At 40.9% G+C, this 49444-nt stretch carries 47 protein-coding genes (1 of these 47 only partly in view); 45 read left to right on the plus strand and 2 right to left on the minus strand.

Annotation, left to right across the window (positions count from 1 at the left end):
- The 26 genes from AC2HW8_RS06035 to AC2HW8_RS06160 form a co-directional block, all read left to right on the plus strand.
- Positions 1 to 153 carry the final stretch of a ParA family protein gene (locus tag AC2HW8_RS06035; protein WP_002587791.1) on the plus strand. 672 nt of this gene lie to the left of the window's left edge, so only the last 153 of its 825 coding nucleotides appear in the window; its start codon lies beyond the left edge, outside the window; its stop codon occupies positions 151 to 153.
- Positions 110 to 1045, plus strand: coding sequence for a ParB/RepB/Spo0J family partition protein (locus AC2HW8_RS06040; RefSeq protein ID WP_418540827.1), 936 nt, complete (start codon positions 110 to 112; stop codon positions 1043 to 1045). Before AC2HW8_RS06035 ends, AC2HW8_RS06040 begins: the two co-directional genes overlap by 44 nt.
- Positions 1046 to 1286: 241 nt before the next feature.
- Entirely contained in the window at positions 1287 to 1967 is a 681-nt protein-coding gene (locus AC2HW8_RS06045) for a hypothetical protein (protein WP_484327286.1), read from the plus strand.
- A 74-nt stretch (positions 1968 to 2041) separates the two neighbouring features.
- Positions 2042 to 6292, plus strand: coding sequence for a SpaA isopeptide-forming pilin-related protein (locus AC2HW8_RS06050; RefSeq protein ID WP_484327287.1), 4251 nt, complete (start codon positions 2042 to 2044; stop codon positions 6290 to 6292).
- A 149-nt stretch (positions 6293 to 6441) separates the two neighbouring features.
- On the plus strand, positions 6442 to 6732 hold the full coding sequence (locus AC2HW8_RS06055) for a hypothetical protein (protein ID WP_484308109.1): 291 nt from the start codon (positions 6442 to 6444) through the stop codon (positions 6730 to 6732).
- A 13-nt stretch (positions 6733 to 6745) separates the two neighbouring features.
- Positions 6746 to 6973 (plus strand): hypothetical protein, encoded by a 228-nt coding sequence (locus AC2HW8_RS06060; RefSeq protein ID WP_484308111.1) that lies wholly within the window; start codon positions 6746 to 6748, stop codon positions 6971 to 6973.
- Positions 6954 to 7235, plus strand: a complete 282-nt coding sequence (locus AC2HW8_RS06065; protein WP_484308112.1) for a hypothetical protein — start codon at positions 6954 to 6956, stop codon at positions 7233 to 7235. Before AC2HW8_RS06060 ends, AC2HW8_RS06065 begins: the two co-directional genes overlap by 20 nt.
- 15 nt (positions 7236 to 7250) lie before the next feature.
- Positions 7251 to 15092, plus strand: a complete 7842-nt coding sequence (locus tag AC2HW8_RS06070; RefSeq protein ID WP_484327288.1) for a DEAD/DEAH box helicase family protein — start codon at positions 7251 to 7253, stop codon at positions 15090 to 15092.
- A 23-nt stretch (positions 15093 to 15115) separates the two neighbouring features.
- Positions 15116 to 16072, plus strand: a complete 957-nt coding sequence (locus AC2HW8_RS06075) for a DUF3991 domain-containing protein (RefSeq protein ID WP_484308116.1) — start codon at positions 15116 to 15118, stop codon at positions 16070 to 16072.
- Positions 16069 to 16473 (plus strand): DUF3846 domain-containing protein, encoded by a 405-nt coding sequence (locus tag AC2HW8_RS06080; RefSeq protein WP_002587800.1) that lies wholly within the window; start codon positions 16069 to 16071, stop codon positions 16471 to 16473. The genes AC2HW8_RS06075 and AC2HW8_RS06080 overlap by 4 nt, the downstream gene beginning before the upstream one ends.
- A gap of 124 nt (positions 16474 to 16597) precedes the next feature.
- Positions 16598 to 16756, plus strand: a complete 159-nt coding sequence (locus AC2HW8_RS06085; RefSeq protein WP_002587801.1) for a DUF3789 domain-containing protein — start codon at positions 16598 to 16600, stop codon at positions 16754 to 16756.
- On the plus strand, positions 16725 to 17066 hold the full coding sequence (locus AC2HW8_RS06090) for a plasmid mobilization protein (RefSeq protein ID WP_484308118.1): 342 nt from the start codon (positions 16725 to 16727) through the stop codon (positions 17064 to 17066). The genes AC2HW8_RS06085 and AC2HW8_RS06090 overlap by 32 nt, the downstream gene beginning before the upstream one ends.
- Positions 17057 to 18421, plus strand: a complete 1365-nt coding sequence (locus tag AC2HW8_RS06095) for a relaxase/mobilization nuclease domain-containing protein (protein WP_484327289.1) — start codon at positions 17057 to 17059, stop codon at positions 18419 to 18421. Before AC2HW8_RS06090 ends, AC2HW8_RS06095 begins: the two co-directional genes overlap by 10 nt.
- Positions 18405 to 19211, plus strand: a complete 807-nt coding sequence (locus AC2HW8_RS06100; protein ID WP_484308122.1) for a PcfB family protein — start codon at positions 18405 to 18407, stop codon at positions 19209 to 19211. The genes AC2HW8_RS06095 and AC2HW8_RS06100 overlap by 17 nt, the downstream gene beginning before the upstream one ends.
- Before the next feature lie 5 nt (positions 19212 to 19216).
- Entirely contained in the window at positions 19217 to 20101 is an 885-nt protein-coding gene (locus tag AC2HW8_RS06105) for an LtrC-like protein (RefSeq protein WP_484308124.1), read from the plus strand.
- 11 nt (positions 20102 to 20112) lie between these two features.
- Complete coding sequence (locus tag AC2HW8_RS06110; RefSeq protein ID WP_002587806.1) at positions 20113 to 20316, plus strand: hypothetical protein; 204 nt, start codon at positions 20113 to 20115, stop codon at positions 20314 to 20316.
- A complete protein-coding gene (locus AC2HW8_RS06115) occupies positions 20306 to 22096 on the plus strand; it encodes a VirD4-like conjugal transfer protein, CD1115 family (protein WP_484308126.1) in 1791 nt (596 codons plus the stop codon). Before AC2HW8_RS06110 ends, AC2HW8_RS06115 begins: the two co-directional genes overlap by 11 nt.
- Positions 22097 to 22114: 18 nt before the next feature.
- A complete protein-coding gene (locus AC2HW8_RS06120) occupies positions 22115 to 22474 on the plus strand; it encodes a hypothetical protein (protein ID WP_002587808.1) in 360 nt (119 codons plus the stop codon).
- 71 nt (positions 22475 to 22545) lie between these two features.
- On the plus strand, positions 22546 to 23382 hold the full coding sequence (locus AC2HW8_RS06125; RefSeq protein ID WP_186935757.1) for a VirB6/TrbL-like conjugal transfer protein, CD1112 family: 837 nt from the start codon (positions 22546 to 22548) through the stop codon (positions 23380 to 23382).
- A 238-nt stretch (positions 23383 to 23620) separates the two neighbouring features.
- Positions 23621 to 24241: a hypothetical protein gene (locus AC2HW8_RS06130; protein WP_484308129.1), complete on the plus strand. Its 621-nt coding sequence runs from the start codon at positions 23621 to 23623 to the stop codon at positions 24239 to 24241.
- Between the two features lie 68 nt (positions 24242 to 24309).
- Positions 24310 to 24675 carry a PrgI family protein gene (locus AC2HW8_RS06135; RefSeq protein WP_484308130.1) on the plus strand — a complete coding sequence of 122 codons (366 nt, stop codon included), beginning with the start codon at positions 24310 to 24312 and terminating at the stop codon, positions 24673 to 24675.
- Positions 24668 to 27001, plus strand: coding sequence for a VirB4-like conjugal transfer ATPase, CD1110 family (locus tag AC2HW8_RS06140; protein WP_484308132.1), 2334 nt, complete (start codon positions 24668 to 24670; stop codon positions 26999 to 27001). The genes AC2HW8_RS06135 and AC2HW8_RS06140 overlap by 8 nt, the downstream gene beginning before the upstream one ends.
- A gap of 13 nt (positions 27002 to 27014) precedes the next feature.
- The gene (locus tag AC2HW8_RS06145; RefSeq protein ID WP_484327290.1) at positions 27015 to 27416 is read left to right on the plus strand and encodes a DUF6075 family protein; all 402 of its coding nucleotides are present in this window, start codon (positions 27015 to 27017) and stop codon (positions 27414 to 27416) included.
- 12 nt (positions 27417 to 27428) lie between these two features.
- Positions 27429 to 28196: a class B sortase gene (gene srtB, locus AC2HW8_RS06150; protein WP_484327291.1), complete on the plus strand. Its 768-nt coding sequence runs from the start codon at positions 27429 to 27431 to the stop codon at positions 28194 to 28196.
- 17 nt (positions 28197 to 28213) lie between these two features.
- Complete coding sequence (locus AC2HW8_RS06155; protein WP_484327292.1) at positions 28214 to 28708, plus strand: hypothetical protein; 495 nt, start codon at positions 28214 to 28216, stop codon at positions 28706 to 28708.
- Between the two features lie 14 nt (positions 28709 to 28722).
- Positions 28723 to 30462, plus strand: coding sequence for a lysozyme family protein (locus tag AC2HW8_RS06160; protein WP_484327293.1), 1740 nt, complete (start codon positions 28723 to 28725; stop codon positions 30460 to 30462).
- A gap of 64 nt (positions 30463 to 30526) precedes the next feature.
- Here the strand turns inward: AC2HW8_RS06160 and AC2HW8_RS06165 are convergent, their stop codons facing one another.
- Positions 30527 to 30979 carry a hypothetical protein gene (locus tag AC2HW8_RS06165; RefSeq protein WP_484327294.1) on the minus strand — a complete coding sequence of 151 codons (453 nt, stop codon included), beginning with the start codon at positions 30977 to 30979 and terminating at the stop codon, positions 30527 to 30529.
- 225 nt (positions 30980 to 31204) lie between these two features.
- On the opposite strand from AC2HW8_RS06165, the gene AC2HW8_RS06170 reads away from it, so the two are divergent.
- The 6 genes from AC2HW8_RS06170 (at position 31205) to AC2HW8_RS06195 (ending at position 37700) form a co-directional block, all read left to right on the plus strand.
- Positions 31205 to 31540, plus strand: coding sequence for a helix-turn-helix domain-containing protein (locus AC2HW8_RS06170; protein ID WP_178309776.1), 336 nt, complete (start codon positions 31205 to 31207; stop codon positions 31538 to 31540).
- Positions 31541 to 31695: 155 nt separating this feature from the next.
- Positions 31696 to 31911 (plus strand): hypothetical protein, encoded by a 216-nt coding sequence (locus tag AC2HW8_RS06175; protein WP_484327295.1) that lies wholly within the window; start codon positions 31696 to 31698, stop codon positions 31909 to 31911.
- Between the two features lie 186 nt (positions 31912 to 32097).
- Positions 32098 to 32304 carry a helix-turn-helix domain-containing protein gene (locus tag AC2HW8_RS06180; protein ID WP_101069754.1) on the plus strand — a complete coding sequence of 69 codons (207 nt, stop codon included), beginning with the start codon at positions 32098 to 32100 and terminating at the stop codon, positions 32302 to 32304.
- Positions 32305 to 32321: 17 nt separating this feature from the next.
- Positions 32322 to 35507 carry a type I restriction endonuclease subunit R gene (locus AC2HW8_RS06185; protein ID WP_484327296.1) on the plus strand — a complete coding sequence of 1062 codons (3186 nt, stop codon included), beginning with the start codon at positions 32322 to 32324 and terminating at the stop codon, positions 35505 to 35507.
- Positions 35508 to 35518: 11 nt separating this feature from the next.
- Positions 35519 to 37153: an HsdM family class I SAM-dependent methyltransferase gene (locus AC2HW8_RS06190; protein WP_484327297.1), complete on the plus strand. Its 1635-nt coding sequence runs from the start codon at positions 35519 to 35521 to the stop codon at positions 37151 to 37153.
- On the plus strand, positions 37146 to 37700 hold the full coding sequence (locus AC2HW8_RS06195; RefSeq protein WP_484327298.1) for a restriction endonuclease subunit S: 555 nt from the start codon (positions 37146 to 37148) through the stop codon (positions 37698 to 37700). Before AC2HW8_RS06190 ends, AC2HW8_RS06195 begins: the two co-directional genes overlap by 8 nt.
- On the opposite strand, the gene AC2HW8_RS06200 is transcribed toward AC2HW8_RS06195, so the two are convergent.
- On the minus strand, positions 37697 to 38413 hold the full coding sequence (locus AC2HW8_RS06200) for a restriction endonuclease subunit S (protein WP_484327299.1): 717 nt from the start codon (positions 38411 to 38413) through the stop codon (positions 37697 to 37699). The genes AC2HW8_RS06195 and AC2HW8_RS06200 overlap by 4 nt on opposite strands.
- A gap of 93 nt (positions 38414 to 38506) precedes the next feature.
- Between AC2HW8_RS06200 and xerA the strand changes: the two genes are divergently transcribed.
- The 13 genes from xerA to AC2HW8_RS06265 form a co-directional block, all read left to right on the plus strand.
- A complete protein-coding gene (gene xerA / locus AC2HW8_RS06205; RefSeq protein ID WP_484308933.1) occupies positions 38507 to 39490 on the plus strand; it encodes a site-specific tyrosine recombinase/integron integrase in 984 nt (327 codons plus the stop codon).
- Positions 39491 to 39500: 10 nt separating this feature from the next.
- A complete protein-coding gene (locus AC2HW8_RS06210) occupies positions 39501 to 40628 on the plus strand; it encodes a restriction endonuclease subunit S (protein WP_484327300.1) in 1128 nt (375 codons plus the stop codon).
- A 50-nt stretch (positions 40629 to 40678) separates the two neighbouring features.
- Entirely contained in the window at positions 40679 to 42205 is a 1527-nt protein-coding gene (locus tag AC2HW8_RS06215) for a Y-family DNA polymerase (RefSeq protein WP_484327309.1), read from the plus strand.
- A 31-nt stretch (positions 42206 to 42236) separates the two neighbouring features.
- Positions 42237 to 42848 (plus strand): class I SAM-dependent methyltransferase, encoded by a 612-nt coding sequence (locus AC2HW8_RS06220; RefSeq protein WP_117706294.1) that lies wholly within the window; start codon positions 42237 to 42239, stop codon positions 42846 to 42848.
- A gap of 64 nt (positions 42849 to 42912) precedes the next feature.
- Positions 42913 to 43617: a transglutaminase-like domain-containing protein gene (locus AC2HW8_RS06225; protein ID WP_186935773.1), complete on the plus strand. Its 705-nt coding sequence runs from the start codon at positions 42913 to 42915 to the stop codon at positions 43615 to 43617.
- A 55-nt stretch (positions 43618 to 43672) separates the two neighbouring features.
- Positions 43673 to 44104: a hypothetical protein gene (locus AC2HW8_RS06230; RefSeq protein WP_484327301.1), complete on the plus strand. Its 432-nt coding sequence runs from the start codon at positions 43673 to 43675 to the stop codon at positions 44102 to 44104.
- Positions 44105 to 44292: 188 nt separating this feature from the next.
- The gene (locus tag AC2HW8_RS06235) at positions 44293 to 45108 is read left to right on the plus strand and encodes a helix-turn-helix transcriptional regulator (RefSeq protein WP_484327302.1); all 816 of its coding nucleotides are present in this window, start codon (positions 44293 to 44295) and stop codon (positions 45106 to 45108) included.
- A 109-nt stretch (positions 45109 to 45217) separates the two neighbouring features.
- On the plus strand, positions 45218 to 45844 hold the full coding sequence (locus tag AC2HW8_RS06240; RefSeq protein ID WP_484327303.1) for a class I SAM-dependent methyltransferase: 627 nt from the start codon (positions 45218 to 45220) through the stop codon (positions 45842 to 45844).
- Between the two features lie 4 nt (positions 45845 to 45848).
- The gene (locus tag AC2HW8_RS06245) at positions 45849 to 46763 is read left to right on the plus strand and encodes a ketopantoate reductase family protein (protein ID WP_484327304.1); all 915 of its coding nucleotides are present in this window, start codon (positions 45849 to 45851) and stop codon (positions 46761 to 46763) included.
- A 12-nt stretch (positions 46764 to 46775) separates the two neighbouring features.
- The gene (locus AC2HW8_RS06250; RefSeq protein WP_484327305.1) at positions 46776 to 47609 is read left to right on the plus strand and encodes a class I SAM-dependent methyltransferase; all 834 of its coding nucleotides are present in this window, start codon (positions 46776 to 46778) and stop codon (positions 47607 to 47609) included.
- A gap of 57 nt (positions 47610 to 47666) precedes the next feature.
- Positions 47667 to 47975, plus strand: a complete 309-nt coding sequence (gene yaaA / locus AC2HW8_RS06255; protein WP_484327306.1) for a peroxide stress protein YaaA — start codon at positions 47667 to 47669, stop codon at positions 47973 to 47975.
- Between the two features lie 126 nt (positions 47976 to 48101).
- Positions 48102 to 48509 (plus strand): Fur family transcriptional regulator, encoded by a 408-nt coding sequence (locus AC2HW8_RS06260; RefSeq protein WP_101069740.1) that lies wholly within the window; start codon positions 48102 to 48104, stop codon positions 48507 to 48509.
- On the plus strand, positions 48502 to 49444 hold a 943-nt coding region (locus AC2HW8_RS06265), incomplete at its 3' end, for a flavin reductase (protein WP_484327307.1). The genes AC2HW8_RS06260 and AC2HW8_RS06265, both read left to right, overlap by 8 nt.

Raw genomic sequence — 49444 nt, forward strand, 5'->3', positions numbered from 1 at the left:
GCTGTAAAAGCCGCAGAAACTTCTTCCAAAGGAAAGAGCATTTTTGCTTATGAGCCAAACAGTACGGTGTCAAAGGCATACACCGAATTTACGAAGGAGGTGTTAGCCGATGGCAGGAAGAAAGAGCGACTTCACTCTCACGAGGCTCGATGACTTGTTTTCAACACAGGAGCAGAGAGATGAGGAAAAACTTTCAAAAATCCGAGATATTCCGTTAGAGCTGATTGACGATTTCCCAGACCATCCATTCAAGGTCAGGGACGATGAAGATATGCAGCAGCTTGTAGAGAGTATCAAGGAGCGTGGAGTTATTACTCCGGCAACAGTAAGGCAGAAAGAGGACGGCAGATACGAACTCATTTCGGGACACAGACGAAAGCGAGCCTGTGAGCTTGCTGGGTTTGATACGCTCCGTTGTGAGGTTGTTGACCTTAATCGAGATGAAGCCACAATTCTAATGGTGGAAAGTAATTTCCAAAGGTCGCAGATACTTCCCTCTGAAAAAGCCTATGCCTACAAAATGCGTTTGGACGCAATGAACAGACAAGGACAAAGAACAGATTTGACTTCGACACCACTGGTGTCAAAGTCAAGAACCAATGAAGAATTAGGAAATCAGGTTGGCGAAAGTCGAGAACAGATACGCCGATATGTCCGCCTGACAAATCTTGTTCCCGAACTTCTTGAATTTGTTGATGAGGGGCGAATTAAAATGCGACCGGCGGTTGAATTGTCGTATCTTGACGAAGATTGTCAGCGTGATGTTGTTGATGAGATTGATATGAACGACGCAACTCCCTCTCACGACCAGACTATCCGTATGCGTAAGTTTTTCGATGAGGGCAAACTCACAACTGAAGCTATCCAAGCCATCATGTCGGAGGAAAAGCCAAACCAGAAAGAGAAGATTGTGTTAAGGGGAGACAGAGTGCGACAACTCATCCCGAAGAATATCCCAATCAGCCAAACGGAGGACTTCGTGTGCAAGGCATTGGAGCATTACAACAAGTATCTCAGGCAACGGGCAGACCGTGACAGCAGATAGCCGATTTTGTTACTCCCCCTTCTCACACTCTACCCCCCTAATACCTACTGTTTACCTGCTGAAAATATATATTCTATCTCACTTGAATATAACTATCTCTCATAACTTATAGCTGTCTAATAAAGGGTTCGCACATTTGAAGTGCAAATAAAATGTCTGATACGATAAAAAGTTTGGATATTCGCACCTTTGCTGTTTTTCGCCCGATTGATTACGATTAAGGCGAAAGGAGCGATAGCTTATGAAAAAGAAATGGATGGTTTGTATGATTGCCTGCTTGATGATTTTGATTGCCGGATGTAACGGTAACACAGCCAAAGAAACCGCACGAAATGACACGGATAAAAGTATTTCTTCTACGGCTGGTAATACCAAAACAACGACCGGAACAGAAAAAGCAGATGATACAAGTGATGTTCCCGAGACGGAGCAACCGGTATCAAGTGAAGCAGCAACAGAGCCGAATCAGCAGGAAAAGTCGTATGTTTCTTCTACGGCAGATAGTAGGGCGGAAACTGCAAAAAGCTATGAATCTGTTCAGGTAACGAAAAAGCCTGACAGTATTCAAGAACAGGAACAGCCACAGCAACAACCGCAGTCAAAGCCGGAAACACCGACGGTTAAGGAAGAAGTGAAAACCACAAAGCCAAAACCGACAGAAGAAGTAAAGCCGAGTTTTGATGTTAATTCCTATGTCAATTACGCCAAGAATTATGCTCAAAGTATCGGTTTGGAGTTGGACAGTACCGCTACGGATTGTTGGGATAATCCTATCACTGCCAATGCCAAACGCACAGGCATTAAGGATGACATTCAAAGCAGGCTGAACAGATACAAAAATGTAGAAGGATTTACCGCAGTATGGGTATGGACAGAAAAGGTATCCGATACGGAATATGAAATCTATATCGGCTACTGCTAAAAAACAAAATAAAATACAGTATCGGACGCACTGAGATAATCGGTGCGTTCTTTCATTTTAAGGAGGAAACTTAGATGGTAAAGACGAAAATCAAGAGAGCCGTATCGTTTGTTATGGCGACGGTTCTCAGTCTCAGTGCATTTATGAGTATTGGGACAAGCACAGCGTTTGCTGCAAGCGGAGAGAAAACCAAAGTGTATATGGTTGATTTCCCTCGTGACGGCGACGCAAATTATGACGGTGTGTGGGGACACAGTAACCTTACTTTGAAGAACGGTTGGCATACCGGCAGTTCCACCCACACCAACTTAAAGGCAATTGGTTCATATTCCGGTAATATTGCCTATTGTATCGAGCCGGGTGTTTCACTCAGCTCCGGTCAGAGTATGAACAAATATGCTGAAAATTATTTCAACAATATCACAGCAAACGGTGTTATCTCCGGCGATGAAATCAGACTTTTTATCGGTCGTATCTTGCAGTACGGTTATCGAGGTACGATTTCAACAAGTTGGAGGTCGCAGAACGAAAGTGCTGCAAACAGTATTGCTCACGCTTATGCAACGCAGCTTCTTATTTGGGAAACAGTCGTAGGCGAGCGTGACGCAAACTTTAATCACAAAGCATCCAGTGGTTGCAGTAATGTGAAAGATGTTATCAGTGCCAAACATCCGCTTCGCAGTAAGATTATGAGTTACTATAACAGTATGGTCAGCAGTGTGCAGAAACATACGGTTGTGCCGAGCTTCTGCACTAAATCAAGCGGCTCAGCGAAAGTAAATGAGCTTGAATGGAACGGAAGTAAATATGTTGCAACCCTTACGGACTCCAACGGTGTACTCTCTAATTACGATTTCAAGGCGAGTATCAGTGGTGTAACATTCTCCACAAGTGGAAATAAACTTACGGTGTCAATGGATAAAGCACCGAGTAAGGAATTTACCATTACCGCAAGTAAGAAAAACGGTGTCCGCAGAGGTGTTGTCGTATGGTCTGAGGGTAAGCACAGTCAAAATTCAAGCGTGCAGGATGTTGTTACTTACGCACAGGAAGTCAGCGACCCTGTAAGCGGATATGTGAAGATGAAAGTCAGCTATGGTTCTTGTCAGATTGTGAAAACATCAGAGGACGGAAAGGTTGATGGTATCAATTTCACTATTTCAGGCAACGGAGTAAATCAGACAGTTACCACAGCAAACGGCGGTAAGTTCCAGATTGATAACCTTATGCCGGGTGTATATACCGTTACGGAGCAGTCCATTGACAAATATGTTCCGCAGGAGGTTCTCAGAGTGACCGTTGTTGCCGGTCAGGTGGCAACCGTAAACTTTAACAATGTTCTCAAAAGAGGTAATCTTCAGGTCATTAAATCCTCAGAAGATAATCTTGTAGAGGGTGTGAAATTCCACCTTTACGGTACTTCCCTTGCAGGTATTGCCGTTGATGAATATGCAGTTACCGATAAAAACGGTGTTGCAACATTCAAAGATGTTCTTATCAGTGGAAGTACACCATATACGCTCGAAGAAGTGGACACAGCAATCCGCTATGTCGTTCCCGAAAAACAGACTGCACCGATTCAGTGGAAAGAGGTTACAAACCGTGATTTCACAAATATCTTGAAGAAGTTCAGCGTAACCGTAACAAAGAGCGACCGAGAAGAAGGCACTGCTCAGGGCGACGCTAAACTTTCCGGTGCTGTTTACGGAATTTATAAAGGCGACACACTTGTGGATAAGTATGTAACCGACAGCGACGGACAGTTCACAACTAAGGAATATGTCTGCGACAGCGACTGGACAATCAGAGAAATCACACCGAGCGAGGGTTACCTCCTTGATAAGACAATCCACAAGGTAGGTGCAGAGCCAAAACTCTTTACGATTGAACACAATCTTGTGGCAAACGACGTGACAGAGCAGGTTATGAAAGGCAATATCGCTATCATCAAACATACCGATGATGGGGAAACAAAGATAGAGACACCGGAAAACGGTGCTGAATTTGAAGTGTATCTGAAATCTTCCGGCTCATTTGAAAAAGCTGACAAAGATGAAAGAGATACCATTGTTTGCGATGAAAACGGATTTGCTCAGACAAAGAATATGCCATACGGCGTATATACCGTTCATCAGACGAAAGGCTGGGAAGGTCGTGAGCTTATGAAAGACTTTGATGTTTTCATTTCTCAGGACGGACAGACCTACCGTTATCTCATCAACAACGCAAACTTTGAGTCATATATCAAGGTCGTAAAGAAAGATGCTGAAACAGGCAAAACAATCCCGTATGCAGGTGCAGGTTTCCAGATTTATGACCCTGACGGTAACAAGGTAAGTATGACATTTACTTATCCGACACCGACAACCATTGACACATTCTATACTGATGCAGACGGTCAGCTTGTTACACCTGAAAAATTGGACTATGGCAAGGGATATTCACTTGTGGAGGTTCAGGCTCCGTATGGATATGTACTCGACAGCACACCTGTTTCCTTTGATGTAACAGAAGAAAATTCCACACAGGAAGGCGGTATCACATTGATTAAGGTGGATAAGCCGAATATGGCACAGAAAGGTACGATTTCCGTTGAGAAAACCGGCGAAGTATTCTTTGGTGTAAATGTATCCGGCGAGGAAGATGAAGATGTGATTTATCAGCCGGTATATAAGGTCAAAGGACTTGCAGGGGCGGTTTATGAAATCACAGCCGATGAAGATGTTATCACACCGGACGGTACACTTCGTTATCACAAGGGCGATGTAGTAGATACCGTAACGACCGATGAGGACGGAACAGCCAAGAGCAAGGAACTCTATCTCGGTAAATATACAGTAGTTGAAACCAAAGCACCGACAGGTATGGTCATCAACAAAGAAAAGCATTCGGTAGAACTCACTTATGCAGGTCAGGATGTAGCGGTAACAGAAACCGCAACCAGCTTCGTAAACGAGCGACAGAAAGTGAAAATTTCTCTTGAAAAAATCTTAGAGCAGGACGAAACCTTTGGTATCGGCAAGAATGATGAAATCAAAAACATCAGTTTCGGACTCTATGCAAAAGAAGATGTTGTATCTTCAAGCGGCACAGTTATTCCGGCTGACGGATTGATTGAGATTATCACGCTTGATGAAAACGGAGCAGCGACTGCAAATACAGACCTTCCATTTGGCAGCTACTATGTCAAGGAAATTGCCACAGATGAGCATTATATCCTCTCTGATACACAGTATCCGTTCACATTCGAGTATGCCGGTCAGAATACCGAAACGGTTGAAATCAAAGTAAATGATGGTAAGCCGATTGAGAATAAACTCATCTACGGTTCTGTATCTGGTAAGAAGATTGACGAGAACGGAGAAGCACTGGGCGGTGCTTTAATCGGTATCTTCAAAGCAGATGAAACCGAATTTACAAAAGAACACGCTATTATGACTGCCACATCTGAAAAGGACGGCAGTTTTTCTTTTGCAAAAGTTCCTTATGGACAGTGGATTATAAGAGAAATCGAAGCTCCAGAAGGATTTGTGCTTGATGATACTTCTTACAAAGTAAACATCGGGGAGAATGAGCAGGTCATCGAAGTGGAAATTACCGACGAGTATATTCACGGTAATATTGAACTTACCAAAGTGGACGCTGATTATCTGGATAACAAACTGACAGGTGCAACTTTTGAAGTATATAAGGATGTTAATGGCGACGGTAAACTGGACGATGGCGATGAACTTATCGGAAATCTTGAAGAAACCGCAACCGGTATCTATGAGATGAAAGAACTTCTCTACGGTAAATATCTTGTACGAGAAACCAAAGCACCGGAGGGCTTTGTGCTTGATAAGGGCGTTTACTCCGTATTCATTGAAAAAGATGAAACTACCTACAAGGTAGAAAACAAATCAGGAGTCGGCTTTATCAACGAAGCAATGAAAGGAAACCTGAAAATTAAAAAGACATCTTCCGACGGTAAGGTGGAAGGCTTCACTTTCAGAGTAACAGGTGTCAACGGTTATGATAGCACCTTTACAACCGATAAGAATGGCGAAATCTCCGTAGATGGACTTCGTATCGGCGAATACACAGTGTCTGAGGTCAACGACAATGTATCTGCCGGATATGTTTTACCTGCCGATAAGAAAGTGACCGTAAAGGTTGGCGAAACGGTAGAAATCGAGATGCATAACGAACTTCGTGATACACCGAAAACCGGCGATGACAGAAAGACCAGTCTTTGGGTAGCACTTGCAGGTGCTTCTGCACTCGGTATCGTTGCAACGGTTGTTGCTTCCAAGAGAAAGAAGAAAAAGGAGGGCAATGAATAATGGACGCAAAGACAATCGTAGCAGTTGTTTTGGTCGCCTTTATTATCGGCGGCTTTATCTTCTTGCAGATTAAAAACAGAAAGAAATAAGAAGCAAAATGGTGGGCGGAGCGTGAAAAACTCCGTCCATTTACTTTATGGAGGTGCTTTATGAATAAGCAGAGAACGGTTGACAGCAAGGTGCTTGCAATCCTCAGAGAATTCCCTGAAACAAGGTATGATGATATGCAGCTTATCCTCTGCTATTACAACCGATACAGTTATTTGAAAGTCGGCGACTTATCTCTTGAGGATATAGTCAACAACTACAAGGGCTACGGTTTACCGTGCTTTGAAACTATCCGCAGGTCAAGACAGAGGGTGCAGTCTTTGTTCCCGGAACTTTCCAGACAGTGCAACGGCTGCGATGGCAGTATTCGTGTAGTCATAGAAATCGAATAAGGAGGACGGCAAGATGAGCAAATCGACATTTCAACAGAAAACAAAGTTAATGGCGAAGCTGTTTGATTCCGGCTGTAATACGGAGAAAAAATTACAGCAGCTTGATATGGAGAACATTTTGAAGATTCCGGGTATCACGATACCGGATATGGCACTCATCATCGAACTTCAGAAAGAAACCAAAGCCAACAAGCTGTTCTCATATTTGGGAGGTGGAACGGATGAACAGTCAGGAACATAAGGGAAACAGTATCCGTTTTATTGACAGTGGATACAACGAGAAATTTCGTGTAAATGACGGAGATAAAATCCTGATTCACACAAGAAACGGAACAACGCTGGAGCGTGAGTGTAAGTATATCGACGATTATCACACACAAATCGGTTCGGATGTTTTTCATATCTGTGAATTTGCAGAGCTGTGTGAAAGAAACGGTCATACCGTTGAGCCAGCCGGAAAGGAAAAGGCGAAACTGGCAAAGAGCAAAGAAAAAGAACGATAAGGAGGTGCAAAAGCAGTGTCAAGAAAATATGAACTCATATCCGAACTCTATGACAGAACCTGCAAGACGGTTGTTTCCAATCCGCAGAACTGGCAGAATTTCTTGCAGTCTGCGTGCAGGAACTACAAGCTGCGATATGATGAGCAGTTGCTTATCTATGCACAGCGACCGGACGCAACAGCAGTTCTTGAGATTGAGCGTTGGAACAGGAGTTTTGGACGATGGGTAAATAAAGGAGCAAGAGGTATTGCGGTTTTTGCCGATGAAAACAGACCAAGGCAGAGACTTACCCATTACTTCGATATTTCCGATACCCACGAGAGCAGATATTCCCGTCCTGTTCCACTTTGGAATATGAGGGACGAATACACAGACGATGTTATTGAAACGCTTGAAAGCACATTCGGAGAACTGGATAACAAAGTCACTTTGGGCGATGCAGTTATGAGTGCCGCACAAAATGCCGCCGAAGATAATTTGCCGGATTATCTTAATGACCTCATCTATGCTTTTGAGGACAGCTTCCTTGAAGGGCTTGACGAAACGATGATAGCAAGTTTGTATAAAAAAGTTGTCACAAACAGCGTGGCATATATGATTATGACAAGACTTGGAATTGATACCGGCGAATATTTTGAAGCCGATGATTTTCGAGATGTTACCAATTTCAATACACAGGATACGATGAACGCTTTAGGCTTTGCCACAAGCGATATTGCAGAAATGGGACTTTCGGAAATCTCCAAAACAGTGATGGCATTGAACCGTCAAAATCGCATAATTGAAGCAAACAGGCAACCGGAATACAATAAAGACATCAAAGACGAAAGGAGCAGCGATTATGAACGAGATAACATACACGATGATCGGGGATTACAATCTTCCGAACCTGACTCTGCCCGAACAGCCGGAGGTCATTCGGGGCAAATGGTCGCAGATGAGGAGAACTTATCTGAAGGAACACCACAAGGTTCAGTATTACAATCTCCTGACGAAAGGGATACTGAGCAGTCATCTGTCAGAAGTACAGCAGAGGGCGACCGAGTTGGAGGAAACGCTTATCAAACAGATGGCGGAGAAAGAGGGACTGACGGAACAGATGAAAGCGGACGATATGATGAATTGGGTTCGCTTGATGAACAACATCAGGAACTCGGCACAGGAAATCGTGAAAGCACAGGTAATATTCGTTTAGAGTATTACGATAGAAGCAACGAGGACAAGAGCCTGCCGTTTTTTGGTAAGGATGATACTATCCGAGAGATACTCTGTACTACACCGCATTTATCGGCTTCTCTTGAAGATATTAAGGACTTCTATGAGAGAAATAGCGATAGCGATGCCAGAACCGAATATATCAAGAGTATATTCAATAATGATTATACCGAACTCACATTAGATGATGGAAGAACCGTAGGTTACAAGACATTTCAAAATGTTCTGCACCTTTGGGAAGGTCATTATGACAGCAGAACTGCACAGAGTTTTTATAACTGGAGCGTGATTGCACAGCACTTTGAAGCAATGCGCCTTTTGGGAGAATTAAATGACAGAATGAAACCGCTACCGTCGGCAGACGGACAGATGAGCTTCATATTAGATGGTCGGGCAGAGGAAAACAAAACCTCTGCCTTTACTTTTTCTCAGGAGATTATCGACGCAGTTCTGACTCGTGGAAGCGGTATTTACGAAGGTAAAATGCGTATCTATGAGCAGTTTCAAAAGAGTTTATCTTCAAAAGAAAATGCAGACTTTCTCAAAAACGAATACGGTTGGGGAGGTTCATACCCTGTCATTATCGGTGCAGGTATTGATGAAAACCACGATGGGAAAGGCATAACTCTTGCAAGAGGATTTGGAAACGACGTACCCAAGCTCACTCTTAAGTGGACACAGGTTGAAAAGCGTATTGGGGAACTTATCCGTGCAGACAGATACTTAAATCCAAAGGAAAAGGAGCAGTATCCGCAGTGGCTTGAGAAGCAGGAAGTAAGACGAGCAGAAATCGAGGAGCAGAAAAGAAATCGGGAAATTCTTTCTACTGCACCACCGGAAGAAGCAGAGCAGACAAATGATGATGACATTATCGGTAAGGAAGTTGTGATTGACGATCGCCGATTTGTTATTGAAAGCGTCGGTAAAATAAGCGGCGATGTTTCTATGCGTGATGTTACTTTCGAGGACAGCGTAGGCTTCCCGATTAACCGTGTAGAGAAGATTGATTATGTCCGCAGTCTGCTTGACGAGCAAACACAGGAACAGCAATTACCTGATACTCGATATGAATATCATCTTGGAGACACCGTATATATCGGTGCTTCGGAGTATGAAATCTTATCTTTTGATGATGAGAAAGTAATGCTTTACGATACAGAAATGCCACTGTTTAACAAGGAGTTTGAGCGTGCTGAATTTGACCGCAAAGTGCAGGAAAACCCGCTTAATGACCACTTGAGGGTAAAGGTATTACCTGTCGCAGAAAAAGCTGATACAGGCGAAAATATCACACAGAGTGATACCGAAATTGAACAGAAAACAGGATATGAAGATGCGTTTTTCATTAACAGAGAACAGGAAACTGTAACTTGGATGTACTTTAATTCCGACAGTAGTGCCGGCGGTCAGTATGTCACAAATACGCTTTCTTTTGATGAAATCAGAAATGCTGCACAGAACTATAAATCGGCAGATGAGTTCTTTGATTACCTCGGCAGTGTCGCAAATCAAACCCTTGCCGATGTAGGTACGGAATGGTTTGAAGAAGCAGAGAATGTTTTCAGGCAGACACCGGATTTTACAGAATGTACGACTGAAACAATGGAAGCACTCATTGAAAATACCGAAAGAAGCGATATGGTAGCAACCAATATCGGCAATGTTCCGATTGAGGATTACAGAGAAATTGTTGCAAATCAGAATGGCTTTGACAGCTACGATGAGATGTATAGCGAGGGTATCCGTATCGGTAACGGGTATGACAAAGAGCCTGAACCGATGAAACCGCAGTGGAAAAATAAAAAGAGTAAGGTTAGGAGTTTCGACCTGCACCCGGATATTTCGATGGCAGAGAGAAATACTTTTGATTTGCGTTCCAATCCCGTTGAACAAGTCGGCAAGAAAGAACGCTTTCACAGAAATATGGAAGCCATAAAAGTTCTGAAAGAGTGTGAGTTTGAAAACAGATTTGCTACACCCGAAGAACAGCTTATTTTGTCAAAATATGTCGGCTGGGGAGGTTTATCAGAAGCCTTTGATGAAAATAATTCGGCGTGGGCAGATGAGTTTGTTGAGTTATATACCGCACTCTCGCCCGAAGAATATGCCGCCGCAAGAGAAAGTACACTGACTGCCTTTTACACTCCTCCCGAAGTTACCGACGCTATCTACAAGGCAATGGAACAGATGGGATTTAAGGAGGGCAACCTGTTAGAACCGTCCTGCGGTATCGGTAATTTTATCGGTATGTTGCCGAAGTCAATGGAAAACACAAAGATTTACGGTGTGGAGCTTGATAAAATTTCGGCAGGTATTGCACAGCAGCTTTATCAGAAATCATCCATAGCAGCACAGGGATTTGAAGAAGTCAATGTGCCGGACAGCTTCTTTGATGGAGTTGTGGGGAATGTTCCGTTTGGCGATTTCAAGGTACTTGATAAGAGATACGATAAGTACAACTTCCTTATCCACGACTATTTTTTTTCGAAATCTCTTGATAAATTAAGACCCGGCGGTGTGATGGCTCTTATTACGAGCAAAGGGACGATGGATAAAACCAATTCATCGGTCAGAAAGTATATCGCTCAAAGAGCTGACCTTTTGGGAGCAATCAGGCTTCCTAATGACACATTCAAGGGAAATGCCGGTACGGAAGTTGTATCGGATATTTTATTCCTGCAAAAGCGTGACAGGCTCATAGATATTGAACCCTATTGGGTACAGCTTGGCACAACTGATGACGGTATCACGATGAACTCGTACTTTGCGGAACATCCCGAAATGATACTGGGCGAGATGAAAACAGTAAGTGGTCGTTTTGGAGAAGAAGTAACCTGTGTACCGTTTGAAAATGCAGATTTATCCGAATTACTATCGGAAGCAGTAGCAAATATTCACGGGGAAATAAACGATTACGAAGTCGAAGATGTACTGGTGGAAGAAGATAACTCAATCCCTGCCGACCCGAATGTGAGAAACTTTTCCTATACGGTAGTGGATGCTAAAATCTATTTCCGTGAAAACTCTCGTATGACTCCGGTGGAGGTATCGGCAACTGCCGAGAACAGAATTAAAGGTATGATTGCTGTCCGTGACAGTGTTCGCAACCTAATTGAACTGCAAACGGAGGACTATCCGGACGAAGAAATTAAAGCCGAGCAGTCGAAACTCAACAGTCTTTATGACGGTTATACCAAGAAATACGGACTGATTAACAGCAGAGCAAATATCTCTGCTTTTAGTGACGACAGTTCCTTTGCCTTGCTTTCTGCTCTTGAAGTAATCAACGAAAACGGAGAATTAGAACGTAAGGCGGATATGTTCTTCAAGCGTACAATTAAGCCGCATAAGCCGGTAGAAAAGGTAGATACCGCCAGTGAAGCACTCGCTGTTTCTATGGGAGAAAAAGCTGGAATTGATATGGAATATATGTCAAAGCTCACAGGGAAAAGTGAAGAAAGACTCTATCAGGATTTGAAAGGTGTTATCTTCTTGAATCCGCTTCACGGATATGGGAATGTAACTGAGGCAAAGTATTTGATGGCAGATGAGTACCTTTCAGGCAATGTCAGGGAGAAGCTTATTACAGCGAAAAAGTCTGCCGAGGTGTATCCTGAAGATTATAAAATCAATGTGGAAGCATTGGAAAAGGTTCAGCCGAAAGACCTGACTGCAAGTGAGATTTCCGTAAGGCTCGGTGCTACTTGGCTACCGCAGGAAGTAATCCAACAGTTTATGTTTGAGTTCCTTGATACACCGAGATATGCACAGTGGAATATAAAAATTCACTTCTCTCCCTATACGGGCGAGTGGAATATCGAGGGTAAATCCTATGACCGTTCCAATGTCAAAGCATATAGCACATACGGCACAGGTCGTATCAATGCCTACAAGATAATTGAGGAAACGCTGAACCTGAAAGATGTCCGTATCTTTGATTATATTGAAGATGATGAGGGTAGGAAAAAGGCAGTTCTCAACAAAAAGGAAACAGCAATCGCACAGGCAAAGCAGGAACTTGTCAAACAAGGTTTTCAGGATTGGATATGGGCAGACCCTGACCGTAGAGAGAAACTCACGAAGATGTATAACGAAAAATTTAACAGTATCAGACCTCGTGAGTATGACGGAAGTCACATCATATTTAGTGGTATGAATCCGGAAATCACATTAAGGAAACACCAGAGAAATGCGGTTGCACACATTCTCTACGGCGGAAATACCCTACTTGCACACGCAGTCGGGGCAGGCAAGACCTTCGAGATGGTAGCGGCATCGCAGGAGTCGAAAAGGCTTGGACTATGTAATAAATCGCTGTTTGTTGTACCGAATCATCTGACGGAACAGTGGGCGTCAGAATACTTGCAGCTTTATCCGTCAGCAAATATACTGGTTGCGACGAAGAAAGATTTTGAAACAAAGAACCGTAAAAAGTTCTGTGGTAGAATTGCAACAGGCGACTATGACGCAGTTATCATCGGACATTCTCAATTTGAGAAAATCCCGATGTCGATTGAAAGGCAGAGGGCAATTCTTGAACAGCAGTTGAATGAATTGACGGAAGGAATTGCAGAACTAAAGCGTAACCGAGGAGAAAACTTCTCTGTCAAACAGCTTGAAAAATCAAGAAAATCCGTTAAGCAAAAGCTCCAAAAACTCAACGACCAAAGCAGAAAGGATGATGTTGTAACATTTGAGGAATTAGGTGTGGACAGGCTTTTTATTGACGAAAGCCATTACTACAAGAATCTTTATCTTTACACAAAAATGCGTAATGTAGGCGGTATTGCTCAGACAGAAGCACAGAAATCTTCTGACCTGTTTATGAAGTGCCGATACCTTGATGAGATTACCGGTGGACGAGGAACTGTATTTGCGACAGGTACGCCTATCTCAAACAGTATGGTGGAACTTTACACCATTCAGCGATACTTGCAGTACAACACCCTTGTAAAGAACGGATTACAGCACTTCGATGCTTGGGCTTCTACCTTTGGAGAAACGGTAACAGCCATAGAACTTACGCCAGAGGGAACGGGATACAGGGCAAAAACAAGATTTGCAAAATTCTATAACTTACCCGAACTTATGGCGATGTTCAAAGAGGTTGCAGACATTAAAACAGCCGATATGCTTAACCTCCCTGTGCCGGAAGCAGAGTATCATAATGTGTCAGTTGAACCGTCGGAAATGCAGAAAGAAATGGTTGCTTCCCTTGCAGAGCGAGCCGAGAAAGTTCGTGGCGGAGGTGTAGATTCAAGTGTAGATAATATGCTTAAAATCACAAACGATGGCAGAAAACTTGCCCTTGACCAGCGTATGCTAAATGCTATGCTGCCAGACTTTGAGAACAGTAAAATCAATGCCTGCGTTGATAATGTGTACCGTATATGGGAAGAAAACAAGGATAAAAAGTCGGCACAATTAGTGTTCTGCGACTTATCTACTCCAAAGAACGACGGAACATTTTCCGTTTACAACGACATCAGAAAGAAGCTCATAGAGCGAGGTGTTCCCGAAAGCGAAATCCGATTTATCCACGAAGCGGAAACCGATGTGAAGAAGAAAGAATTGTTTCAGAAAGTTCGCAAAGGAGAGGTCAGAGTGCTAATGGGTTCAACACAAAAAATGGGTGCCGGCACGAATGTTCAGGACAGGCTTATTGCACTGCACGATGTTGATTGTCCGTGGCGACCGGCAGACTTGGAGCAACGCAGTGGTAGAATTATCCGTCAGGGCAACTCAAATCCGAAGGTGGGAATCTATCGTTATGTTACCAAGCAGACCTTTGACGCATATCTGTATCAGCTTGTCGAAGGAAAGCAGAAGTTCGCTTCACAGATTATGACGAGCAAATCTCCGGTCAGAAGTGCAGAAGATATTGATGAAACCGCACTGTCTTATGCTGAGATTAAAATGCTTGCCACCGGCAATCCATATATCAAGGAAAAGATGGATTTGGACATTCAGGTACAGAAATTGAAACTCTTAAAATCCAATTTCTTATCTGAAAAATACAGCCTTGAGGACAAGATAATTAAATATTACCCGCAGCGTATCACTTCTCTTGAGAATCGCATTAACGGTTTGACAGCAGATGTAGAAACTGCAAAACAACACCCGAAACCAACAGATGACCGCTTTGTCGGAATGGAGGTTAAGGGTGTTTTTTATTCTGAAAAGGCGGACGCAGGTAAAGCAATCATTGAAGCCTGCAAGGAGATGACAAGTCCTGCACCAGTCCCTCTCGGCAAGTACAGAGGATTTGAAACGGAACTGTCTTTCGATACGACGGAGCGTTCTTATTGCGTAACGGTCAAAGGAGAAACCAGCAAACAGGTATCGCTTGGCGATGATGTTTTCGGTAATATCACTCGTATTGATAATACGGTTGAGCGTTTTGCAGACGATCTTGAAAAAGCAAAGGACAGTCTTGCTGATACGAAAAATCAGTTTGAAACCGCACAGAAAGAAGTGCAAAAACCGTTTGTGCAGGAAGAAGAATTGAAGTCAAAACTTGCCCGTTTGGACGAGCTGAATATCCTACTCAATATGGATAAAAAGGAAAATGAAATTGTGGGCGGCGAGCCTGATGAGGGCGAATCCACCGAGAAGCGAAAGGAGAAGTCGTATGAAAGATAAGAAAGAAATGTGAGGTGGTCAGTATGCCATATATAGCACCGGAAGTCATAACCGAAGCAAAGAGAATGGATTTGCTGACCTATCTTCGCACCTATGAACCGGGCGAACTTGTCCGTTATAGTGGTAACACTTACTGTACCAGAGAACACGACAGTTTGAAGATTTCAAACGGGAAATGGATGTGGTGGTCGAGAGGTATCGGTGGCAAATCTGCCCTTGACTATCTTATCAAAGTCAAAGGACTTGATTTTGTAGAAGCGGTTGAAACCATTATGGGACAGTGTGCTGTTTCTGCTCCGGTTTATGAAAAAGAAAGCCGGAGTTATGAAAATCAGCAGCTTCTTTTACCGCAGAAAAGTCCAAGTAACGATGTGGTTACGCAGTATCTTTTCAGTCGAGGGATTGATTATGAAATCATAAACTACTGTCTTGATAAGGAACTTATCATTGAGTCACTGCCCTATCACAATGTTGTTTTTATCGGTTATGACGAGAAAAAAGAAGCAAAGTATGCCGCATTTCGGGCAACAAACAGCAGTCGTATTATGGGCGACTGCACCGGAAGCAAGAAGCAATATTCTTTCAGGCTGACAAATGAAGAAAGCATAGAGGTACACCTGTTTGAATGTGCTATTGACCTGTTATCCTATGCCACATTAGCAAAGATAGAGGGCAGGGATTGGCACAAATTAAACCTTGTTTCTCTCTCCGGCGTGTATTCGCCTAACAGAGAAACGGAAAAGTCCAAAGTGCCGGTTACACTGAAAAATCTGCTTGAAAAGAATAAGAACATTAACCGTATCGTGCTTCATTTTGACAATGATATTGCCGGAAGAAAGGCGGCAAATGCACTGAAAATTAAATTAAAAGACAGATACGAAGTCGTTGACGACCCGCCCAAGTGTGGGAAAGATGTCAACGACTTTTTGTGTTTCAAATTAGGAATTTCCAAGAAGAATGAAAGGAGTTTTGAGAGATGAGCGAAAAAATAAATGTACTTCTCATTGAGCCGGGTAAGTATCCGAAGCAGATTGAGATTGAGGATACGCTGGAAGCAATGCAGGAAACTGTAGGCGGATATATTGAAGAATATATGCCTTTTGATGACGAGGTTGCAATTGTTTGTAACGAAGAAGGAAAGATGAACGGTGCGGAATTAAACCGTGCAATCTACTCCAATGATAAGGAAATCCTCGACATTATTGCAGGCAAATTCTTTATCGCATACGCACCGATTGAGTCGGAAAGTTTTCTCAGTATGCCAAAGGATTTGATGAAAAAGTATGAGGATAAGTTCCGGTATCCGGAGCGTTTTTATCAGACAGACAAGGGCATTGAAGCGAAAGCATATAAGCCAATTTCAAAAGATATGGAGCGATAAAAAGACAGACGATGGGGCAACCCGGAGAGTCTGCATATTCTTAGCGAGCAGTGTATTTGGATAGCACACTACCAAATACCTCGTTAGGGGTTGCCCCTAATACCCCAAGAGAAAGGAGAACGCTATGCGTGAGATAGCATTGGTTGCCGTCGGTGTAATTGCCGGCGGCTTTATCGGAGTCACTTTTATGTGTCTGTTTCAGATAAATAAGGACAGACACTATATCATCACAAGAAAGGATGGCACAGAAAATGAGGAAAAGAAACATTCAGAAGATTGTTAGGTTCAGTCGAGATGAAGCACAGGATTTGCAGAAGAAGGCAAAAAAGGCTTGCCTGAGTGAAGCCGGACTTATCCGTTTGCTTCTTCGAGGTTACGAGCCGAGAGAAAAGCCGGACGAAAGATTTTATGATGTAATGCGTGAGATTTCTTCTATCGGCAACAACATCAATCAACTTGCAGTTAAAGCAAACGCTCTTGGCTTTGTTGACGCGCCGCAGCTTAAAAAGGAAGCGGAGCGTTGGCATAAGTTTCAGGCAGATATTGAGCGTACTTATTTAAGACCCGATAAGAGTAAAATGAAATGGCAGTAAGCAAGTTGTGGACGGTCAATTCAAGGCTCGGTCAGGTTATCGACTATGCTGCCAATCCTGAAAAGACGGCGGCAGATATTTATACCGAGGAACAATATCAGGCACTTGCCGATGTTCTCTCCTATGCAAAGGACGAAGAAAAAACCGAACGAGAATATTTCGTGGAAGGTATCAACTGCAATCCGACCACTGCCCGTGACCAGTTTGTATCTGTCAAGCAGGCATATGGGAAAGAGGATGGCATACAAGCCTATCACGGATATTTGAGCTTTAAGGAACAAAATATCACACCGGAACTTGCACAGAAAATCGGGATGGAGTTTGCAAACGAAGTGTGGGGGAAAAGATTTCAAGTTGTTGTTACAACGCATCTGAACACTAAGCACTTGCATTGTCACTATGTAATCAACTCTGTTTCATTCAAAGACGGCAAGCGATGTCAAGATACTTCGTGGTTTAAGTTCAGAAAAGTTGCCGACCGTATTTGTGAGAAATATGGATTATATTACAATCCAAACCCGAATCGCAGTAAGCAATCCTCTTACTACTATAAGCAGGAACAGGCGGGAATGCCGACCAGATATTCTATGGTGCAAGAAGCCATAGATGAAGCGATTGCCCACAGCACAAATATCAGGAGTCTTGACTATGCACTTACGCAGATGGGATATGAGCATTGTCTAAGCGAGAGCCGGAAGTATTGGACGATTGTACCGAAAGGGTACACGAAACCCATACGACTTAAAAATCTCGGAGAAGATTATACCGAGGAAGCAATAAGGCGTAGGCTTATGGAAAATCAGAGAGTACGCATAGTTCCGTTTGCAAAGCAGACGGTGGTTATCAGGCAGTACCGATTGCCTACAAGAGAAAACAAAATCAAAAAAGTGGGCGGACTGTATGGCTTGTATCTGCATTACTGTTACAGGCTCGGTTATCTGCCAAAATACAAAAAACAGAATACAGCAAGGCTTCACTATCTTTTGAAAGAGGATTTATTGAAGCTGGATAAAATCACAGCAGAGACAAGGCTGCTCGGACGAGAAAATATTTCTACGGACGAGCAGCTTTTCTCATATAAAGAGTCGCTGAAAGGTCAAATTAAAACTTTGAATGACGACAGAACGCACCTGCGAAAAAAAGCAAGAACAAAGATGAGTGACGATGAGCTGTCTAAGGTGAAAGAACAGATTTCGACGGTAAGCGATAAAATTCGGGAGCTGAACAAAGAGGTTCGACTCTGTGACGACATTGCCGAGAGGTCAAAGGTTATGGAGCAGAACCTTGAAACAATCAGAGCCGAAGAAGAAAAACAACAGCGAAAGGAGCAAAAGCGAAATGACAAATTCAGGTGACGCAGCCGAACAGGTCGTCAGGTTATCCCTTGAAGGCTTTGAAGTTGCTGCAAGACTTACCGGTTCAGCCGCAAAGAATATCGCAATTCTTCTTGCTTCCGTATTGAAGCAGGAAGCAACGCAGGCGAATAAGACAAGAGGCAAAGCCCGTCTTACCAATATGATTAAATCGGGCAAGGAGTTGAAGGTATTTTCCATTCCGAATAAGGATTTAAAGAAGTTTACCGAACAGGCAAAACGCTACGGTGTTCTCTATTGTGTTCTCCGAGATAAGAACATAAGGGGAGATAATGTCCCGATTGATATTATCGCACGTGCGGAGGACGCTTCTAAAATTCAGAGAATCGTTGAGAGGTTTGAACTCGGTAAGGTGGATAAGGCGGCAATCGTAACAGAATCGCAGAAAGCGGTTGAAAAACGAGAAGCCGTGGAAAAAGATAAACCGACAAAATCCAAGAATGAAATCATCACAGAGGAAGCTGTACGAAAACCCCTTCAGAAAGAGGAAAACGCACAGTCAAACCCCACAACCGCCAAAACGGACAAAAACCCTCCGTCAAGGCAAAACTCAGAGCCGGAAGATATGCAAACTGATAAGGGTATTGCTGTTGACAGACAGAAGAAGCCATCGGTTAAAGAGAAACTTGACCGCTATAAGGCTCAGGCAAAACAGCAAAAAGAAGCAGAACGCAAAGAACCGGAAACAGATAAGGCAAAGCGTCCTTCTGCACCAAAGCAGACGGTACACCAACAGCCGAAAACAAAATCCAAGAAACCGAAAGAGAGGTAATTACAATGGCAGAAAATTTTACTCCTGCAAAAGCAGGCACTCAGCGACCGAGACTTTCCAAAGAGGAATATGCTGAAAAGAAACGAGCCGAGAAAGACGGTGTGTATCAGCTTGCGGATGAAGCGGCGAAAGAGATTGTATCTTCGCCGGAGAAATTCAAAGCGTTCCTTGATACGCAGAGCCGACTTGACAGATATTCGGCAGTCAACGCACTTTTGATTTACAAGCAGTATCCGCAGGCGGTACAGCTTAAAGATTTTGATGACTGGAGCAAAGACAACATTAAAATCACAAAAGGTGCTAAGAGTATTTCCATTCTTGAACCGGTGGAATATGCAAAGCGTGACGGTACAACAGGCATTTCCTACAATGTGAAGAAAGTGTTTGACGTGGCACAGACCAATGGAAAACGACCGCCTGCACCGACAGCTAATCGTGACCCGAAAGCACTGATTACCACAATGCTTGATTCCTCGCCTGTGAATGTGGAAGCGACAAACGACCTCCCCTATCCGAATATGGCAGCGTTCTATAACAATGAAGAGCAAACCTTGTATGTAAAGCGTGATGTGGGAGACAGCGTAGCGGTTGCTCAGTGTGTGGCACAGGAACTGGGGCACGCACAGCTTTCCATCAACAGCGACAGTTACAGTCGTTCCGATATGGGATTTCAGGCGGTATGTATCGGATATATGCTTTGCAAAAAGTACGGTATTGATACACAGAATTTTGCCATTAACCGTATTCCGGATAAGCTGGCAAACAAAGAGCCAAAGGACATTCGTTTTGAACTTTCCAAGACGAGAAATGCGATGACAGATATTCATTCCCGTGTATCAGACGAACTGTACAAGAAAAAGCAGGCACGCACAAAAGATTATGAAAGATAAGAGGTACAGATATGGCGAAAGAAGAACTTTACCATATAGCGTTGGATGATTATGAACACGGTATCGTTATCCGTTCTCTCAATGATGAGAAAACAGATTTAATGAACGAGGGGAAATCAACCGATGCTGTGGACGACCTGATTATCAAGGTCGGGACTGCCCCAAAGAAAAAATTCAAGGTTATTGAAAAGGAACGCTCCGGCGATGCGAGATAACGAAAGACAGTCTGCGATTATTCTTTCTGTCATCGGTATTGTTCCGGTTGTGTGGCTGGCACTTCTCATAGCTCCGTCAGTTAAAGGCGGATTGCCGGAGATATTGCCGAGCCTGATGAATGTATTTAACAATCCGTTTCATATAGAAGTTTGTGAGGACAGCGTGAAAACTGTCCTTATTTTGCTTTTGTGCTATGGAATGGGTATCGGGATATATTTCTCCACACAGCGAAACTACCGCAGGCGGGAGGAACACGGTTCTGCAAAATGGGGCAACGCAAGAGCCGTGGATAAGAAATACAGACAGTCTCCGTATTCCGATAATAAGTTGATGACGCAGAATGTCCGTATCGGATTGAATGCGAAAAAGCACAGACGAAATTTGAATACACTGGTATGCGGCGGTTCCGGTGCAGGTAAAACAAGATTTTATTGTAAGCCCAACCTTATGCAGTGCAATACCTCTTTTGTAATCCTTGACCCGAAAGGCGAAATCTTGAGGGATACGGGAAAACTTCTTGAGAAAAAAGGATATGAGGTCAGAGTTCTTGACCTTATCTCTATGGAAAAGAGCCACTGTTACAATCCGTTTGTGTATCTTCAGAACGACAACGATGTGCAGAAACTTGTAACTAACTTATTCAAAAGCACTACACCAAAGGGCAGTCAGTCCCAAGACCCGTTTTGGGACACTTCAGCTTCTATGCTCCTTTTGGCGTTGGTGTTTTATTTGCACTATGAAGCACCGGAGGAAGAACAGAACTTTGCAATGGTTATGGAAATGCTCAGAGCCGGTTCGATTGAGGACGAGGAAGATACAAGACCATCTCCTCTCGATGAATTATTTGCAGAGCTTGAGATGAAAAATCCCGACCATATTGCTCTAAAGTATTACCGTTCCTATCATTCCGGTTCGGCAAAGACACTGAAATCCATTCAGATAACACTTGCCGCAAGGCTTGAGAAATTCAATCTTGAAAGCCTTGCTTCTTTAACTTCGGCAGACGAGTTAGACCTGCCCTCTATGGGAGAAAAGAAGGTCGCCTTGTTTGCCCTGATACCCGATAACGACTCCAGTTTCAATTTTCTGGTGTCGATTTTATATACCCAACTGTTTCAGCAGTTATTCTATGCTGCCGACCATATCCACAGAGGTTCGCTTCCCGTTCCCGTTCATTTTCTGATGGACGAATTTGCCAATGTTTCATTGCCGGATGACTTTGACAAGATACTTTCGGTAATGCGTTCCAGAGGTGTGTCGGTCAGTATCATCTTACAGAACTTGGCACAGCTTAAAGCCTTGTTTGAAAAGCAATGGGAAAGTATCGTGGGCAACTGCGATGAATTTCTGTATCTTGGCGGCAACGAGCAAAGCACACATAAATATGTGTCGGAGCTGCTTGGTAAGGAAACCATCGACACGAACACTTACGGTAAGAGTTCCGGGCGAAGCGGTAACTACTCCACCAATTATCAGATAAGCGGTCGTGAGCTTCTCACTCCGGATGAAGTTCGTATGCTGGATAACCAATATGCGATTTTATTTATCCGTGGGGAGCGACCGATTATGGATTTTAAGTACGACATCTTGAAGCACCCGAATGTGGCACTGACCACAGACGGAAAAGAGAAACCGTACAAGCACGGAGAAGTAACGATACCGCACTCATCTATTTCCGTTCTTGCTATTGACCCGGATGAGGTTGAGGAAAGCAATTACGGAGAAACCACTTATGAACTTCTGTCCGATGAGGATTTTGAAGTAGATAACAATTTTTAATCACAGGAGGAAATTACAATGAGATTTTTTAAGAAAAACACAGAAAACAAAGCAACTTCTAAACTGCCGATGACCGGAAAGGTCAAGAAAGGCTATCGTGCTTATTGTGTGGCAGTATTGGCGATGACCGTTGTACTTGGTACAGGTGTAACCGCATTTGCGGCGAACGACCCTATCACAGTTGTAAACAATCTGTCCGATTTCATTTTCGGACTTATCCGTGCAATCGGACTTATCCTGCTCGGTTTCGGTATCGTGCAGGTCGGACTTTCTTTGAAGTCCCACGACCCGTCCCAGAGAGCAAACGGTTTTCTTACTCTTGCCGGAGGTATCATCATTACTTTCGCAAAAGAAATCCTTACTCTTATCACAGGCTAAGATACAACAGTTATCACAGGGCATACTCGGCAAAACGGTTATGCCCCATTTTTACAAGGAGGTGCGAATGAATGAGCGATAACTGGGTAGTTCAAAACCTCGAAAACGCTCTTGAAACTTGGAACGATAAATTAAGTGAGATATGGCGGCTTTTAACCACAACACCGCAGGATTTCAAAGGCGGAAGCATATGGAATGTGATGGTAACAATCAACGGAGCGGTTCAGGCAATCGGGCTTGCACTATTAGTGCTGTTCTTTGTGGTGGGAGTTGTCCGTACCTGCGGAAGCTTTACCGATGTGAAAAAGCCGGAACACGCACTGAAATTGTTTGTTCGCTTTGCCATTGCCAAAGGAGTCATAACCTACGGTATGGAGCTTATGCTTGCTTTATTCAATATCGTTCAAGGTATCATTTCAACCATTATGACATCATCGGGATTTGGAACACCGAATCAAACGACGCTCCCATCCGAAATGGTAACAACCATTGAGGACTGCGGATTCTTTGAAAGCATTCCGCTATGGGCAGTAACTTTGATAGGCGGTCTTTTTATTACGGTGTTGTCATTCATTCTGATAATGACGGTTTACGGCAGATTTTTCAAACTGTATATGTACACGGCATTAGCACCGATACCGCTATCTACCTTTGCCGGAGAACCGACGCAGAATGTGGGCAAGAGTTTTATTAAAAGCTACTGTGCGGTACTGCTTGAAGGTGCAGTTATCGTGCTTGCCTGCATAATCTTCTCACTGTTTGCGTCAAGTCCGCCGGTAGTAAACCCGGACGCTGCGGCAGTCACACAGGTATGGTCATATATTGGAGAACTTGTATTTAATATGCTTGTTCTTGTCGGTGCAGTGAAAATGAGTGACCGTATTATCAGGGAAATGATGGGCTTATAACGGAGGTTTTAAAACGAATGGTCAGACAAAGTTCTTTGTCTGAAAAACACAAATACAAATAAAAATAATTGACAAGTGAAAAAATCGTGATATACTGTAATGATTTAGCTTTGCTAAATGGTCGGATTGAGGAAGTAAAGATAGGATGGTCAAGTATATGTAAGAATATGTCAGCAAAGCAGAATACAAGCCTTATAAAGAGGAAATTGAAAGTATTATAAAAAAGGTTCAAAAAATAATGAAAACCGAATATGATACGACTTTTCAATTCAAATTGATTGGAAGTGCAAATCGACACCTCGTCACTAAGATAAAAGATGGTAACAGAGGTTATGATTTTGACTACAATCTAATTTTGCAAAAGAGCGATTTATGGAACAATCCAAAAAAACTGAAAGAGCAGTTTATGAGAGCTTTTTCCAAGTCGCTCAAAGGGACAAAGTACGGAGAACCCGAAGACTCCACTTCTTCTATTACCATAAAGGTTGTTGATAAAAAACATTCCAAGATTATCAGAAGCTGTGATTTTGCGATAATTTATTATTTAGATGATGACAATTTGGACAATGGATATAGATATATCAAGAATTGGAAGAAAAACAATCGCTATTCATTTGAAGATAGAGTCCTATCACAAAATGCAGACTGCAAACTTCAGGAAATACTTGAATATGAGCAGGGATGGAATTGTGTTCGTGATGAGTATATCAAGTTAAAAAATCGCAATAGGGATACGAACAAAAAGTCCTTTATTCTGTATTTGGAAAGTATTCATAATGTTTATAATCACATACAGCAAAGTTTAGAAGATGAAGAAGATAATTTACGAAGAGGACTTACTTATCTAAATCCTTGGTAATGCACAAAACGATGTGGCACTGTCAGTTATGGCGGTGCTTTTTTATTTGTCATAGAAAGGAAATTCTGATGGAAGTAAAAATAAACAGAGAAATACGAAATTACACAGAATCAATGTTTTTCGGATTGTCACTTAGACAGTTTATTTTTTCTGTCCTTGCGTGTGGTGTGGCAGTAGGGTTGTACTTCTTGCTTAAACCGCATCTTGGAACAGAAACAGTATCGTGGGTGTGTATTTTGGGAGCAGCACCGTTTGCGGCTCTCGGATTTGTGAAATACAACGGAATGACAGCAGAGAAATTTATCTGGTCGTGGATTAAGTCCGAGTTTCTTATGCCAAAGAAGTTAGTATTTCACTCCAGAAACACCTATTTAGAGCTGATGAAACCGAGCATTGAGAAAAAGACAAAGGAGGCTTACAAGAATAATGATTAAGACATTAAACAACATCTTTAAGCAGGATAAGGAAAAATTTGTTGTGCCGAAGGGTGTGCAGGACTGTATTCCGGTTACTGCCATCTATGATGACGGTATTTTCAGAGTGGGCAAAGACAAGTATTCTAAATCCTTTAAGTTCACGGATATTAACTATGCGGTTGCCAGCCGAGAAGATAAAGAAGCGATGTTCCTTAAGTATTCGGAACTACTTAACTCTCTTGACAGTGGAGCAACCACAAAACTCACTATCAACAACAGACGACTGAACCGTTTGGACTTTGAGAAAACAATCCTTATCCCTGAAACCGGAGATGAACTGGACGAGTATCGAGAGGAATACAACAAAATGCTTCTTGATAAGGCAACGGGAGCAAATTCAACGGTGCAGGATAAGTATGTGACCATCTCCATCAATAAAAAGAATGTGGATGACGCAAGAACCTATTTTGCCCGTGTAGGTGCAGATTTGATTTCACACTTTTCACGACTTGGCAGTAAGTGTGTGGAACTTGAAACGGATGAGCGACTTCGCATTATTCACGACTTCTTCCGTGTGGGAGAGGAAACTTCGTATCATTTTGATATTAAGGAAACCCGAAAGAAAGGACACGATTTTAAGGACTATATCTGCCCGGATTCCTTAGAATTTGAAAGCGATTACTTCAAAATCGGCAATCGCTATGGCAGAGTTATCTTTCTTCGTGAGTATGCGTCCTATATCAAAGACAGTATGGTGGCAGAACTTACGGATATGAACCGAAATCTGATGATGTCCATTGATATTGTACCTGTTCCTACCGATGAAGCGGTCAGAGAAGCCGAAAATAGATTGCTCGGTGTAGAAACCAATATTACGAACTGGCAGAGAAAGCAGAATCAGAACAACAACTTTTCGGCAACTGTTCCTTATGATATGGAACAGCAGAAAAAGGAAATGAAAGAGTTCCTTGATGACCTCACCACCCGTGACCAGAGAATGATGTTCGCAGTGCTCACAATGGTGCATACCGCAGATACCAAAGAGCAGCTCGATAACGATACGGAAGCGTTGCTCACAACAGCGAGAAAACATCTTTGTCAGTTTGCGGTTCTTAAATTTCAGCAGATGGACGGACTCAATACCGTTATGCCATATGGTACAAGGAAAATTGACACATTCAGAACTCTTACGACCGAGAGCCTTTCAGTGTTCATTCCGTTCAGGGTTCAGGATATTTATCACGAGAACGGTATTTACTACGGTCAGAATGTTATCAGCAAAAATATGATTATTGCAGACCGAAAACAGCTTCTTAATGGTAACTCCTTTATTCTTGGTGTGTCCGGTGGCGGTAAGTCCTTTGCAGCTAAGGGAGAGATTGAAAATATTATCCTTTCTTCCGATGCCGATGTAATTATCATCGACCCGGAGAGAGAGTATTCCCATCTTGTAAATGCACTTGGTGGCGAGATTATCAATATCTCCGCAACATCGAAAAACCATATAAATGCAATGGATATGAACAAGGACTATGGCGACGGAGCAAATCCTGTTATCCTGAAATCCGAGTTTATTATGTCCCTTTGCGAACAGCTTATCGGCGGTACAAATCTCGGAGCAAAGCAGAAGTCCATTATTGACCGTTGCACTGCAAGCGTTTACCGCACCTATCAGCAGAATGATTACACCGGTCAGGTTCCGACCTTGCAGGATTTCAGAGATGAACTTCTCAAACAGGATGAGCCGGAAGCAAAGGAAATCGCTCTTGCTATTGAGTTGTTTACCCACGGTTCGCTGAATACTTTTGCAAAGCAGACAAATGTAGATACTCACAATCGACTTATCTGTTATGACATTCTCGACCTTGGTAAGCAGCTTATGCCTATCGGTATGCTTGTCGTCCTTGACAGTATTTTGAACCGAATCACACAGAACCGAGCAAAGGGTAAGCATACCTTTATCTTCATTGATGAGATTTACCTCTTGTTCCAGCACGAGTATTCTGCAAACTTCCTCTTTACACTCTGGAAGCGTGTAAGAAAGTACGGTGCATACGCAACAGGTATCACTCAGAATGTGGACGACCTTTTGCAGAGCCATACTGCAAGAACAATGCTTGCAAACAGCGAGTTTATCATTATGCTCAATCAGGCTTCTACCGACAGACTGGAACTTGCAAAACTTCTGAATATCTCAGACCTTCAGCTTTCGTATATCACAAATGTTGACGCAGGACACGGACTTATCAAGGTGGGCAGTTCTCTTGTACCGTTTGCAAATAAGTTCCCGAAGAATACGAAGTTGTACCGCTTGATGACGACGAAGCCCGGTGAAGGCGTGTAAGGAGGTGTTTTCTATGGCAAATATTCAATTCAGAAACAAAGCACACAGAGATTTTGTCTTTGAAAATCTCGAAAAATGCAGGCACAATGACTGCTATCATCAGGCATTTTTCTATGTGATGGGCATTTCAGAAGAAACCAGAATGAATATAGGAAAAATGTTTGATTTTAAGAACGATTGCATTGTGCCGGAGGGGATGTATGGTGGCTGGCAGACCAGTGGAACAGTCAAGGTCTGCCACCTTGCCTTTAATCTTTGGAACGGTTTTACAGAGGAGGGAAAAGAAAATCTTTTCACACCGGATGAACTGTTCTGTTGCGGATATGCTCCCTACTTTATGGAGGGTATCAAACTCAGGTATCCCGAATATTGTAGAGATTTGACTCCACATAAAAGAAAAGATATGGAAAGGTAAAGGTACAAAACGATGAATAAGAAAATGAGAATTACGGTTATATCGCTGTTAAGCGTTGTGTTTGCTGTGAGCGTTGGGTTCTTGGTCAAAGACTACTGCGACTCTAAAATGCAGGCAGAACTCTATGATAACTTGATTGAAACCGTTGAGGATACAGACGATACGGAGGATACGATGTCATATTCCGAAGATAAGAACTTTTTGCCAGACTATCAGGAACTGTATATGCAGAACAACGATATGGTAGGATGGATAAAGGTTGAGGATACCAAAATCAATTATCCGGTTATGCAGTCAAAGGATAATCCGAATTTCTATCTAAGACACGGATTTGATAAAGGTTATACAGTGTACGGTTGCCCGTATGTACAGGAAAACTGCGATGTGGATACTCCGTCAGATAACCTTGTTATCTACGGTCATCATATGAACGACAATTCGATGTTCGCCGGATTGATGAAGTATGCCGATAAATCTTTTTGGGGAAAGCATAAAACCATTCAGTTTGACACGCTGACCGAGAAAGGTAAATACGAAGTAGTAGTTGCTTTTAAGACAGAAGTATATACAAACAGTCCGAACAGCTTCAGATATTATGATTTTGTCAATGCAGATACGGCAGATGATTTCAATGTGTATATTGCTAAGTGCAAGGAACTTGCTATCTATGATACAGGAGTAAATGCAGAATATGGCGATAAATTGATTACGCTTTCCACTTGCGAATATTCCCGTAACAACGGAAGAATGGTCGTCGTGGCAAAGAAAGTGGCTGAGTAAGGAGGGATAAGCCTTGTATGATTAGTTTGATAAATTTAGCGGTGTTGTTCGTAGCTAAGGTTGCGGACAACGCCCTTAGTACAACAAAAACAATATTGGTACAGAGAAGTCGGTGGATACTTGCAGGCATTGCGGTTATCATATCCGACTTTATTTATTTTTGGATAACGAAAAGAGTTGTTTCTGCGAATAACGAGATTGCAATGCTCGTTGTTGCCGTTGCAGGTGGTGTGGGTTGTTCTCTCGCCTGCTTTATCAACGAGAAAATGTCAAAGGACAGAACCTATGTGAATGTGATTATGTCCGATGACCTTGAAGAAATGAAGCGTTTACGAGATTTCCTTGCACTGCACCACATCACGAATATTGCAAGCGACAGCTACACCCTTGACTGGAACGCAAAGACAATCTCTATTACCGCTTATCCCGAAACAAAAGCAGAAAGCCGATTGATTAACGAGTATATTGCCGACAGTTCGACAAAATTCAAGAGAGTTATTCAACCAGCTTAGGAAGGAGGTTTGATGTGGCTGATAGTAAAACAAGAGAAACAGTCAAAGGCACGATAAAGACCTTGAATAAAGCTGCCATTGCCGGTCAGAAAATGAAACAGGCATATATCGCCACAAAGGACAAAGCAGAACATTCGGTAAATACAAATGAGAATACTGCGGAAGAATATGCTGCCGATAAGACGGAAGCCGGAATTGATGAAATTGCACATAAAGGTGCGTATGCTTTTAATAAAGCAGGGCGAAAAGGTGTTCAGGAAACAAAGAAGAATATCCAATCTGCTAAAGACGGCATTCAACGCTTCAAACAGCAGAGAGCCGAAAAATCAATAAACGTTCAGAGAGCGCAAGGAAGAACTACAACGGTTGGCAGTTCTTCAGCGCAGACGCAGACATCATCGGCAATCAAAACGCTTGAAAAGCCGGAGAAAATGGTCAAACAGTCAGCTACTTCCGCAGGAAAGAAGAACATCAAACTTGCTAGTAAGGAAGCGGCGAAAACAACGCAGAGGTCAGTTAAGACTGCCGAGCATACCGCAAAGGCAAGCATTAAGACCAGTCAGCAGACAGCAAAAGCCGCACAGAAAACAGCACAAGCCACCGTTAAGGCTTCACAGAAAGCGGCACAGGCAGCAAAGGCGACAGCGAAAGCAACTGCAAATGCTGTGAAAGCCGCAGCAAAAGCGACTATTGCCACAGTAAAGGCAATCATAGCCGGTACGAAAGCATTGGTTGCTGCCATTGCCGCAGGCGGTTGGATAGCAGTTGTAATTATTATGATTGTTGTCCTACTTGGAAGTGCTGTTGCAATGTTTGGTGGCGGAAGTGAAAGCAATACTTATACGCAAGTAAGTGCAGAGGTGGAAGCATACGACCCATTGATACGACAGTATGCAAAACAATATGGTATTCCCGAATATGTGGAATTGATTAAGGCTGTGATGATGCAGGAAAGCGGCGGTCGGGGACTTGACCCCATGCAGGCAGCAGAGGGCAGTTTCAATACGAAGTATCCACACGAACCTAATGGAATTAAAGACCCTGAATATTCTATCCAGTGTGGAGTTCAGGAATTGAAAGCAGCTCTTACCTCGGCAGAGGTGGAAAGTCCGATAGATATGGAGCATATCAAACTTGCCCTACAAGGCTACAACTTCGGTAATGGATATATCTCTTGGGCAAAATCAAAGTATGGCGGTTATTCTTATGCCAATGCAGTGGAGTTTTCCACTCAGCAGGCACAAAGGCTTGGTTGGGACAGTTATGGAGATACCCAATATCCGGCTCACGTTCTGAGGTACTATCCGTATGGGCGAGCCTTTACTGCCGGAGGTAATCAGGCGATTGTTGAGGTTGCCTTGACGCAGATAGGCAATCAGGGCGGACAACCTTACTGGAGTTGGTATGGTTTTGATAGCCGAGTGGAATGGTGTGCCTGCTTCGTATCTTGGTGTGCTGACCAATGCGGGTATATTGAAAGCGGACTTGTTCCGAAATTTGCAGGTTGTGTGGACGGTGCAAACTGGTTTAAGTCAAATGGAAAATGGCAAAGCCGCACTTATGAACCAAAGACGGGAGATATTATCTTCTTTGATTGGGAAGGCGACGGTACAACAGACCACGTTGGTATCGTAGAGAAATGCGAGAATGGCACAGTTTATACCGTAGAGGGTAACTCAGGCGACGCCTGCAAGCAAAGACAGTACGTAGTCGGAAGCAGCAATATCTACGGATACGGTATTCCGGCATATTAAAAATTCCAGACGGTGTCTGGAAAATCGAAAAGATGGCTGCTCAGTCGAGTAGCCATCGGGTACATTATGAGAAATCGGTTGTTTCTCTGTTATTCAGGAAAATATGGTGTGTGTGATAAGTGAAGCTGAAAAGCATATCGGCATTTTCTTTACTGCCGTCTAAAAAGGAAATATCATCGGCAAGGATAAAAAGAATTGCTAATAACTTCTTGATATATCCAGTGTAGCAGGCATAATCCACATAGATGTTGGCGATATATCCCTCGGCAAATTCTATCAGGTCAGCGTCAATTTCAAAGCTGTTGGATAGCTCGTAAACGGTTTTGATGAATTTGTCCTTGTCAGCAATTCGCTCTTTACTTGGAACACTTCTGCGGTTCTTCTGTATAAATTTCAAAAAATCATCAGCTTCCGTAAAGTCGGGAGTGATTGCGTTGCCAGTTACCAAATCTGTTTTGTAATCCTCAAATTTCTCTTTTTCAAACCGATTACTGAATATTATCTTTTGTTTGTCCATTCCTTTTTACCCCTAAGTTTCTTTTTGGAGATTGTTTGACTTGGCTCTTGGGTTGTGATTTGTCTTTTGCCATTAACAATCGTGAATTACTACTTTTATAGTATAACATAAAAATAGTTGGAAATCATTACTGATAGTTGGTTTGACTTTCTTTTGGTGCGTGTGATTTGGAATCTACTTAACCTATACTATCAGTTATGGAAACATACTAAGGGAGGTGATGTGATGAAGCTCGATACAATCGGCAAGAATATAAGAAAGTTCCGACTTGCGAGGAAATTACGTCAAGAAGATTTGGCTGAGAAAACAGATTTGACAACAAATTATATTGGTATGGTTGAGCGTGGAGAGAAAATTCCGTCACTCGAAACTTTCATAAAGATACTAAATGCTTTAGGTGTATCATCGGATATGGTTCTTACAGATGTCTTGGAAACGGGATACACAGTCAAGAACTCTATGCTGAATGAAAAGCTTGAAAAACTTGCTCCTGAAGATAGAAACAGAATTTATGAAGTTATAGATACACTTGTGAAGCAGTCAAAGCAAATACTTCCATAAAACACAGAAGTTCGTCCTAATCGACGAGCTTTCTTTTTTTCAGTATAAAAAATTTCAGCTATCGACAAATTTTTCGGGACTTCGACAGAGAGAATATGCTATAACAACAACTGTTAGTGATAGACACATACTAATAGACATAGGAGGAAGTAGAAGTGAAAGACATTTTCAGACAAATAGCGAAAGAAAATGGAACAACCGAAAAAGCAGTAAAGGAGGAAATGCAGTTTTCTATTCGGGAAGCAATGAAAAGTGATGAACCAGAAGCAATAGCTTTTTGGAAAGCAGTTGCACCGGACGGAAAAGAGCCGCCGATAGAAAAGGTTATAGCAATGATTGCATTGAACGTTAATAATAGAATGTATAATTGAGGTGCTTCGGCATCTCTTTTTTTTATTCTTTAAAAGAGTTGTATTAGGTGTTTGTAAAAAGTGACACCTTAATGGGTAGAAGTTGCGAATGAATCTCTATATCTTGAAAAAATAGATTGTTCATAGTATAATATCAAATGAGTAACTGTAACCAAAAGGAACGGAGAATACGAAGGAGCGTTACAGATGAGAATAAGCTACAACAAACTTCAAAAACTTATGATTGATAATCAAATGAAAAGACAAGATTTAATGCGTGCTGCGGAGATTTCATCGTCTGTTGCAACAAAATTGAATAAGAATGAAACAGTATCCCTTGATGTGCTTATGAGAATTTGCAAAGTATTTCATTGCGATATTGGGGATATATGCGAAGTTATTTTGGATGAGTGAATTAAGGAGGTCTGGATATGGCAGGCAATGGTAAGCGTAATATGTTTAACGAGGCTACTCGTGTGCAAATGCCGGCAATGGTTCATCTCACAAGAATTGGATACACCTATTTTGGAAAGATAACCGAAGATATGGCTGGGACTATTTATGACCCAGATACGAATATCTTAATCAATGTTTTCAAGGAACAATTTGTTAAACTCAATCCCGAACATAAGGGAGAAGCAGAACAGGTTTTGAAAACGATAAGGCAGGAACTGGATGACGACGACCTCGGACACAGCTTTTATAAACGACTTTCTTCGGTTTCGCCAATCAGATTGGTGGATTTTGAAAATCCTAAGAATAATACATATCATTTTACTGCTGAATTTACCTGTAAGCGTGACCAAGATGAATTCAGACCGGATATTACTTTGTTTATAAACGGATTGCCACTTGTTTTTGTAGAAGTTAAGAAGCCGAACAATCACGGTGGAATGGTTGCAGAAAGCAAGAGAATGAATAATCAGAGATTTCCGAACAAGAAGTTTAGGAGATTTTTGAACATTACGCAGTTGATGATTTTCTCAAATAATATGGAATATGACACAATGGGCGGCATTGTTCCTGTTCAGGGTGCGTTTTACTGTACAACGGCGAGACAATCTGCACCATTTAATTGCTTCAGAGAAGAAAATCCAACTAATTTAGAAATTGCAACATATAATCGAGATTTTCCATATAAGGATATAGATAGAGAAGTAGAAAGAAAGATTTTATCTGATTTCAACTGTCAGGTTATCCGTAATACGCCTGAGTATCAGACAAATTTGGATACATATACACCGACGAATCGTGTACTTACTTCTATGTGCAGCCCCGAAAGGCTACTGTTTATTTTGAAGTACGGCATTACTTATGTTCGTTTTCAAAAAGAGGTTGACGGAAAGATTGAGGTTACAGACCAAAAACATATAATGCGTTATCAGCAGATGTTTGCTGCTTTGATTGTCAGACAAAAAATTGATGAAGGTGTAACTTCCGGTGTGATATGGCATACACAGGGAAGCGGAAAAACTGCTTTGTCTTATAATCTCACATATGTTCTCTCAGATTACTTCAGCAAGCACGATAAGGTGGCGAAGTTCTATTTTATTGTTGACCGACTGGATTTGCTGAAACAGGCATCTGATGAGTTTGAAGCTCGTGGTTTGGTTGTTAAAACTGCAAATTCCCGAGCTGAACTTATGGAACAATTCCGCACTAATCAGGCACAGGAGGGAAACTCAGGAAAGCCGGAAATAACGGTCGTTAATATTCAACGATTTGAAGAAGATAGAGAAAAGGTTGATTTGCCGGCATATGCAACAAACTTGCAGAGAGTTTTTATTATAGATGAAGCACACAGAGGATATAAGCCGGAAGGTTCATTCTTGGCAAATCTTCTGGACGCAGACAAAAATGCCATTAAGATTGCGTTGACCGGAACTCCGTTGTTAAAAGAGGAACGAGAGTCGTGGAGAGTATTCGGAAACTATCTGCACACTTATTATTATGATAAATCTATCTTAGATGGATATACGCTGAAAATCATTCGAGAAGATATAGAAACTCAATATAAAGAGCGTCTTTCAGAAATCTATGAGAAACTTGAAACATTGGTTGAAAAGAAAGATGTTAAGAAAAATCAGATTGTTGAACACGATAATTATGTTAAAGAACTGCTCCGGTATATTATCACTGATTTGAAACGATTTAGACAAATTCAGGGAGATAATACTCTGGGCGGAATGATTATCTGCGAAACAAGTGAGCAGGCAAGAAAACTATTTGCTTATTTTGATGAAATCCAAAACGAACTTAATAAAACAGCTTCCTTAAAGAGCAATTTGAAAGCAGGACTTATTCTGTATGACAGTGATGATAAAGATACGAGAGATACTATTGTCAATAACTTCAAGAAAAATATGACGGTAGATATTCTTATTGTCTTTAATATGCTGCTTACCGGATTTGACGCACCAAGATTGAAAAGACTGTATTTTGGAAGAAAGTTAAAAGACCACAATCTTTTGCAGGCAATCACAAGAGTGAATAGACCATATAAGGATAACCGCTACGGATATGTAATTGATTTTGCTGATATTAAGCGTAATTTTGATGAAACCAATGCAGCCTATTTGAAAGAACTTAATCGCTTCAACGACCCAAATGAAGTTGGAAAAGGTAATGAAGTGGATACGTTTAAGCAGGTTATTGAAGACCCGCAGGAACTTATTCAGCAAATGCAGGAAGTGCAGCAGGTTCTTTTCAATTACACGACCGATAATGCAGAAGCGTTTAGTACCGAAATATCTACGATTGAGGATAAGCAAGAACTGCTGAAACTTAAAAAGATTTTGATTGCGGCTCGTGATTGTTGTAATTTGGTAAGAACTTTTGGCGATGATGAGCTGAAAGAAACTTTTGCAAGAATGGAACTGACAAAGTTGCCTTCTCTTATTTTAGAAGTTCAGCACCATATCGACAATATAAATCAAAAGGAACTCTTTGCAAGCGACGATACAACAAAACTGCTTGTAAATGAAGCTATGGAAGATATTACTTTCAACTTCAGTAAAATCAGCGAAGAAGAATTAAAAATTGTCGGTGGCAAAGAAAATGTTACTGAGAAATACAGAAAGACAGTTCGTGCTTTTACTCAGAATATTGACCCGGACGACCCAGAATTTATTACATTGCAGGAAGCATTTTTGCTTCGCTTTAAGGAACACGGATTTGAACCGAAAAGTATAACTGAGATTGAGGAACAAGGAAAAGAACTGGAGGAAATTCTTAAAAAATTGGATGAGCTTCAGAAAAAGAATAATGTATTGCTCCGTAAATATAATGGCGACGCAAAATTTGCAAGAGTTCATAAGAGAATCCGAGAAGAAAATCTTGCTCGTAAAGCAGCTAATAAACAACCGATTGTTTCGGAATATGACGCATCAATTATGGATGTTTTGAAGTCTATTAAGACTGATATAGACCAAAAGGTATACGACCGAAATGATATATTGAAGAAAGATGCATATTTTGAACAAACGGTTATGACACAAATCAAATTAGGCATTGATAGGCTTGGTATAGCGAGTGCTCGTGATGACAGAAAATTTATTCAAAGTAGAATAACGAAGCAGTATCTCGACCAGTATAATCAAACTTATTCAGTTGCATAAAGGAGAACACGATGGCAGAAACAAAAACGATAAAAGAAAAAACCGTAGAGCTGATAGACGCATTAAAAGCGACCTGTCAGACTTATGGTATGGGAAACGACGGTAATGAATACAAGATTATTACACAGGTTTTCCTTTATAAATTTTTGAATGATAAATTCGGATATGAAGTAAAAAAAGTAAGTCCTGCTTTAAAGAATGCGGAAAAGTGGGAACTTACTTATGCTGAAATGCCAGAAGATGACAAGCTTGATATTTTTGATACATTATCATCGGATATTCCACGCTTATATCCGGAACATTTGATTGCAAATCTTTGGAATCAGCAGGCAAAGGGTGATTTCGACCTGATTTTTGACAGGACAATGACAGACATAGCGGATAAGAATATAGATATATTTTCTACGCAAACTGCTCAGAATACAAAGATTCCGCTTTTTGAAAAACTGACGCAGTATGTAACTGATGATGCTGCAAGAGCACAGTTTGCCCGTGCATTGGTAGATAAGCTTGTTAATTTCTCTTTTGAGGAAGCATTTGAGCAGCATTACGATTTCTTTGCAGATATATTTGAATATTTGATTAAAGACTATAATACCGCAGGCGGCGGAAAGTATGCAGAGTATTATACTCCACACGCTATCGCAACGATTATGGCAAGATTACTTGTTGGTAAAGCAACTGATTTGCACAATATAGAATGTTACGACCCATCGGCAGGAACAGGAACACTTTTGATGGCTCTTGCTCATCAAATTGGAGAAGATAAGTGTACGATTTTTGCACAAGATATTTCACAGCGAAGCAATAAGATGTTAAAACTTAATCTTATTCTGAATGGTCTGGTATCTTCTCTTGACCACGCTATTCAGGGAGATACGCTTGTTGCTCCGTATCACAAGAGCGACAACGGTACAGAACTTAGAACTTTTGACTATGTAGTATCCAACCCTCCGTTCAAAATGGACTTTTCAGATACAAGAGAGCGAATTGCTGCAATGCCAGTTCGCTTTTGGGCTGGTGTTCCGAAAGTTCCGGCGAAGAAAAAAGAGAGTATGGCGATTTACACCCTTTTTATTCAGCACGTTCTTAATTCCCTTAAAGCAAAAGGAAAAGGTGCGATTGTTGTACCTACCGGTTTTGTAACAGCGAAATCCGGTGTCGAAAAGAAGATATTACAGCATATTGTAGATGAACATATCGTGTATGGCTGTATCAGTATGCCATCAAATGTATTTGCAAATACCGGTACGAATGTGTCTGTCCTGTTCTTTGATAATTCCAAAGAAACAGAAAAAGTTGTGCTGATAGACGCTTCAAAACTTGGCGAGGAATACAAAGACGGAAACAATCAGAAACGCAGACTTCGTGATTTTGAAATTGATAAAATCGTAGATACTTTCCTTAATAAAGAAGCTGTTGATGATTTCTCTGTTGCAGTCACTTATGATGAAATCAAAGAAAAGAAGTATTCCCTTTCTGCCGGACAGTATTTTGATGTAAAAATCGAATATGTGGAATTATCGCAGGACGAATTTAATGCTCGTATGACAGCGTATGCAGACAAGTTGCAGGAGTATTTCACAGAAGGCGATAAACTGAAAACAGAGATTATGGAGCAGTTAAAGAAGGTGAAGTATGAGTAAATGGACTAAAACAACACTTGGAAAAATAGCTGATATTATTACTGGACCGTTTGGAAGCCAATTACATCAATCTGATTATGTGAAACGAGGCATTCCGATTGTTATGCCCCAAGATATAGGAAATCGAAACATCAATTACAGCACGATAAACTATGTATCGGAGGAAGATGCAACAAGGCTGAAAAGATACAGCACTGTGACGAACGACATATTGTATGCTCGCAGAGGAGATGTAGAAAAACACGCATTTGTAAGAGCAAAAGACGCAGGTGTATTGTGTGGAACGGGATGTTTGAGAGTAAGGATAAATTCAAATGAAGTAGAATCGGCTTTCTTGTCGTTTTATCTCAATCGAGAAGAAACGAGGAAATGGCTTGTTACACACGCAGTAGGAACAAATATGCCTAATTTGAATACTGATATTTTATCAGATGTACCGATAGCTTATCCTACACTCAAAGAACAGAGAAAAATCGTTAAAGTCTTAAATTGCCTTGAAGAACGAATTGTTTTGAATGAGAAGATAAACGATAATTTAGTGGCTTAATCAGCAATGGTAGCTTGTCCATTCATCAGCATAGGAAGTAACCAATCACGAAGATTGATTAACTCGACAGTTTCATCTTTGTTCTTCAATATGCTGACACGGATTTTTTGCAGGAAGTTTTCATAATCCAATATAATTTTTTCATCAGGAACAACAACATTTAGTATTGCCAAATTAGCCTCGCTGAGAGATGCTCTTGTTGATGCCATACACGAATTATGGAGAAATTTATATATACCATCGCTACCTAAAAATGAACGTATGTATTCCCTGTAATTAGGATTGTGAACACAAATTTTTCCAAGAGCGACATTGAACGCACCTTCTATTCCGTATCGAACTGCACCAGCATCTCCGTATTTGTCCATAAGTATGTCAAAGCGGTCAACTATACTAAGATTTTTTGTTCGAGGAATATATGTTATGTGTGTATCGCTATCATAATCTCTGTTTTGAATGAAACGCACATAACCTTCTTTTGGCTCATATACAAATTCACTTTTAGGTGGTTGACTATTGCTTTCCCAACTTACCAATTTGAGCAGTGGGACAACATTCCAGTTCTCTGGAATATTACGTTTTAGTTGTTCGTCCCAAACCATCTTACCGCCAGATGAGCAGTATGGCTTTCCGTTTTCGTCTGGAAAATCAAATTGTGTGAACCAGTAATCGTAAATAAGCTTAGCTTGCTGCTCTAAATTATCGTTTAACATACATCCCATAACTCTTGTGGGTGGCGAGAGTTAAATCAGGGGACTACCCACTCCGTAGTCGTTCTCTAAGTTAAATAAAAGGAAAATTGACTAATGAAACAAAATTTAATTACAGATGTTGTTCAGGCTATGTTACCTTTCTTGAATAACGCACAGACAGAACGCTTGCAAGAGGTATTGCAACATACACTTTTTGATTATGAGGTAACAAAAAATGAAAGTGAAAAAGAAATCTCGGAGCAGGACTATATGGAGCTGTTCCTGTCGGCAAAGCGAATTGAGGGCTGTTCCGAGAAATCTCTTAAATACTACAAAGCAACTATCGAAATGATGATTGCAACCGTCGGCAAAAGCGTAAAGCACATTGAAACTGACGACATAAGGCGATACCTGACCGAGTATCAGGAAAAGAAAAAATCAAGCAAGGTTACGATTGATAATATCCGCCGTATTCTTTCAAGCTTCTTTTCGTGGCTTGAGGACGAGGACTATATATTGAAAAGTCCTGTCAGGCGAATACATAAGGTCAAAACCGGCACGAACATTAAAGAAACATACTCCGATGAAGCGTTGGAGCTTATGAGAGATAACTGCACCGAGCCGAGAGATTTGGCAATGATTGATATGCTGGCTTCAACGGGTATGCGTGTCGGAGAAATGGAGTTGCTCAACAGAAATGATATTGATTTTAATGAGCGAGAATGTATCGTGTTCGGTAAAGGCAACAAAGAACGAGTGGTCTATTTTGACGCAAGGACAAAGATACACTTACAGAATTACTTAAACAGCAGAACCGATGATAACCCGGCACTTTTTGTATCGCTGAAAGCACCGCACGAAAGGCTAAAAATCGGCGGTATAGAAACAAGGCTCAGAGAATTTGGAAAGCAATTAGGATTGCACAAGGTACACCCACACAAGTTCAGGCGTACCCTTGCAACTATGGCAATAGACAAAGGAATGCCCATTGAGCAACTGCAACAGCTTTTGGGGCATAGGAAGATAGATACGACCTTGCAGTATGCAATGGTAAAACAAAGCAATGTAAAAATTGCACATAGGAAATATATCGGATAAGGAGAAAAGGATGGTTTACAACGAAAGTAAATATAATAAAAATTGGAAAACTATGAAACTTTCTGATTTAGGTGAATTTGCAAGAGGAAAATCAACACACCGTCCAAGGAACGACAAGAACTTGTTTGAGGGTGGCGGGTATCCATTAGTACAAACAGGTGAAATTAAAGAAGCAAATCTATATATTACGCATCACACTCAAGAATACGGGAAATTTGGGTTACAACAAAGCAAATTATGGGATGCAGAGACTTTGTGCATTACGATTGCGGCTAACATCGCAGAAACAGCATTACTTGCTTATCCTATGTGTTTTCCGGATAGTGTAGTTGGTTTTAAGGCTTATAAAGAAGTTTCATCTGAAAAATTTATGTATTATGTATTTGATTTTATCAGAAATTCAATACAGAATGCAGCTTCAGGAAGTACACAGGATAATATAAATATTGATTATCTAACATCCCTTGATTTTAAGGTGCCTGATAAAATAGCACAAGATAAAATGGTTGAATTATTATCAGCGATTGATGAAAAAATTTTAATGAATAGTAAGATAAACGATAATTTAGCTTCAATGGCTTACGACATTTATATGCACACATTTTTCTCCAAAAAGCCTAATGGTAAGCTAAAAGATATACTCATAGAAGCAGATAAATCATCTGTTCAGGTAGGCGAAGCAAAGCAATCTACCGGAGAATATCCGTTTTTTACAAGTGGCTCGGCTATTTTGAAATGGGATATACCATTTATAAATGGACGAAATTGCTTTTTGAATACCGGAGGTAATGCCGATGTCAAATTCTATGTTGGCGAAGCAGCTTATTCCACGGATACTTGGTGTATTTCTACCAATAACAATATGTCAGATTATTTGTATCTGCTTTTGGTATCAATAAAGCCTGAACTTAACCAAAAATTCTTTCAAGGAACAGGATTAAAGCATTTACAAAAACCATTATTGAAAGACCGACCTATTTATATTCCGGATTTTGAGAAACTCAAAACCTTTAATGAGCAGGTAAATCCTATGTTCAATATTATTTCTGAGAATACGAGAGAAAATCAGGCACTGATTACACTCCGTGACTGGCTTCTGCCTATGTTAATGAACGGTCAAGCCACCATTAGTGACTGATACGGTAAATTATCGTTTAGAACGGAAATCACAGAAAGGAGCATAGAATGATGGCAAAGCAAAAGACCTATATCGCAATCGACCTGAAATCATTCTACGCTTCTGTGGAATGTAAGGAACGAAATCGCGACCCATTGACTACAAATCTTGTGGTTGCGGATAAAAGCAGGACAGAGAAAACTATCTGTCTTGCGGTATCTCCGTCATTAAAAAGTTATGGGATACCCGGTAGATCAAGATTGTTTGAAGTTGTTCAAAAGGTCACAGAAGCAAATAACAACCGCAGATGGAAAGCACCGAACAGAACATTTACCGGTTCTTCCGATGACAAGGCAGAGTTGGATGCAAATCCTACATTGGAGATAGATTATATCGTTGCTCCTCCTCGTATGGCATATTATATGGAGTATAGCACAAGAATTTATAATGTTTATCTCAAATATGTTGCACCAGAGGATATATTTCCTTATTCAATCGACGAAGTGTTTATGGATGTGACTGATTATCTGAAAACCTATCGTATGACTGCAAGAGAACTTGCTATGACGATGATACAGGATGTCTTGAAAACAACTGGTATAACTGCAACCGCAGGAATCGGTACGAATATGTATCTCTGCAAGATTGCGATGGATATTGTGGCAAAGCATATCGAGCCAGATAAGAACGGTGTGCGTATTGCTGAACTTGATGAAATGTCATACCGTAAGAAACTATGGAGTCATCGCCCGATAACCGATTTCTGGAGAGTCGGAAATGGTTATGCGAAGAAGTTAGAGGAACACGGACTTTATACAATGGGCGATATTGCAAGATGTTCTATCGGAAAGCCGAATGAACTGTATAACGAGGAATTGCTGTACAAGCTGTTCGGTATCAATGCGGAACTGCTCATAGACCACGCTTGGGGATATGAGCCTTGTACAATGGAGCAGGTCAAAGCATATAAGCCAGAAACAAACAGTGTATCTTCCGGTCAGGTGTTGCATTGCCCTTATGATTATGAAAAGGCAAAGTTGATTGTAAAAGAAATGACCGACCAAATGGTGCTTGATTTGGTGGATAAAGGAGTTGTAACTGACCAACTTGTGTTGACAATCGGCTATGATATTGAAAATTTAAGTAATTCGAACCTAAAAAATCAATACAAAGGCGAGATTACGATTGACCGATATGGACGCAAAGTTCCAAAGCACGCACACGGAACAGCAAATCTGAAGAAAAAGACGTCCTCTACTCGATTGATTACCAATGCTGTGATGGATTTATACGACAGAATAGTTGACGAGAATTTACTTGTCCGCAGGATAACAATAACAGCAAATAAACTTGTAGATGAAAATTCTGTCAAACAGGAAGATGAATATCAGCAGCTTGACCTGTTTACCGATTACGAAGCACTGAAGAAGAAGCAAGCGGAGGAAGAAGAAAAATTGGAACGGGAAAGGCGTATGCAAGAAGCAATGCTTAGTATCAAAAAGAAGTTTGGTAAGAATGCTGTGTTAAAAGGAATGAACCTTGAAGAAGGTGCAACCGCCAAAGACCGAAACGAGCAAATCGGCGGTCATAAGGCTTAAACAAATCTAAATATGAAGGAGGAATATTTCAATGAGCTTTTTTGAAAATACTCGTAAGCCACAAGGATTTGGTGGAAAATTGATGACAAAGATGATGAACAGCGGCCACTCCAGGCTATCACAATGGGGGTTCTCGAATATCTCTGTAAATCCGGACGCTGAGGTGCTGGATGTTGGCTGCGGAGGTGGTGCAAACATTGCGGTCTGGCTGAGCAAATGCAGGAATGGCCATGTGACAGGATTGGATTATTCGGAGGTTAGTGTGTCAGAATCTCGAAAATTGAACGCTGCCGCTATTCAACAGGAAAAATGCAAGGTTATTCAGGGAGATGTATCTGCCATCCCATTTCCAGATGCAAAATTTGATTATGTCTCAGCTTTTGAGACGGTTTACTTCTGGCCAGAATTGAAAAAATGCTTTTCTGAGGTAAATCGTGTTCTGAAAGACGGAGGAACCTTCCTAATTTGTAACGAGAGCGACGGAATGAATGCCTCAGACGATAAATGGACAAAGATAATTGATGGTATGAAGATTTATAATTGTGATCAACTTGTCACCGCTTTAAAAGAAGCAGGTTTTATGGAAATAAAACCATATGCAGATGCCAAAAAGCATTGGCTTTGTATTGTGGCAACAAAATAGATAAATATACAATTTGTAGAATTCAAAAATTTAATGTGAATTGAAATTTGCGTGGAGGAAAAGGTTGAAAGAGTTATTAAAAGAAACCCATATGCTAGATTTTAATGATTCCAGAATTCAATCACTAATAGAGAATAGAGGCTGGAAGGATCTGGAGCAGTTTGAATGCATTAAAGCCATATATTTATACGTTAGGGATGAGATTTTATTCGGCTACAATATTGATGACAGCATATCTGCATCCAAAGTTTTAAGTGATGGATATGGTCAATGTAATACAAAAGGTACTTTATTTATGGCGTTGCTTAGGGCATGTAAAATACCATGTAGAGTGCATGGGTTTACAATAGATAAGCAATTGCAAAAAGGAGCAATGACAGGAATTGTTTATAAAAATGCTCCGCAGAATGTTTTTCATAGTTGGGTTGAAGTGTACTTAGATGATACATGGTATGAACTTGAAGCATTTATTTTAGATAAGAAATATTTGAATAAGCTGCAAAAAATAAATAGCCAATGTTCTGGTGCATTTTGTGGTTATGGTGTGGCGGTAAAAGATTTTCAGAATCCAGTGATTGATTTTGAAAGAAATAATACTTATATACAAAGTGAAGGAATCAATCAAGATTTTGGAATATATAATTCACCAGATGAGTTACTTACAGAGCATCATCAGGAAATGTCGATAGTAAAAGCATTTGCATACCGTCATTTCGGTAGACATCTCATGAATAAAAATGTTAAGAGAATCAGAGATGCGAAAGTTTAAAAATAATGCTTAGTGGCAAAATCCAGTTTGCCGAGTAAAGGAGGTGCTGCAACAGATGGACAATCATTCTTATGATGATATAATTAATCTTCCACATCCGACATCAAGGAACCATCCTCGTATGTCGCTTCACGACAGAGCAGCACAGTTTGCTCCTTTTGCGGCACTTACAGGACACGATGCAGCTATTAAGGAAACTGCAAGGTTAACGGATGAACGGTTAGAGTTGAGCGATGAGGTCATTATGAAATTGAATGACCAGTTAAATATGATTAGAGATAATATCGGCACAGAACAGAAAGTATCAATAACTTATTTCGTGCCTGATGACAAAAAATCCGGAGGAGCATACCTCACGCATTCCGGTATAGTGAAAAAGATTGATGAATTTGAACGCAAACTGATTATGCAGGATGAAACAGTTATCCCGATTGAACAAATCAGCGAGATACAGGGAGAAATGTTCAGAGGACTATATGAGTCATAGCTTGGAAAGGGCAAACAATGGAAACAAAACCAAGAATATTATACTTAAAGAAAATATTAGAGGAACGAACGGACGAGGAACATCCGCTTTCGACGACGCAGCTAATCAATATATTGGCTGATGAATACGGGTTTTCAGCGCATAGAACTACTGTTACGAAAGACATTGCAGCACTTCAGGAGTTTGGAATGGATATTGTTACTATCCATTCTACTCAAAGCAAATACTTTGTAGCCAATCGTAAGTTTGAATTGCCGGAACTGAAACTGCTGATAGACGCAGTAGAGTCATCGAAGTTCATTACAAAGAAGAAAAGCGAAACTCTGATTGAGAAGATACATACGATGACCAGCCCGGGGCAGGTGGCAAAGCTGAAGCGTAATAACTATGTGGTCAATCGCATTAAGCCGGATAATGAGCAGATATATTATATCATTGACGCTATAAACGATGCCATCAACGCAGGTAAACAGATTTCTTTCAAGTATTATGATTATACCGGATTAAAGAAAAAGGTTCTGAAGAATAAGGGCGAGATTTATAAGCTGAGTCCGTATAAACTTCTCTGGTGTGGAGACTATTATTATGTTCTTGGATATTCTGAGAAGAAAAGCAAGGTTATCAATTTCAGGGTAGACCGTATTGCGTCCAAGCCGGAGATACTGGATAAGGTTATTATTCCTGTGCCTGATGATTTTGATATTGAGAATTACACAAAGGAAGTTTTCTTTATGTTTTCAGGCGAAAAAGTACTTGTAGATTTACGGTGTGATAACAGCCTGATGAAAACAATGGTTGACCGTTTCGGAGAAGATGTGACAACCCTTGCGTATGATATGACTTCTTTCAGGGTACAGACCGAAGTATCAGCCAGTCCGACCTTTTTCGGGTGGGTGTTTGGTTTTAATGGCAAGGTACAGATACTTGCACCGGAAAGTGTAAAAGAACAGTACAGAAAGATGATTGCACAAGCCGATGAGGATATGCAACAAAGCAGAGATTGAAACGCAGAAAGCGATGTTTTATCTGCAACAAAAGGAAAATGAGGAACATGGATTAGAGTAATATGAGTCCGCTTTGCGAAAAGTAATCAGGGAAACGGAGGACAATTCTATGACAGATAACATAAACAAAGGCTTTTGGGAAAGAATGGCAAGAATATATACTGCATTTATGTCAAAAAACGATACTGCTTATCGGCAAATCTGCAAACTGTCAGAACAGTATATAGACAGTGAGAAGTCTGTCTTGGAATTGGCTTGCGGAACGGGACAGATTACCTTTTTAATGGCAGGAAAATCCGGCTCTTGGGAAGCAACAGATTACTCGGAAAATATGATAATAGAAGCTGAAAAATGCAATCAAGGCGAACACAAATGTGAACAGCTCCGCTTTTGTGTGCAGGACGCAACGAATTTGACTTATGAAGATGAAAAATTTGATGTTGTTGTGATTGCCAATGCTTTACATATTATGCCGCAACCGGAGAAAGCACTAAATGAAATACACAGAGTTCTGAAAAAAGACGGAATTTTGTTTGCTCCTACCTTTGTTTATGAAAGGGGCTATCCCAAATTGCCGATATGGCTTATGGAAAAAGCCGGGTTTAAAACCTATCATAAATGGCAAAGCGAAGAACTGAAAGAATATGTCGGTAGCGAAGGCTTTCAGGTTGTTGGAGCGACATTGATAAAAGGCAAACCACTTTCGGAATATGTATTGGTTGGGAAAAAGGAGTGATAACGTGAGAATATTGATTATTGGTGCAGGTGTGCTCGGTTCAAATTTGGCACACTCTATGCGAAAAGGAAATGACATAACCATTCTTGCAAGAGGTATAACCTACCAAAATTTAAAAAACGGTGGACTTGTAATCAAACATAAGTTTGGAAAGAAAACAATATACTATTTTACTGTTATAGACAAGCTTCAAACAGACGATATTTATGATGCTATTTTTGTTGTATCCAGATTTTCATCTTTAGACAGCATTGTTCCAATGATAAAACGCAACAAAAGCAAAAATATCGTGTTTGTAGGTAACAATATGACCGTTGAGAAATATGAAAATTTGGAGAATAAAAATGTATTGTTTGCATTTTTTAGTGCGGCAGGCAAAAAGTACGACGGCTACATAAATTCCATCTGCCTAAATAAAATTGAAATCGGAAGGACAGACGGCAAGGATGTTAGTGATAAATTTATAACTTCTATATTTGCAGGTACAAAAATAAAAGTGACGATAGATAATAAAATGAATGATTATCTGAAAACACACGCTTGTGCTGTTCTTCCGCTTGTGTTTGCAAGCTATAGAGCAAATGGTAATTTAAAGTTGCTGAAAAAAGATAAAGCGTATTCGTTAGACATTATGGATGCTATCATCGAAGGTTATGATGTGCTGAAAAAAGCAGGCTATGAAATATTGCCCAAAGGGGAATACGAAACCTGTGTAAATAAAAAGAAATTCTGTGCTTGGATGTACAGATTTATGTTTTCTAATTTTATTGGTAAGCTGTGCATATCTGATCACGCAATGAGTGCAAGGGAAGAGTTTATGATGTTGAAAAGTGAATTTGAAAAGTTGAAAAATGAAATCGGAATTGAAACCGAAGCGTATGATAAGCTGAAAGTGGATTTTTTGCATTATACGAGGTAAAGGAGAACGCATATGAAGTACCACATTGAAAAGAACACCGTTCAGGAAACATTGATTATTCCACTTTACGGAAGAAAGAAATGCACAGAAAAATTCCCTCAGCTTTTTAAAGATGAAACGGCTGTACGCTTAATCGAACAAATCGATTATGATTTTTCGGAAGTTGAGAAAAAGGGCGACAGTACGATACAGGAATTTGGCTTTTTGGAGATTGCTATACGCCAAAACGATTTAGCGTATGAAGTTAAGGAATACTTAAAAAGTCATCCAAACGCCGCAGTTGTAAATCTGGGCTGCGGTTTGGATAACACGGGAAGAAATTGCGATAACGATTCTTGCCGAATTTATAATATAGATTTCCCCGATGTTATAGAAGTCAGAAATTCTCTGCTACCTGCCGGAGAGCGTGAAAAGAATATTGCCGCCGATTTAAAAGATACCTCTTGGTTTAATGAAATTCAAGCCGACGGCGGAGTGATTTTCTTCGCTTCGGGAGTATTTTATTATTTCCTTACAGAAGATGTAAAAGCGTTGTTTTTGGCAATGGCTGAGCATTTTGCACAAGGTCGTATTGTATTTGACACCTGCGGTAAGACAGGTGCCAAGATGATATCAAAGACATGGCTCAAACAAGCAGAAATTAAAGATGTAAACGCATATTTTTCCGTTGGAGATGCTCAAAAGGAAATTGCCCATTGGTCAGACAAATTTGAGGTGTCAAGTAGGGGATATATGCTTGGTTATCAAAGTCTGAATGTGCCGTCGGTCAAAAAAATACATCGCATATTGGCAAAAATCGGCGATAATATGATGAAAATGAAGATTGTTAGAATTGATTTCGAATAATACGGAGGAATGATTTTATGTTTAGACCGATGAGAAGAATAAAACAACAGGTGTCCGATGACGAGTGCAAAAGAGTATGTGAATCTTGAGTACCGGCTTCCGAATGGGCAAGCGGCTAAGTTTTTGAATGAGGCAAAGACATATCTGGGCAATCAGCTTGAATGTGAATACGGCGGCGATAGATGTTTCGGCGTTGTTGCAGATATGGATGCTAAGATTGCTCGTGGTGAAATGGTTAGGTTCATGGCTGAAAACAGTATTGAAAATCCTGAGGATATTAAGAATTTCGACAGACTTGGTTATTCATTCCGGTCTGATTTATCATCAGATACTGAATATGTTTTTGAACGAAAAATAGAACAATGATTTATATTAAAGATGCTCAGCATGGGCATCTTTAATATAATAATGAGAATTATTACTATTCTGTTGACAATATAATAATGATGGTATATAATCCTTATTAAGAATAAATCCTAACAAGGAGGACTGATGACAAGTAGGAGAAATACCATTCAAAAAGATCTTGTAAGAAATGCCGTATACGAAATGAGAAGACATGTTACAGCAAATGAAGTGTATGAATTTATAAAAGAAGCATATCCATCAATTGGAAAAGGAACTGTATATAGAAATCTTGATATATTGGTAGAGGAAGGTGCATTAAGAAAGGTTGAAGTTCCGAATGGACCGAACCGATTTGATTTTACATTGAAAAATCATTACCATGTAAGATGTATAAAGTGCGGTGAAATTTTTGATGTGGATATGGATCAAATACCGAATTTGCTGGAAAGAATTCATAACACTCATGGAATTGAATTTGTGGATTACGATATTTCATTTAAAGGCATTTGCCCGAAATGCAGGGAGAAGGTAAAGGAGGAACAGCATGGATAGGAAAGCAATGTATAAGTTGAGTTATGGACTGTTTATATTGACCGCTAAAGAAGCAGAAAAAGATAACGGATGCATCATTAATACAGCCATTCAGGCAGCTTCGGAACCAAACCAGTTAAGTGTCTGTGTAAATAAGGCAAATTATACGCATGATATGATTCAAAGAACCGGAAAATTTACTGTATCAGTCTTAAGTCAGAAGGCACAATTTGAATTGTTCAAACATTTTGGCTTCCAATCAGGAAGAGATACCAATAAGTTTGAAGCATTTGAGCAGTGTGCCAGGGGCACGAATGGTATTTATTATATTACAGAAGGTACAAATGCATACATTTCTGTGACAGTTACTAAAACAGAGGACTTGGGTTCACATACGATGTTTATCGGTGAGATAACCGATATGGAAGTTTTAAGCAATGTTCCTTCAGTAACATATGATTATTATCAGAATAATATTAAGCCTAAGCCACAGGAGGTTGGAAAAACAGAGGACGGTCAGACAATATGGCGTTGCAGAATTTGCGGATATGAATATGTAGGCGAGGAATTACCGGATGACTTTATATGTCCTTTGTGCAAGCACCCGGCATCAGATTTTGAAAAAGTAGTAAAGAAAACGGAGGTAAAAGAGATGGCAGAAAACAAATATGCAGGAACACAGACAGAGAAGAATTTACAGGAGGCATTTGCAGGGGAATCACAGGCAAGAAATAAGTATACCTATTTTGCTTCTGTAGCGAAAAAGGAAGGTTACGAGCAGATGTCAGCATTGTTTTTAAAGACTGCAGATAATGAGAAAGAACATGCAAAGATGTGGTTCAAGGAATTAGCAGGAATTGGTGATACAAAGGAAAACCTGGCGGCAGCGGCAGAAGGCGAAAATTATGAGTGGACAGATATGTATGATGGCTTTGCTAAAACAGCTGAGGAAGAAG

It is taken from the genome of Ruminococcoides sp., from assembly GCF_057037865.1.

Excerpts from the sequence above, each read along its gene's own strand:
- AC2HW8_RS06095 (WP_484327289.1), top strand. The coding sequence starts at position 17,057 with ATGGCAGTAAGCAAGTTGTGGACGGTCAATTCAAGGCTCGGTCAGGTT.
- AC2HW8_RS06085 (WP_002587801.1), top strand. The coding sequence starts at position 16,598 with ATGCGTGAGATAGCATTGGTTGCCGTCGGTGTAATTGCCGGCGGCTTT.
- AC2HW8_RS06195 (WP_484327298.1), top strand. The coding sequence starts at position 37,146 with ATGAGTAAATGGACTAAAACAACACTTGGAAAAATAGCTGATATTATT.
- AC2HW8_RS06090 (WP_484308118.1), top strand. The coding sequence starts at position 16,725 with ATGAGGAAAAGAAACATTCAGAAGATTGTTAGGTTCAGTCGAGATGAA.
- AC2HW8_RS06115 (WP_484308126.1), top strand. The coding sequence starts at position 20,306 with ATGCGAGATAACGAAAGACAGTCTGCGATTATTCTTTCTGTCATCGGT.
- AC2HW8_RS06040 (WP_418540827.1), top strand. The coding sequence starts at position 110 with ATGGCAGGAAGAAAGAGCGACTTCACTCTCACGAGGCTCGATGACTTG.
- AC2HW8_RS06170 (WP_178309776.1), top strand. The coding sequence starts at position 31,205 with ATGAAGCTCGATACAATCGGCAAGAATATAAGAAAGTTCCGACTTGCG.
- AC2HW8_RS06125 (WP_186935757.1), top strand. The coding sequence starts at position 22,546 with ATGAGCGATAACTGGGTAGTTCAAAACCTCGAAAACGCTCTTGAAACT.
- yaaA (WP_484327306.1), top strand. The coding sequence starts at position 47,667 with ATGACGAGTGCAAAAGAGTATGTGAATCTTGAGTACCGGCTTCCGAAT.
- AC2HW8_RS06130 (WP_484308129.1), top strand. The coding sequence starts at position 23,621 with ATGAAAACCGAATATGATACGACTTTTCAATTCAAATTGATTGGAAGT.
- AC2HW8_RS06140 (WP_484308132.1), top strand. The coding sequence starts at position 24,668 with ATGATTAAGACATTAAACAACATCTTTAAGCAGGATAAGGAAAAATTT.
- AC2HW8_RS06045 (WP_484327286.1), top strand. The coding sequence starts at position 1,287 with ATGAAAAAGAAATGGATGGTTTGTATGATTGCCTGCTTGATGATTTTG.
- AC2HW8_RS06180 (WP_101069754.1), top strand. The coding sequence starts at position 32,098 with ATGAGAATAAGCTACAACAAACTTCAAAAACTTATGATTGATAATCAA.
- AC2HW8_RS06155 (WP_484327292.1), top strand. The coding sequence starts at position 28,214 with ATGATTAGTTTGATAAATTTAGCGGTGTTGTTCGTAGCTAAGGTTGCG.
- AC2HW8_RS06060 (WP_484308111.1), top strand. The coding sequence starts at position 6,746 with ATGAGCAAATCGACATTTCAACAGAAAACAAAGTTAATGGCGAAGCTG.
- AC2HW8_RS06080 (WP_002587800.1), top strand. The coding sequence starts at position 16,069 with ATGAGCGAAAAAATAAATGTACTTCTCATTGAGCCGGGTAAGTATCCG.
- AC2HW8_RS06055 (WP_484308109.1), top strand. The coding sequence starts at position 6,442 with ATGAATAAGCAGAGAACGGTTGACAGCAAGGTGCTTGCAATCCTCAGA.
- AC2HW8_RS06260 (WP_101069740.1), top strand. The coding sequence starts at position 48,102 with ATGACAAGTAGGAGAAATACCATTCAAAAAGATCTTGTAAGAAATGCC.
- AC2HW8_RS06185 (WP_484327296.1), top strand. The coding sequence starts at position 32,322 with ATGGCAGGCAATGGTAAGCGTAATATGTTTAACGAGGCTACTCGTGTG.
- AC2HW8_RS06215 (WP_484327309.1), top strand. The coding sequence starts at position 40,679 with ATGGCAAAGCAAAAGACCTATATCGCAATCGACCTGAAATCATTCTAC.
- AC2HW8_RS06105 (WP_484308124.1), top strand. The coding sequence starts at position 19,217 with ATGGCAGAAAATTTTACTCCTGCAAAAGCAGGCACTCAGCGACCGAGA.
- AC2HW8_RS06240 (WP_484327303.1), top strand. The coding sequence starts at position 45,218 with ATGACAGATAACATAAACAAAGGCTTTTGGGAAAGAATGGCAAGAATA.
- AC2HW8_RS06145 (WP_484327290.1), top strand. The coding sequence starts at position 27,015 with ATGGCAAATATTCAATTCAGAAACAAAGCACACAGAGATTTTGTCTTT.
- AC2HW8_RS06065 (WP_484308112.1), top strand. The coding sequence starts at position 6,954 with ATGAACAGTCAGGAACATAAGGGAAACAGTATCCGTTTTATTGACAGT.
- AC2HW8_RS06110 (WP_002587806.1), top strand. The coding sequence starts at position 20,113 with ATGGCGAAAGAAGAACTTTACCATATAGCGTTGGATGATTATGAACAC.
- AC2HW8_RS06200 (WP_484327299.1), bottom strand. The coding sequence starts at position 38,413 with ATGTTAAACGATAATTTAGAGCAGCAAGCTAAGCTTATTTACGATTAC.
- AC2HW8_RS06210 (WP_484327300.1), top strand. The coding sequence starts at position 39,501 with ATGGTTTACAACGAAAGTAAATATAATAAAAATTGGAAAACTATGAAA.
- AC2HW8_RS06165 (WP_484327294.1), bottom strand. The coding sequence starts at position 30,979 with ATGGACAAACAAAAGATAATATTCAGTAATCGGTTTGAAAAAGAGAAA.
- srtB (WP_484327291.1), top strand. The coding sequence starts at position 27,429 with ATGAATAAGAAAATGAGAATTACGGTTATATCGCTGTTAAGCGTTGTG.
- AC2HW8_RS06135 (WP_484308130.1), top strand. The coding sequence starts at position 24,310 with ATGGAAGTAAAAATAAACAGAGAAATACGAAATTACACAGAATCAATG.
- AC2HW8_RS06235 (WP_484327302.1), top strand. The coding sequence starts at position 44,293 with ATGGATATTGTTACTATCCATTCTACTCAAAGCAAATACTTTGTAGCC.
- AC2HW8_RS06190 (WP_484327297.1), top strand. The coding sequence starts at position 35,519 with ATGGCAGAAACAAAAACGATAAAAGAAAAAACCGTAGAGCTGATAGAC.
- AC2HW8_RS06250 (WP_484327305.1), top strand. The coding sequence starts at position 46,776 with ATGAAGTACCACATTGAAAAGAACACCGTTCAGGAAACATTGATTATT.
- AC2HW8_RS06220 (WP_117706294.1), top strand. The coding sequence starts at position 42,237 with ATGAGCTTTTTTGAAAATACTCGTAAGCCACAAGGATTTGGTGGAAAA.
- xerA (WP_484308933.1), top strand. The coding sequence starts at position 38,507 with ATGAAACAAAATTTAATTACAGATGTTGTTCAGGCTATGTTACCTTTC.
- AC2HW8_RS06100 (WP_484308122.1), top strand. The coding sequence starts at position 18,405 with ATGACAAATTCAGGTGACGCAGCCGAACAGGTCGTCAGGTTATCCCTT.
- AC2HW8_RS06050 (WP_484327287.1), top strand. The coding sequence starts at position 2,042 with ATGGTAAAGACGAAAATCAAGAGAGCCGTATCGTTTGTTATGGCGACG.
- AC2HW8_RS06120 (WP_002587808.1), top strand. The coding sequence starts at position 22,115 with ATGAGATTTTTTAAGAAAAACACAGAAAACAAAGCAACTTCTAAACTG.
- AC2HW8_RS06075 (WP_484308116.1), top strand. The coding sequence starts at position 15,116 with ATGCCATATATAGCACCGGAAGTCATAACCGAAGCAAAGAGAATGGAT.
- AC2HW8_RS06230 (WP_484327301.1), top strand. The coding sequence starts at position 43,673 with ATGGACAATCATTCTTATGATGATATAATTAATCTTCCACATCCGACA.